Raw genomic sequence first — 56,913 nt, 5'->3', positions numbered from 1 at the left:
AGCCCTTCTGGCCATGGGTTTCCACGTTGTAGCCAAGCGCCTCGATCTCGGCGCGCGGGAACTGCTCGTCGACCGACTTGATCTCCTGCAGGCAGACGATGTCGGGCTGGCTTTCGCTCAGCCAGTGGGTGAGGTTGCCGATGCGGGCGCGAATGCCGTTAATGTTCCAGGTGACGATTTTCATGGGCGGCCTCAGGGATGTTCGGGCGAAAGACGTTCGACAAGCCCGATCGTATTGCCTGCCGGGTCCTTTAGAAAGGCCATCCACTCGCTTTCCCCCGCCGTTCCGAACGTGCCTTCGGTGTCGTTGTGGACGAGCGCCGGCGGTGCGGTGAAGGGAACGCCGGACGCTTTCGCCTCGGCGTGGAAGGCTTCGAGCCCGGCTATATCGAGATAGACGGTGCCGGCCGGAACGCCATCGGTGAACAGCAACCTGATATCACCGGCCATGATGAAGGCAATGCCCGGCGGATCGTAGCGGGCGTGAACGTTGAGGCCGAGCACATCGCGCCAGAAGGCCAGCGTCACGTCGAGATCGCGCCCGGCCGACAGTGCGACCTGACGGACCTGGCCGACGCCGGACATCTGCCTAGATGGAGAAACTGGTGCCGCAGCCGCAGGAGGCGACTGCATTGGGGTTGCGGATCTGGAACGACTGGCCCATCAGATCGTCGACGAAGTCGATCACCGAGCCGCCCATATAGACCAGCGACAAATCGTCGATCAGCACGGTGGCGCCGTCCTTTTCGATGGCGACGTCGTCGTCATTGCGCGTATCGACCAGGTCGAACCTGTAGGAAAAGCCGGAGCAACCGCCGCCCTCTACGGAGACGCGCAGCGCCGTCTTGCCGGTCTCGCCAGAGACGATTTTCGCGATCCGCCTGGCGGCGGACTCGGTCATCTCGACTTTCATGGCAGTCTTGGCATCAGCGCCCATGGGCGTCACCTTGCTTTCGGTTTCACATGATAGGTATGAAGCGCGAAGGGGCAAGTCAACTGCGGCGGCATCAGCCATGACAAATGAGCTTGGCGACATTGGGTTCGGCTATCGGCCGCGCGCGGCCTATGCCAGCGACCCAGCCAGGTCGCGCGGGCGGCTCTATGACGAGGTCGAGAGCCCGACTCGCACGCCATTCCAGCGCGACCGCGACCGCATCATCCATTCCACCGCCTTCCGCCGCCTGAAGCACAAGACGCAGGTGTTCGTCGCCCATGAAGGCGACCACTATCGCACCCGGCTGACGCATTCGATCGAGGTCGCGCAGATTGCGCGGGCTCTGGCGCGAGCGCTGCGCGGCGACGAGGATCTGGCCGAGGCGGTCGCCTTGGTGCACGATTTCGGTCACACGCCGTTCGGCCATACCGGCGAGGACGCGCTGAACGAGCGGATGGCCCAATGGGGCGGCTTCGACCACAATGCGCAGTCGCTGCGCGTGGTGACGCGGCTGGAGCGGCGCTATGCCGAGTTCGACGGGCTAAACCTGACCTGGGAAACGCTGGAAGGGCTGGTCAAGCACAATGGGCCGCTGACAGATGCCAAGGGAAAAGGGCTCAAAGGCCCGGTGCCGCAGGCGATCCGCGACTATTCCGAGCTGCACGACCTCGAACTCGACCATTTCGCCGGCATCGAGGCGCAATGTGCTGCGATCGCCGACGATATCGCCTACAACACCCATGACATCGACGACGGCCTGCGCTCCGGCTTCCTGACCTTGGACATGCTGGAAACGGTGGCGCTGCCGGGATCGATCCTGGCAAGCGTGCGCGCGCGCTATCCGGGCCTGGACGATGTGCGCACCGGCCATGAGCTGATGCGCCGGCAGATCACGATGATGGTCGAGGATGTCATTGTTTCCACCACCGCCAATCTTGAGCGCATCAAGCCTGACAGCGCCGAAGCGGTGCGGGCGGCGGGCGAAACGATGGTGACCTTTTCCGCTGACGTGGCCGCGACCGAGAAGGAATTGAAGACCTTTCTCTACAAGCATCTCTACCGGCATGACGAGGTGATGCGCGTTCGCACTGAGGCCGAGCAGATCGTGCGCGACCTGTTCGATGTCTATTTCGCCGATCCGCGCGCCATGCCGGACGGCTGGCGGGAGGGGCTCGACCGGGCGGAGGACCGCATCAAGGCGCGCAGCGTCGCCGATTTCCTGGCGGGGATGACGGATACCTACGCCTTGAAGGAACACCGCCGTCTGTTTGACCATACGCCCGATTTAAGCTAGGGCGGGCGCGATTTGCCGGCCAATGAGCCGGTTCCCCTGCACAGTCCGCCAGAGCAAGACCCATGAACATCTTCGCCGATTTCAGCGCGCGAATCACAAAAGCCGTCGAAGCGCTTGATTTGAAAGACAGTAATGGCGTTTCGCCCGACCTGTCGCGCATCGCCGTCGAGCCGCCGCGCGACGCCAGCCATGGCGATCTCGCCACCAATGCGGCGATGGTACTGGCCAAGCCCACCGGGCAGAACCCGCGCGCGCTGGCCGAGCGGCTGGTGGAAGTGCTGCGCAGCGACGCCGATGTTGCCGAAGCCGACGTCGCCGGTCCCGGCTTCGTCAATCTCCGGCTCAAGGACGCTTTCTGGCAGGCACATCTGACTGCGCTGCTGGGCGAGGGGCAAAACTACGGCCGCTCGACCATTGGTGGCGGCAAGAAGACCAATGTCGAATATGTCTCGGCCAATCCGACCGGGCCGATGCATGTCGGCCATTGCCGGGGCGCGGTTGTCGGCGACACGCTTGCAAATCTGATGGCCTTCGCCGGCTATGACGTCACCAAGGAATACATCATCAACGACGCCGGCGCGCAGATCGACGTGCTCGGGCGTTCGGCCTTCCTGCGCTACCGCGAAGCGCTGGGCGACGACATTGGCGAGATACCGGCCGGTCTCTATCCCGGCGATTACCTTGTGCCGGTCGGTCAGGCGCTGGCTGCCGAATTTGGCCGCAAGCTCTTGCAGATGCCCGACGATGAGTCGCTGGTAATCGTCAAGGACCGCACGATCGACGCCATGATGGTGATGATCCGCGAGGATCTGGCGTTGCTCAATGTCCATCACGACGTTTTCTTCTCCGAGCGCACGCTGCATGCCGACAATGCCAGGAGGATCCGCTCGGCGATCAACGATCTGACGCTGAAGGGCCATATCTACAAGGGCAAGCTGCCGCCGCCCAAGGGCGAGAAGCCGGACGACTGGGAAGACCGCGAGCAGACGCTGTTCCGCTCGACGGCGGTCGGCGACGACATGGACCGGGCGCTGGTCAAGTCCGACGGCTCGTTCACCTATTTCGCCGCCGACGTCGCCTATCTCAAGGACAAGGTCGACCGCGGTTTCGTCGGCCTGATCTATGTGCTGGGCGCCGACCATGGCGGCTACGTCAAGCGGCTGGAAGCGCTGGCGCGGGCGATTGCAGGCGATGATCTGAAGCTGCAACTCACGGTGCTGCTGTGCAATCTGGTGAAGCTGTTTCGCGATGGCGAACCGGTTCGGATGTCGAAGCGGTCGGGCGACTTCGTGACCTTGCGCGAAGCGGTGGAGGAGGTGGGCCGCGATGCTATCCGCTTCATGATGCTCTACCGCAAGAGCGACGCGCCGCTCGACTTCGATTTCGCCAAGGTCACCGAACAGTCCAAGGACAATCCCGTGTTCTACGTGCAGTACGCTTCGGCGCGCTGTCATTCGGTGTTCCGGCAGGCGAGCGAGCAACTGGGCGAGGCCAATTTCGACCGCAACAGCCTGGCCGCGGCCTCGGCGTCGCTCACCGACGAGGGCGAGATCGGCCTGATCCGGAAGCTGGCTGAATATCCAAGGCTGATCGAATCCGCGGCCCTTGCGCTGGAGCCGCACCGGCTGGCATTCTACCTCTACGATCTGGCTTCCACCTTCCATGGACACTGGAATCGGGGCACCGAGAATCCCGACTTACGTTTTGTTAAGGTTAACGACCGACAATTGACTCATGCCAGACTAGGGCTGGTGCAGGCTGTTTCGGATGTTTTGACTTCCGGCCTGACGCTGATTGGGGCTGATGCGCCCACTGAGATGCGTTAGGTTTAACTAAAACACCTGTCACCATTTGCCCACATTGCGCTGGTAAGGGCCAACCCTACGCGACGTCCATGGCGTCCGAATGAGTGCGAGTTCGGGAACAATAATGGCAGACAGAACCCAGCTGAGAGTAGCCGACAACAACGACATCGCCGAAGATGATCCGTTCGCTGAACTGACCAGGATCATGGGTTTCGATCCGCGCCAGCCGGTCAAGCCGCAGGCGCCAGCCGTCGAGACGGCTGCGGACGAGGGCGATTTCGACATCGACCTCGAGAAGGAGTTGATGGGCGAATTCGGCGATGAAGTCGGTTCCATGGAGGCCAGCCAGCCAGCTCCCGAGGTTCACCAGCCTGCCGCTGAACCCTACGACTCTGCTGCCGAGATTCGCGAGCCGGCTTTCGAAACCACCGATGCCGCGATGGACAATGCGCTGGCTGCTTCGCTGGAATATGATTTCGTCTTCGACGATGCCGCCGATCTGGATTTCGGCGCTGCCCCGCAGGCTGCGGCTGCTCCCGTTGAACCCTCGTTTGCCGAACCTTCGTTTGCCGAGCCCGCATTCGACGAAGCTGCATTCGACGATGATTTCGACAATGCCGTCGCCAGCTCGCTGGAAAACGTATCGCCGCTCGAAGACGACCTGCCGATGGATGACGAGCTTGCCGCTTCGCTCGAGCAGGGGTTGCTGCTCGATGACGATGCGACCGTCGCCCATGCCGCAGATGTCGCCCAGGTTGCTGCTGCGACTGCCGACGATCTCGCGTTCGACGATGATTTCGACAATGCCGTCTCGATGTCGCTGGAAGACGAGCTGACGCTGGACGGTCCTGCGCCGGCGCAGGACCAGTATGCCGCGCCAGTAGCCGAGGCGCCGATCCATACCTTCGACGCCGTCGGAGTCGCCGACCACACTGTTGCCGACGAGGATTTTGCGGGTCATTTCGATGACGCGATGGCCGATGTCGACATGGACTTTGCGGCCCAGGATTTTGCAGCTCAGGATTTTGCAGCCCAGGATTTTGCAGCCGAGCATTTCGAGCCGCAGGCTTTCGAGGCTCAGCCTGTTGAGGCCGAGGATCCGGAAGAGAGCGATCTGCAGGTCAGCGCGCCGGTTGAGATGGATGCGCCGGAAGTGGACGAGACGCCGGCCTGGACCGTGGAGGCCAGCCCCTCTCATGAGACTGCGCACGAAGCATTCGACGATTGCGATCTGAGCATCGATGATGCGCTTGCCGATCACGAGCCGGTAGCCGAGACCGCACCCGCTCCGGTTCAGCTAGCTCCGGTCGCACCAGCCTATGTGGCGCCTACCAATATGGCGACCCCGGCCGCTCCGGTCGCTGACGAACGGACGTTGGAAGATGAACTCAACGCGCTGCTTGGCGCCATGACCACACCACGCCCGGCGCCAGTCGCGCCGATTCCGGTCGTCACCGAGCCCACCAGGGCTGCCGCCATCGAGCCCACCAGGACTTATGAGCCGGTTGCCCCGGTACAGCGGTCCGTCGCGACGCCAGTCGCTCCGGTCGATAATCTCGAGTGGGACCTGGACGAACACGCGCCGGCTCCTCAGGAGGCCCAGGCAAACGATTCCGATTTCGACGATCTGCTTGCCGGCGAACTTGAGAGCCATGAGCCCGAGATCGAGTTCAATGATCACGCCTTCGATGCGGCGCTCGCCAAGGGCATCGATCTCGGTAAGGACACGGCAGCACCGGTCGCTGGCGATTGGCGCTCGACGCCGCCGGAGCCGGCGCGTTCGTGGAGCCGCGTGACTCCCACCCCGGCCCCGCCTTCCTTTGCAGCGCAGCCGCAACCTTCTTTTGCAGCGCAGCCGCAAGCTTCTTTTGCAGAAAAGCCGTCCACGCCGCCAACAGCAGCGCCAACCTATCGCGACCAGTCGGTTGCAGCTGCTGCCTATGTGGCGCCGACGCCATCGCGCCAGGCGCCGCCTCACGCCGAGATGCCGGATGTCGAGACGATCGATGTGCCCGAGCGTGTGGTGGCGATTGCCGACGACCTCGACATTCCAGAACTCAGCTTCGAGCAAGACGAGCCGGCCGCCTATGACGACATCGACGCCGAATTCGCCGGCATGCTCAACGAGATGAACGCGGTGGAAGTGGCATCGCCCACTGCCGCACGCAGTGCCGGCTATGATGACGATTCCTACAGTTCCGGCTTCAGCTCGGGCCACGAGCTCGACCAGCGCGCCTATGCAGCGCGGCCAGCCGAAGTGCTTGCAGCCACGCAAGCTCACCACGCCGATGCCGCTGGCGGCTTTGACATGGACGATCTGCCCGGCAGTCAGCCGGTTTCGCAGGCCGACGATTTCGCGGTCGATGAACTCGACTACGATCCGGATCTGGACGAGGCGATGGCGGTGCCGGGCCTCGCCGAGCAGGAAGCCGCACGGCCGCGCAGGAGCGGCCTGCTGGTCGCGGGGGTCGTTGCTGCGGTGGCGATTGCCGGCGGTCTTGGCGCCTTCGCCTTGTCGTACGGCGGCAAGGGCGGCAGCGATGCGCCGGTCATTGTCAAAGCCGACAACAGGCCGATCAAGGTCAAGCCCGAAAATCCGGGCGGCGCCGTGGTGCCGAACCAGGACAACAAGGTTTATGATGCGGTCGCCAAGGGCACCAAGCCGGCCGAGCCGGTTCAGGAGAAGCTGGTCACCAACACCGAAGAGCCGGTCGATGTGAAGGCGCAGGAGCCTGAAAGCCGCGTCGTCGATCTGTCGCCCGACGATACCGGCGCTGCCCCAGGCCCCGACGCTGCCGGCAACCCCGAAGCTGCCGGCAACCCCGACGCGGCTGTCGCGCCGGCGCCAAAGTCCGAGGACCGCATCGCGCAGGTGCTGCAGGAAGCCGACAAGAACCCCGATACCGTCGCCGTTGCCCCGCGCAAGGTTCGGACCATGGTGGTCAAGCCCGACGGCTCGTTGGTGGCCCGCGAGGACTCGACGCCGGCCGCGCCGCAGGTTGCGGCGACTGAGCCGCTTGACCCGGCGCCGCAGCACGTCGCCCGTTCGGCCGATGCCGAGCAGACCGGCACCGTGGCGCCTGTCGATCAGGCAGATAGCGACCAGGCAAGTGCCGAGACCGCCAAGCCGGTGAAGCCGGCGGCTGCGCCGAAGGCTGAGACCCAGTCCGCCAACACGCCGCAGACGGTTGCCGTGGCGCCGCAGCGCCCGTCCGACCAGCCGGTCGACGTGGTCGGGGAGGTCAAGCCCGACCAGGTTGCCTCCATTCCGGCGACGGCTTCGACATCGGGCGGTTCGTGGTCGATGCAGATCGCTTCGCAGCCGACGGTCGAAAGCGCCCAGGCCAACTACGCCGACCTGCAGCGCCGCTATGGAAATGTGCTCGCCGGTCGCACCGCCAACATCGTCAAGGCGGAGATCGCCGGCAAGGGCACCTTCTACCGTGTCCGGGTGCCTGCGCAGTCGCGCAACGATGCGATCAATCTGTGCACCAGCTACAAGGCTGCCGGCGGCAACTGCTTCGTGTCGCGGTAAGGCCGGATCCAACTATCAGAGCCGGCGCGTTCCCAAGGGTCGCGCCGGCTTTTTCATGTGGATGGGCGAGAGGTTGAGGCGCTTGCCGTCCGGGGAGATTCCCTTTGGCGGCGCGAAGCCCTAAACTGGCGGAATGACCGAATCAAAATCCATGATCCTCGGCTGTGCCGGGAAATCGCTGACCCGCGAAGAAATCCGTTTCTATCGCAATGAATGCCCGTGGGGCTTCATCCTGTTTGCCCGCAACATCGGCGAAACGGAGCAGATCCGCGATCTGGTTGCCGAAATGCGCGACTGTATCGGGCGCCCCGATGCGCTGGTGTTCATCGACCAGGAAGGTGGCCGGGTGCAGCGCCTGCGGCCGCCGCTGGCGCCGAACTATCCCGCCGGCGGCGCGCTCGGCGCATTGTGGCGCAAGGACCATGATGCCGGCACCCGGGCTGCCTGGCTGATGGCGCGGCTGCACGCCTTCGACCTGTTGCGCTACGGTATCTCGGCCGATTGCCTGCCGGTGCTGGACGTGCCGATCGAGGGCGCCAGCGACGTCATCGGCGCGCGCGCCTATGGCAAGGAGCCGCGCCCGGTCATCGAACTCGGCCGCGCGGCAGCGGAAGGGCTGATGTCGGGCGGCGTGCTGCCGGTCATGAAGCACATTCCGGGCCATGGGCGCGCCTTTGCCGACACGCATTTCGAACTGCCTGTGGTCGATGCCTCGCTGAGCGACCTGCAGCGGCATGATTTCGCCCCGTTCCGCGAGCTTAGCCATCTGCCGATGGCGATGACGGCGCATGTCGTCTACAGCGCCATCGATCCGAACAACCCGGCGACCACGTCGGGCAAGGTCATCGACGAGATCATCCGCCGCGAGATCGGCTTCGACGGGCTGTTGATGAGCGACGACACCTCGATGAAGGCACTTTCTGGGGATTTCCCGACAAAGGCGGCCTCGATCCTTGCGGCGGGCTGCGATCTGGTCCTTCACTGCAATGGCGTTTTCGAGGAGATGGCGGGCATCGCATCGCGAACCACGGGACTTGAAGGGACGTCGCTGGAGCGCGCCAAGCGGGCGCTGACCTATATAAGGGATCGCGACCGGGCCGACGAAACCGAGATACGCGCCGAGTTTGCCACCTATTTCGACGCGGTGGCCTAGAGACGGATGATTTCAGGTCTGTTCGACCTGAAATCTGAATCCGTCTCTAAATTAGATAGAGAGAGCATGATGTCGTCCGAAAACCGCTTCACACGTTTCGGCATCATGCTCTAACCAGAGGTAAGGAACAAGTGGCGGAGACATTGGACAGCAAGGCTGCGAAGGCCGCACCGATGGACCGTCTGTGGGCCGAGAACGACGATTCACGGGTCACCGGCGACCCGTCGCTTGTCGTCGACGTCGCCGGGTTCGAAGGTCCGCTCGACCTCTTGCTGCATCTCGCCCGCAACCAAAAGGTCGATCTGTCGCGGATTTCCATCTTGGCGCTGGTCGAGCAATATCTGACCTTCGTCGAGACGGCGAGGGCGCTGAGGCTTGAGCTTGCCGCCGACTACCTGGTGATGGCGGCGTGGCTGGCCTTCCTCAAGTCGAAGCTCCTCATCCCCAAGCAGCCCGGCGAGGAAGGCGAAAGCGGCGAGGAACTGGCCGCGGTGCTGCAGTTCCGGCTGAAGCGTCTGGAGGCCATGCGCGACGCCTCGGCAAGGCTGGTCAACCGCAACCGGCTCGGCCGCGACGTGTTTGCACGCGGGATGCCTGAAATGGTCATCGTCGAGAAGCGTAACGCCTATTCGGCCTCGCTCTACGATTTGCTCACCGCCTATGCGCAGCAGCGCCAGAAACAGGCGATCACCAATGTGACAATTGCCCGGCGTGGCGTGTGGTCGCTCAAGGATGCGCGCGATATCCTGACCCGGCTGATCGGCTCGCTGCGCGACTGGACGGCGCTGGACAGCTATCTGATCAATTACCTGACCAGCCCGGACGAACGGCGTACCGCGATTGCCAGCTCGTTTGCGGCGTCGCTGGAACTGGTGCGCGAAGGCAGCATCGAGATGCGGCAGGACCAGGTGTTCGCGCCGCTCTATCTGCGCGGCCGCGCGCAGCCAATCAAGGCAGTCGAGGTGGCATCATGAGCGAACGCGCCAACGCTTCGGTCATTCCGTTCAAGGTCGAAGAAGAGACCGAGGAGGGCATTGTCGCCCAGGATCCGACTGATACCCTGCTTCTGAATCCTGGCGAACGGCTGCATATGGCCGAAGCCATACGCATGGCCGAGGCGATCGTGTTCGCCAGCGCCGAGCCGGTCAGCGAAAAGCAGCTCGCAGCCAGATTGCCCGACGGCATCAGCATAGCCGCTGCCATGGCTGAGCTGCAGCAGATCTATGCGCGGCGCGGCGTCAATCTGGTCCGGGTCGGCGATGCCTGGGCGTTCCGTACCGCCGGCGATCTCGCCTTCCTGATGAGCCGCGACACGGTGCAGCAGCGCAAGCTGTCGCGCGCGGCGCTCGAAGTGCTGGCGATCATCGCCTACCACCAGCCGGTGACGCGCGCCGAGATCGAGGACATCAGAGGCGTCGAGACCTCGAAGGGCACGCTGGATACGCTGCTCGAAACGGAATGGGTGCGCATGCGCGGCCGCCGCCGCACGCCCGGCCGTCCCGTCACCTACGGCACGACAGACACTTTCCTCGACCATTTCGCACTGGAGGAGATCCGCGATCTTCCCGGGATGGACGAACTGAAGGGGGCAGGGCTGCTCTCCGGCCGCATGCCGTCGAATTTCGCCATCCCGTTGCCGCCGGCCGATCCGGACGCGCTGACCGAGGACGAGGATGCGTTGACCGACATCGATCTCGAGGAACTCGGCCTGCTGACGCCGCGCGTCACGGAAGATTGACCGCAAGCCGCTGTCAAAAAGCTGCATTGCTGCGGTAGATGCGCCGATTGGTAGCGGGCAGCTTTGCCGAAAATGCGTGACATAAGCCGCGCCTTCATAAACTTTGTCGCTGTTGTGTTTGAATCCCAACGCGAAAACGCATAGATCATCGCCAGGGAAAACATTCGAGAGAGAGTTACAATGGGTTCATTTTCGATTTGGCACTGGATGATCGTGCTGGTGATCGTGCTGCTGGTGTTCGGCCGCGGCAAGATACCCGAGTTGATGGGCGACATGGCCAAGGGCATCAAGAGCTTCAAGAAGGGCATGGCCGACGACGATACCGCCGAAGACAAGCGCACCGTCGAGCACCGCCCGGACGAGACCGTTTCGGCAGTGAAGGAAAAGGCCAGCAAGAGCTGAGCCGAAGGTTGTTGCTTTTGTGCAAGTCGTTGTCCCAAAACCGCTTCGCACTTTTGGGCGACAAGCACTAGTCGGAACTGATTGCCATGTTTGAAGTCGGCTGGACCGAAATGCTGGTGATCGCGATCGTCATGATCGTGGTCGTCGGACCCAAGGATTTGCCCAATATGCTGCGCACCTTCGGCCGCACGACGGCGAAGCTGCGTGCCATGGCCTCCGACTTCCAGAAGCAGTTCAACGAGGCGTTGAAGGAAGCCGAGCTCGACGACGTCAAGAAGTCTGTCGATACGCTGCGCGGCCTCAATCCGGCGGCCGAGATTCGCAAGCAGCTCAATCCGTTCGAACAGGCGGCAGCCGAGGTTCGCTCCGGCGTCGATGCGGTGATGAAGCCGAAGCCCGCCGTCGACCCCTCAACGCCCGCGGCAGAAACACCACAGCCGGCCGAGCCGCTCAAGAACGGCGCGACGGTGATGCCGGGTGTCAACGGACCGGAAACAGCGCCGGCGGCGCCGATTCTTCCGGCGATGACCGATCAGGCGGTGGTGACACCGGGTGCAGCAACAGCAGCGCCACGAAACGCGCGCGCCAAGGGGGCTGCGATATCAAAGGCCCCGGCAACCAAAACAGCGGCAGCCAAGGCAGCACCGGCAAAGCCGGCGCCTGCGGCGAAGGTTGCGGCCAAGCCGTCAGCGGCGCCCGCCAAGGCTGCACCTGGAAAAGCCGCCACCAAGCCCGCTGCTGCACCGAAGGCAGTCGCAAAGGCTGAGCCGAAGCTTGCGCCGGCCACGAAGCCCGCGTCCAAGAAGACGGCGGGGGCCGCCAAGTGAGCATTACGGATAGCGAAAAGGACGAGATCGAGAAGTCGTCGGCTCCGCTGATGGAGCATCTGATCGAACTGCGCCGGCGGCTGATCTGGTCGATCGGCGGTTTCTTCGTCGCCTTCCTCGTCTGCTTCTTCTTTGCCAAGAAGCTGTTCAATCTTTTGGTCGTTCCGTTCAAGTGGGCCACGCAGTGGGCCGGGCTCGATCCGCACAAGGTCGAGCTGATCTATACGGCGCCGCAGGAATTCTTCTTCACCCAGGTCAAGCTCGCCATGTTCGGCGGCATGGTCATCGCCTTTCCGCTGATCGCCACGCAGATCTACAAATTCATCGCGCCAGGCCTCTACAAGAACGAACGCAACGCCTTCCTGCCGTTCCTTATCGCATCGCCGATCCTGTTCCTGATGGGAGCGTCGCTGGTCTATTTCTTCTTCACGCCGATGGTGATGTGGTTCTTCCTCGCCATGCAGCAGGCCGGCACCGACGACCAGGTGCAGATTTCGCTGCTGCCGAAAGTGTCGGAATATCTCAGCCTGATCATGACGCTGATCTTCTCCTTCGGCCTGGTGTTCCAGCTGCCGGTGGTGACCAGCCTGATGACGCGCGTCGGCATGCTGTCGTCGAAGGCGCTGGCCGAGAAGCGCAAATGGGCGATCGTCATCGCCTTCGTCGTCGCGGCGGTGCTGACGCCGCCTGATCCGATGAGCCAGATCGGTTTGGCCATCCCGACCATCCTGCTCTACGAGGTGTCGATCTGGGCGGCCCGGCTGATCGAGCGCGATCAGGTCAAGCAGAAGCTGGCGCGCGAGAAGCAGGAAGCCGCCGAAGCCGTGGCCGAAAAGGCGGCGGACGCGTCCTCAAAGCAGGCTCGTTCATAGGCTGTCGCGTTCGGGTATCCGCGTTAGCGGAAAAACGCGACAGCCGCCATCTTGCATCGATGAAGGATGCGGTTTACGCCCTCAGGCCTTAGCTCGAGGACGACCAACCATGCTTGATATCAAATGGATTCGCGACAACCCGAAGGCCCTTGTCGAGGCGCTGGCCAAGCGCTCGTGGTCGGCTGACGAGGCGCAGTCCACGGTCGATGAGCTGATCAAGAAGGACGAAGCGCGGCGCGAGCACGTCACCGAGCTGCAGACCAAGCAGGAACGCCGCAACGCCGCCTCGAAGGAGATCGGCAACGCCATGCGTTCGGGCGACACGGCACTTGCCGAAAAGCTCAAGGCCGAAGTCGGCGATATCAAGACCTTCATCCAGAATGGCGAGGCGCGCGAGCGCGAGCTCGACAAGACGCTGAACGATGCGCTGGCGGTGCTGCCGAATGTGCCGCTCGACGACGTGCCGGTCGGCAAGGACGAGCACGACAATGTCGTCAAGCATATCGTCGGCGAGGTGCCGACCCGGCCGAACTGGGTGAAGGAGCATTTCGAGATCGGCGAAGCGCTCGGCATGATGGATTTCGAGCGGGCGGCAAAGCTGTCGGGATCACGCTTCACCGTGCTGAAGAGCGGGCTGGCGCGGATGGAGCGCGCCATCGGCCAGTTCATGCTCGATCTGCACACGACCGAGCATGGCTATGAAGAAGTCATCCCGCCACTGATGGTGCGCGACGAAGTGCTTTTCGGGACCAACCAGCTGCCGAAATTCGAGGACGACCTGTTCTTCGTGCAGCATGGCGATGGCCGGCTCGGGTTGATTCCAACCGCCGAGGTCCCGCTCACCAACCTGGTGCGCGAAGAAATCACGGCCCATGAAAAGCTGCCGCTGCGCTATACGGCGCTGACGCCGTGCTTCCGCTCGGAAGCGGGCTCCGCCGGCCGCGATACGCGCGGCATGTTGCGCCAGCACCAGTTCTACAAGGTCGAGCTGGTCTCGGTCACCGACCAGGAGTCTTCGCTCGCCGAGCACGAGCGGATGACGCAGTGCGCGGAAGAGGTGCTGAAGCGACTGGAGCTGCCGTTCCGCACCATGGTCCTGTGCACGGGCGACATGGGGTTTGGCGCGCGCAAGACCTACGACATCGAGGTCTGGCTGCCCGGCCAGAACGCCTATCGCGAAATCTCGTCCTGCTCGGTCTGCGGCGACTTCCAGGCCAGGCGCATGGATGCCCGCTACAAGGACCGGGATGGCAAGGGCAACCGCTTTGTGCACACGCTGAACGGTTCGGGCACCGCTGTCGGCCGTGCGCTGATTGCCGTCATCGAAAACTACCAGAATGAGGATGGCAGCGTAACCATTCCTGAAGTGCTGCGGCCTTATATGGGCGGTCTGGCGAAGATCGAATCGAAGTAATGCGCATCCTTCTGACCAATGATGACGGCATCCATGCCGAGGGCCTGGCGTCGCTCGAACGCATCGCCCGCACGCTGTCGGACGATGTCTGGGTCGTGGCGCCGGAGCAGGACCAGTCCGGCTACGCGCACTCGCTGTCGATCTCGGAGCCGCTCCGGCTGCGCAAGATCGGCGAGAAACACTACGCCGTGCGCGGCACGCCGACCGACTGCGTCATCATGGGCGTCAAGAAGATCCTGCCTGGCGCGCCGGACCTGATCCTGTCCGGTGTCAATTCCGGCGCCAACATCGCTGACGACGTCACCTATTCCGGCACCGTCGCCGGCGCCATGGAAGGCGCGCTGCTCGGCATCCGCTCGATCGCACTCAGCCAGGGTTATTCCTATGTCGGCGAGGACCGCGTCGTTCCCTACGAGACCACCGAAGCGCTGGCGCCGGCGCTGCTGAAAAGGCTCGTCGCCATGCCGCTGCCGGACGGCGTGCTGCTCAACGTCAACTTTCCCAACTGCCTGCCTGACGAGGTTGCCGGCACCGTCGTGACGTCGCAGGGCAAGCTGGTGCACAGCCTTTGGGTCGACGAGCGCCGCGACGGGCGCGGCCTGCCTTATTACTGGCTGCGCTTCGGCCGCGAGCCGGTCGAGGGCAAGCAGGGCACCGATCTCCATGCTCTGCGCAACCGGCTCGTGTCTGTGACGCCGCTGCAGCTTGACCTCACCGCGCATAAAATCCGTGACCAACTGACCAAGGCGCTGTCTGAATAAGGTGTTCGCATGAAGAAGGTTCTGGCATGAACTTGCCGCTCGACGATCGCGAGGGTTTTGCCGCTTTCCTGCTGCGCCTGCGCGGCCAAGGCGCGGTGCCGAAGGCGCTGATCGCAGCCTTCGAGGCGACGCCGCGGCGCGGCTTCCTCAACGGCCAGTTCCATTCCATCGCCTGGTCGGACGGCATGCTGCCGATCGAATGCGGCGAGGCGATCGAGGGCGCCGATCTGCAGGCGGCGGTGATTGCGGCCCTGGCAATAGAGCCCGGCAACCGGGTGCTGGAGATCGGCACCGGCTCGGGCTACACGGCAGCGGTGATGTCGCGGCTCGCGGCGCGCATCGTCAGCGTCGACCGCTACAAAACGCTGGCCGAGCAGGCCAGGCAACGCTTCGAGGCGCTCGGCATCGGCAATGTCATCGTGCGCCAGGCCGACGGTTCCAACGGGCTTGCCAATGAAGCGCCGTTCGACCGCATCGTAGCCTGGGCGGCTTTCGACAGCCTGCCGCGCTTCCTGCTCGACCAATTGTCGAGCGGCGGCATCGTCATTGCCCCGATCGGGCCGGAGGAGGGCGAGCAGGTGCTGGCCAAGCTGACCAAGGTCGGCAGCCGCTTCGAGCGCGAGGATATCGGCACCGTGCGCCTGCAGCCGATCCTGCGCAGCGTCGCGGCGGTTATTTAGGTGCGCTGATATTCATGTGAGGCCGGCCTGCAAATGGCAGGTTCCTGCGCTTCCGGTGCTCACATGTTTGAGTACGCTCCGCTCCGGCCTTCGCCGGTCGAAGCCGTCATAAATGCCTCCGCTCTATGAAGGCTACGGCCGGCGTAGGCCGGTTCTCAGAACCTGTCATTTTCGACTCGGCCTGACCTGAATCTCAACGCACCTTCGGCGCGTTCGAAAATGTTTTAAGAAAATTTGCGTCTGATTCTATGGGGTTAACCCGCCAGTAACATTAACGCGCTTTAATCATGACCAGTGTGTACCGGGTCTGTGCGGGTTAGTGCGATGCAATTCAGTGTTTTGAAGGCAAACGGGCGTACTCTGTCGCGGGGCTGCGCTGTCCTCATGCTAGCCGGAGTGGCGGCGGGGTGTAGCTCCCAAGTCTCGCGGTTCAATGGTGTCGACGACGTCTTCACCTCCTCGACCAACAATCAGCGCGCCATCATCGACAAGCAGAGCACCGCTCAGCCCTATCCGGGCGATGTGGCGGCCGAGCCGATCGCTGCGGCACCTGTCGATGGCAGCCATAACCAGTCGGTCAGCCGCTCCAGCCTGGAGCCGGTCACCGTCCAGCAGCTGCCGCCGCCGAGCGCGCCCAAAGCTGCTCCGATGCGTACCGCTTCCGCGCCGGCGCTTGCACCGGCACCGCATGTCGACAGAACGACTACCGGCACCGTCCAGCCGGCGAGGCCGTTCAAGAATGCCGGTGACTCCGATCCGAAACCAGTTGCGGCTGGTACGCCGCATGCGACCGAGATCGTGGTCAGCGACGGCGAGACCATTTCCGGCATCGCTCATCGCTATCATGTGCCCGCCGACGTGATCATGAAGGTCAACGGCTTGAGCGCCACCAAGGGGCTGAAGACCGGTCAGAAACTGGTCATCCCGGCCTATGCCTATTCAAGCAAGGGGACAGAGCCGAAACTTGCCGACGGCAAGCCGGCAAACAGCCCCAAGGCGCCGGCGCCGGAAAAGGTCGCCGTGCTGCCGCAGCAGCCGAAACTCAAGGACGGCAAGTCCGCCGCGCAGGTTGACGCTTCGGCAGCGAACAAGCCGAAGACCGACAAGCCGGCGCAGACGGCCTCGGCCGCGCCAAAGGCCGGCGCGGGCACCTACACGGTCCAGTCAGGCGACACCATGTCCTCCATCGCCAGGAAGACCGGCGTCGGCGTCGTGGTGCTGAAGCAGGCGAACGGCATGCAGGACGGCCTGCTCAAGATCGGCCAGACGCTGAAGGTTCCGGCAGGTGGCACCGCAACGGTCGCCAGCGCCAAGCCGGCCAAAGTTGATCCGGTGACGACCGCGACCACCCAACCGGCGGCAAAGCCGACGGAGACACTCGCCACCTACACGCCGCCGAAGAAGGACGCCAAGGTTATCCAGCAGGCCGAGGACGACGATGCTGTTGCGCCCGATGCCACCGGCATCGGCAAGATGCGTTGGCCGGTGCGTGGCCGCGTCATCTCCAATTTTGGTGGCGGCAAGGATGGTGTCGACATCGCCGTGCCTGAGGGGACGCCGGTCAAGGCGGCCGAAAACGGCGTGGTCATCTATGCCGGCGACGGCCTCAAGGAATTCGGCAATACGGTTCTGGTGCGCCACGAAAACGGGCTGGTCACCGTCTATGGTCACGCCAGGTCGATCGAGGTGCAGCGCGGCCAGAAGGTCAAGCGCGGCCAGGAAATCGCGCTGTCGGGCATGAGCGGGACCACCGACTCGCCGAAACTGCACTTCGAAGTGCGCAAGAACTCGGCCCCGGTCGACCCCTCTGGCTATCTCGAATAGAACAATAAACGTTTTGCAGGCCGTCTGACCTCCAGTCCGGCCCGCCGGCTCAGCCCGCTCCGCAAGGGGCGGGCTTTTTCAGTGACCTGACGGAAATCAATCAGTCGTTCAGCGGCTTGCCGAGCCGGCCGGCCAGATCCTGGGTGAACTGCCAGGCGACGCGGCCCGAGCGGCTGCCGCGCGTCGTTGCCCATTCCAGCGCCTCGGCGCGCAGCTGCTCCGGGTCGATAGTGAGCCCGTGATGGCTGGCATAGCTGTTGACCATGTCGAGATATTCGTCCTGCGAACATTTGTGGAAGCCGAGCCACAGGCCGAAACGGTCGGACAGCGAAACCTTTTCCTCGACCGCCTCGGACGGGTTGATGGCGGTCGAGCGCTCATTGTCGATCATGTCGCGCGGCAACAGGTGCCGGCGGTTCGACGTGGCGTAGAAGATGACATTGGCCGGGCGGCCCTCGACGCCGCCTTCAAGGGCTGCCTTCAGCGACTTGTAGGAGGTGTCGTCATGGTCGAAGGAGAGGTCGTCGCAAAACAGGATGAAGCGAAACGGCGCCGCCTTCAGCAGGCCCATCAACCTGGGCAGCGTGTCGATATCCTCGCGATGGATCTCGATCAGCTTGAGCGGCAGGTCGGATTTGGCCTGGGCGTTGATCTGCGCATGCACGGCCTTGACCAGCGAGGATTTGCCCATGCCGCGCGCACCCCACAACAACACATTGTTGGCGGCATGGCCGGCGGCGAAGCGTTCCGTGTTTTCGACCAGAATGTCGCGCACGCGGTCGACGCCGCGGATCAGGCCGATGTCGACGCGGTTGACCTTGCGCACCGGCTCGAGATAGCCGGGGTCGGCCTGCCAGACGAAGCAATCGGCAACCGCAAGATCGGTTTGCGGCACCGGCGGCGGGGCGAGGCGGGTGACCGCCTCGATCAGGCGGTCGAGCTTTTGGTTCAGGGCCTCGATGGTGCTGTCGGTCATGTCTCGTCTTTTATGTTTCCGCACGAACGTGCGTAGGGGCCGAAATCGTCTTGATCCGGGCGAGATAGAAACTGGTTCCAAGCTTTTGTTTGGGCATGATCTTTTGCGAAAACCACGCCCGTATTCCGGGAGCATGCTCTAACACGGGTCAACCGGCCGGAAAAGCAGCTGAAAGCCCGGCCGCGCAGTTGCATTGGTAACTTTACCCACTATATTCCGGCCAAATTTGGCGAGGCCGCCCTACGGCCTTCTTCGTAACCAGGAGTTCTTGATGTTCGTCACACCGGCATACGCCCAAGCTACCGGAACTCCGCTTGGTCCGTTCGGGGATATCGGCATGATACTCCCGTTCGTTCTGATCTTCGTGATCATGTATTTCCTCATCATCCGGCCGCAGCGCGCCCAGTTGAAGAAGCGCCAGGAGATGATCTCGGCCGTGCGCCGTGGCGACACGGTCATCACCGGCGGCGGCTTCGTCGGCAAGGTGACCAAGGTGATCGACGACAATGAGCTTGAGATCGACCTTGGCGGCGGCACCAAGGTGACGGCGCTGCGCTCGACGATCGCCGATGTTCGGGTCAAGGGCGAGCCGGTGGCCAACCAGAACGCCAAGAAGTAAGCCAGTTTCCCAAGCGGAGCGATCCGCGGGCAGAGCTCTGACAAAAGACGGCGTATGGTCCATTTTTCGCGCCTGAAAATGATCCTGATCTGGCTTGCTATGGCCACAATGCTCGTCGACGCGCCCAGTCTTCACGCTGCCGGCGCGGACGTGCTGCTTCGATTGGACGCGACCGATGTGATCGATCGCCGGTTGGAGGCGACGCGTGACGAAATCAGGACGCTGCTGCGCGATGCAAGGATCGGCTATACTGGTCTTGCTAAGTCGGGTCGGGCCGTTCAGGTGCATATCACCGACGCCGCTCAGGTCGGCGCGGCCAAGATGGCATTGGAGGCGGTGACTGATCCTGTCCTTGGCAGCGCTGGTCCGGTCCAGGAAGTGATCCTGGATGATACCGGAGCAGCGTTGCTCAAGTTCACGGTAACAGACACAGGTATCAAGTATCGGATGTCGATCGCGCTTGCGCAGTCGATCGTGGTCATTAAGAATCGCCTGCGTGATCTTGGTGTAGCGGACCCAGTAGTGCGGGCAGAGGGCGAAGACGGTATGCTGGTCCGGACCTCGGGCGTTGCGGATTTGCAAAGGCTGAGGAGAATTCTCACCCGAACCGGAATGCTGACTTTTCAGTGGGTTGATGAGTCGATGCCGGTCGCTGATGCGATCAATGGCCGGACGCCCGCTGGCTCGGTGGTGGTTTATTCGAAGGACGATCCACCGGTTCCCTATCTGGTTGAGAGCCGAACGATCGTTTCCAGTGACGACATTGTCAATGCTCAGGCGACTCCCAACTCCGTCACAAATGAGCCGGCGGTTTCGTTCACCTTCGATTCCAGGGCAACGGCACGCGTTGCGCAGGCGACCTCGCAGAATGTCGGCAAGCTATTTGCGATGATCCTCGACAACCAAGTGCTTTCGGTGCCAGTCGTCCGCGAGCCAATTCTTAACGGCCGCGGCCAGATATCGGGCAACCTTACAAAGGAGAACGCCGATGATCTGGCCTTGCTTTTGCGTTCCGGACCGATGCCTGCACAATTGAAAATAGTCGAGTAGCGCACGATAGCGCCCGGCGGTGATCAGAATTAGAATGGAACCGACAGAGGCGATTGACGCCGAAACCGCTGCCGGCGGCAGCGCCAAATTGACCTCAGCGCGCTCGACAATCGGCGAAGTGCGGGTTAAGGGCGAGCCGGTGGCAAATAAGAACGCCAAGAAATAACCGAATTGTCGGCGGAACGATCCGCCAGTACGCCCTGACGGACAACGCCATATGCTGTATTTTTCGCGCCTGAAGATGATCCTGATCTGGATCGCCGTGGCCGTCACATTCATCCTTGCCGCGCCAAATCTCTTCCCGGCCAGCACATTGGCGCAATTGCCCAACTGGGTGCCGAAGCGGCAGATGACGCTTGGTCTCGATCTGCAGGGCGGTTCGCACATCCTCTTGCAGATGGACCAGAACGACCTGGTCAAGGCGCAGCTGGAAACGACGCGCGACGAGATCCGCACGCTGCTGCGCGATGCCAAGGTGGGCTATACCGGCCTTGGCGGCACCGGCAGGACCGTACAAGTGCGCATCACCGATCCAACCCAGATCGATGCCGCCAAGGCGGCGCTTAAGCCGCTGACCGATCCGGTCGCCGCCGGCCTGTTCACCGGTGGCTCCATCCAGGAGATGTCCCTGGATGATTCCGAAGCCGGGCTGCTCAAATTCACCGTCACCGACGCCGGCATCAAATACCGCACCTCGGCCGCATTGGCGCAGTCGATCGAAGTCGTCGAGCGTCGCGTCAACGAACTCGGCACCACCGAGCCGATCGTGCAGCGGCAGGGCGACGACCGTGTACTCGTCCAGGTGCCGGGCCTGCAGGATCCGCAAAGGCTGAAGGAGATCATCGGCCAGACCGCCAAGATGACCTTCCAGATGGTCGATACCTCGATGTCGGTGCAGGATGCGCTGAACGGCCGCCCGCCGGCAGGCTCCTCGGTGCTTTATTCGCAGGACGATCCGCCGGTTCCGTATCTGGTGGAAAATCGCGTCATCGTGTCCGGTGAAGATCTTGCCAAGGCGACGGCAACCTATGATTCCCGAAACAACGAGCCGGTGGTTTCGTTCGTCTTCAACTCGCGCGGTGCGACACGATTCGGCCAGGCGACGCAGCAGAATGTCGGCAAGCCGTTCGCCATCATCCTCGACAATCAGGTGATTTCGGCGCCGGTGATCCGCGAACCGATCCTCGGCGGCAGCGGCCAGATCTCAGGCAATTTCACCGCCGAAAGCGCCAACGACCTCGCCGTGCTGCTGCGCGCCGGCGCGCTGCCGGCAAAGCTGACCGTGATCGAAGAACGCACCGTCGGCCCGGGCCTCGGCCAGGATTCGATCCATGCCGGCAAGGTCGCCGGCATCATCGGCTCCATTCTCGTCGTCGCCTTCATGTTCGTCGCCTACGGACTTCTCGGCTTCCTCGCCAACATTGCGCTCGCCGTGCACGTGGCGATGATCGTCGGGGTCTTGTCGCTGCTTGGCGCGACACTGACCTTGCCCGGCATTGCCGGTATCGTGCTGACCATCGGCATGGCGGTCGATTCCAACGTGCTGATCTATGAGCGTATCCGAGAGGAGCGACGGGCCGGCCGTTCGGTCATCCAGTCGATCGACACAGGCTTCACCAAGGCGTTGGCGACCATCGTGGATTCCAACGTGACGTCGCTGATTGCCACGGTCGTGCTGTTCTATCTCGGCACCGGACCGGTCAAGGGCTTCGCCATCACCTATGCCATCGGCATTTTGACCACGGTGTTCACCGCCTTCACCTTCACCCGTCTGCTGGTGTCGATCTGGCTGCGCCGTGCGCGTCCGAAGGAATTGCCGCGTGCGCCGGTGACCTTCGTTCCGGCCGGCACGAAAATCCCGTTCATGGGCATCCGCCGCTGGACGTTCGCACTGTCCAGCCTGCTGTCGATCGCGTCGGTTATCGGATTCCTGACCATCGACATCAACTACGGCATCGACTTCAAGGGCGGCTCGATCATCGAGGTGCAGTCCAAGCAAGGCGACGCCGATATTGGCGATATCAGAAGCCGGCTGTCGGAGCTCAATATCGGTGAAGTGCAGGTCCAGCAATTCGGCGCGCCGAATGACGTGCTGATCCGCGTTGGCACCCAGGATGGCGGTGAGAACGCCGAGCAGACCGTCATCGACAAGGTGCGCGGCGAGCTGCAGGACAATTACGATTTCCGCCGCGTCGAGGTGGTGGGTCCCACCGTTTCGGGCGAACTGGCCAAGCAAGGCACGATTGCGATGATCATCGCGCTGATCGGCATCCTGGTCTATGTCTGGTTCCGCTTCGAATGGCAGTTCGCGGTCGGCGCAATCGTGGCGACGGTGCACGATGTGGTGATGACGCTGGGCTTCTTCGTCATCACCGGGCTCGAGTTCAACCAGTCTTCGCTGGCGGCGATCCTGACCATTATCGGCTATTCGCTCAACGACACGATCGTCGTCTATGACCGTGTTCGAGAAGATTTGGGAAAATACAAACGAATGCCGCTCCCACAATTGTTGAACAACGCCATCAACGAGACGCTGTCGAGAACGACGCTGACTTCGGTGACGACCATCCTGGCGCTGCTGGCGCTCGTGTTGTTCGGCGGCGAGGTGATCCGCTCGTTCACCATGGCGATGCTGTTCGGCGTCGTCTTCGGCACCTATTCGTCGATCTTCATCGCAGCGCCCTTGCTGATCCTGTTCAGGCTCAGGCCGCAGGGAGCGAGCGCCGATGAGGAGAAGCCGGTTGGTGGCGGCAAGGCCATGGCGACCTGACGGCTGCGCTGGTGGCAAAAGGCATCGTCATCCGCGAGGCGCATTTCCCCGGACGGGCGCCGATCGAAGCCTACGGCAATGGCGGCTTCCGCTTCGCCGACATGTCGCATCGCGGCTCGCTTCTTTGCCTGCCCTCCGGCATCCATGGCTGGGAGCCGGCCGATCCGCTGGCCCTGACGGCGGCGGATTTCGACCTGCTGCTGGCTGAGGCCGGCAAGGTCGAGATCCTGCTGGTCGGCACAGGCAAGGATTTGCGGCCCTTGCCGACAGCACTTCGGGCGGCGCTGAAAGCGGCTGGCATTGGCTCCGACCCGATGTCGACGGGGGCAGCGGTGCGGACCTACAATGTTCTGCTTGCCGAAGACCGCGCCGTGGCCGCGGCGCTGATCGCCGTCGACTGACGTGACCGATACAGCTGACATCGTCATGGAGACGGTGCGCGCCGGCGACCATGACCGCTATGTCAGCGCACTCTATGCACCGGCCAACAAGCGCGCGGCGCTGTTTTCGCTTTACGCCTTCAATGCCGAGATTGCGTCTGTCCGAGACCGCATCCACGAGGCATTGCCGGGCGAAGTGAGGCTGCAATGGTGGCGCGATGTCATCGCTGCTGAAGCCGCAGCCACAGGCAACCCGCTCGCCGATGCGCTGAAGGCGACGATTTCTGCCCATGGCCTGCCCAAAACTGCCTTCGACAACATGCTCGAGGCCCGCATCTTCGACCTCTATGACGATCCGATGCCGTCGCGCACCGATCTCGAGGGATATTGCGGCGAGACGGCGGCCGCGCTGATCCAGCTGGCGGCGATGGTGCTCGATCCCAATCAGGCGCCGCCCTTTGCCGAACTGGCGGGCAGGGCCGGCTGCGCCCAGGCGATGACCGGCCTGTTGCTGCTGTTGCCGCTGCATCGCCGGCGCGGGCAATGCTTCGTGCCGGCGGATATCCTTGCCGCGGTAGGCTCATCGCCGGAAGAGTTCGTCGGCGGCGACGACGGCCCCGGCGCTCAGCGCGCGGTGGCTGCGATGATTGCATTGGCGCAGGAGCATCTCCGCGCTTTCGAGCAAGGGGCGTCCGCACTTCCGGAAACGCTGCGTCCGGCGTTCCTGCCGCTGGCGCTGACCAGCGCCTATCTCGGCAAGATGGCCAATGGCCGCTCGCCGCTTGGTGGCGCAGCCCGGCTTTCGGCTCTGCGCCGGCATTGGCTGTTGCTCAGGCGCGCAACGCGGGGTTGGCCAGCGAGTTGACGTAAACGTCAATCGCGTTAGGACTCTGAGACTTGGCTATTCAGCAGCTTCCGATGTTTGCGCCGGCAGCCCTAGCCACTCCCGACAATCTGCCCGCGCGCGTGAGGTGATCGCGTGGCGCTTGGCCACCGTCTTGTCCTTGCCGCGCAGGCGTTTGCCTTCGGTCTTCGGTGCTTCCACCGGCGGGAACAGGCCGAAATTGACGTTCATCGGCTGGAACGAGCGTTTGCCCGGCTCGTCGTCGGAAACGATGTGGCCGCCGGTGATGTGGTTGAGCAAGGCGCCGAAGGCGGTGGTGAGCGGTGGCAGCGATGGCGCGTGGCCGAGCCGCTCGGCGGCGGCGAAGCGGCCGGCGAGCAGGCCGATCGCCGCGCTCTCGACATAGCCCTCGCAGCCGGTGATCTGGCCGGCAAAGCGCAGGCCCGGCCGCGACTTCAGCTGCAGCGAGGCGTCGAGCAAGGTCGGCGAATTGATGTAGGTGTTGCGGTGCAGGCCGCCGAGACGGGCGAACTCGGCGTTTTCCAGGCCCGGAATGGTGCGGAAGACGCGCACCTGCTCGGCATGCTTCAGCTTGGTCTGGAAACCGACCATGTTGTAGAGCGTGCCCAGCGCATTGTCCTGGCGCAGCTGCACCACGGCATAGGCTTTTACCGTCGGATTGTGGGCATTGGTCAGCCCCATCGGCTTCATCGGCCCGTAGCGCAGCGTCTCAACGCCGCGCTCGGCCATGATTTCGATCGGCAGGCAGCCGTCGAAATAGGGCGTGCCTTCCCACTGCTTGAATTCGGTCTTCTGGCCGTCGACCAGCGCCTGTACGAAGGCGAGATACTGGTCCTTGTCCATCGGGCAATTGATGTAGTCCTTGCCGGTGCCGCCGGGCCCAACCTTGTCGTAGCGCGACTGGAACCAGCAAATGTCCATGTCGATCGTGTCGAAATGGATGATCGGGGCGATGGCGTCGAAGAAGGCCAGCGCGTCGGCGCCGGTTGCCTCGGCGATCGACTGGGCGAGCGACGGCGCGGTCAACGGGCCGGTGGCGATGATCGCCTGGTCCCATTCCGCCGGCGGCAAGCCCGGCACTTCCTCCCGCTCGATGGTGATCAGCGGGTGCGCTTCGAGCCTTTTCGTCACCGCGTCGGAGAAGCCGTCGCGATCGACGGCCAGCGCGCCGCCGGCCGGCACCTGGTTGGCGTCGCCGGCACTCATGATCAGCGAGCCGGCCAACCGCATTTCGGCATGCAGCAGGCCGACGGCATTGTTCTCGGCATCGTCGGAGCGGAAGGAATTGGAACAGACGAGTTCGGCAAGCCCATCGGTCTTGTGCGCATCGGTGCCGCGCACCGGGCGCATCTCATGCAGGACGACGGGAACGCCGGCTTGCGCTGCCTGCCATGCGGCTTCGGAGCCGGCGAGGCCGCCGCCGACGACGTGGATAGGATTTTTGCTCATGAGCGCCGGAATAATCGCTTGGCGCGCCGTTTGCAATTGGCCGGTGCGAGCGTGGGTCATTGTCGTGCAGCGACGGAGCTCGACTTTCTTATGTCCGCGGCGACGGTCTGATGGCGGCGTAAAGCGCCTCGATCGACTGCATGCGCAATTGAAAAGCCTGCCCAAAAACAACAACACCCGCCGCGGGAGGAGGTGCGGCGGGTGTCGTTTTTGGGGCCGATCCTCGGGAGGAGGTGGGGATCGGCCGTATTCGCCATCGCCGGGGAGGAGGTCGGCTTTGACGAAATTCTTTTCGCCGGATCGAGGGAGGCGAAATCCCTGGAAGACGAACTGCGTTCACTTTGAAGACGAACTAGCGTTCGCTTCGGAAAGACGAACTGCGTTCGCTTTGGAAACAGCGCCCGCCGCGGGAGGAGGTGCGGCGGGCGCCGTTTTGGTGGTCAACCCTCGGGAGGAGGTGAAGGCTGACCGTATCCGTCAGGGTCGGGGAGGAGGTCGACCCTGGCGAAATTCTGGCTAGATCGTCGCCCTGCGGGCGATGATCTTGATCTCGTCACGGACGATGCCGAGATCATGGAGCTGACGGTTCGAAAGGCGACCCAGCTCGGTAACGGTGTCGCGGTAAACGCGCCAGTTACGATAGTTGCGGATCAGGTTCATTGTCGTTCTCTTTTTCAAAACTGGTTCGGACCATTTGCGATCCGAAGAGGATTAGACCGCCTTGCGGGCGACGTAGTGGATGTCGCTGCGGCTGATGCCGAGGTCGGTCAGTTCACGGTTCGACAGGCGGCTCAGCTCGGAGACGGTGTCCCGGTAGCGGCGCCAGTTGCGGTAGTTGCGGATCAGGTTCATGGTAGTGCTCGTTTCGTCTTTCTTCGGATCATTCCGTTTGTGTACGAACAGTAAATAGGCTGGGTAATATCGATTTAAAAGTGCTGTTGGCGCATGGCAGCAATGCAAATTGTGCAATGCAACATTAACGCGCGTTCACGGCTTCGTCATGAAGAGACCCGAATCGGAAAATGACGTTGCGTCAACGATTTGAGCGGATCGGCTGTCAGAAAGACCAAGCTGGGGGAGAAGCGACATGGCGAGTTATTCGTCACGGGCGAGGGCCGATATCGGGCGGTGGCTGCAGGCCGGCCTGATCGACGCGAAGACGGCCGATGCGCTTAAGTGCGACATCGACGCAAACGAGCGCAAATCGCTGAGCTTCGGCACTATATTGGCCATGATGGCGGCGCTGCTGTTCGGCGCCGCGATCCTGCTCTTCGTCGCCGCCAACTGGGACGCCATCCCGCGGCTGGTGCGGGTCGCGGCACTGTTTGCCGTCATTCTCGCCGGCTATGTCGGCGGCGCGGTGTTGAAGATGCGCGACCATGCGGCGATCGGCGAGGCGCTGTGGATCGTGGCCGCCGCGGCCTTCGGCGGATCGATCGCGCTGATCGGCCAGATGTACCATCTCACGGGCGACGAGGCCTCGGCCATCGTCACCTGGGGCATCGGCACGGCACTTGCCGCGGTGGCGTTGCGCTCGAACCCGCTGACGGTCGCTGCCGTCGGCATATCCATTGCCTGGCTGTTCGTGCGCGCGTTCGACTTTTATGACCGCCCCGTATTTCCGGATTTCTTCGTCGTGATGGCGCCGGTGCTTTTTGTCGTCTCATTCTGGACGCGTAGCCAGCCGGCACGCCACTTGATCATTCTCTCGGTCATTTTCTATATCGCGGTGCGCGGCCTGGACCAGAACACGCTCGCCCTGGCTATTCCTCTGGTCGCGGTGTCGGCGCTGCTGTTTGCGGTTTCGATCTTCGCCGCTGGGCCGGCCGACCGGATCTTGCAACTCGGCGGGCGGTTGCCTTTGCACGCCTTGATCGGCTTTCTCACCGGGCTGGCGATGATGCAGATCGAACTGGGCGATGACAACGCCTTCAGCAACGGCTTTGCCATTGCGTCGGTCATCGCACTGGCCGGCATTGCCGCGGCGATCATGCTGGGCGGGCGCGAGAGCAGGGGGCTGCGCTGGGTTGCCTATGCCGGCTTTGCCTTCGAGCTCGCCATTATCTATGTCGTGACCTTGCAGACGATGCTCGGCACGGCCGGCTTCTTCCTGGCTGCCGCAGTGCTGTTCGGCATCCTGGCTCTCGTCATCATCCGTGTGGAAAAACGCATGAAGGCCCCGGAAGGAGCGGCAGCATGATGTCGGGAAAGAAACTTGTCATCTCGGCGCTGGTCCTGGCGCTCGTCCAGATCGGCTTCCTGAGCTGGATCATCGCCGGCCGCGCGGCGATCCTGCGCAACGGCAAGGAGGTCTTGCTGAAAGTCGAGCCGGTCGATCCGCGCGATCTGCTGCGCGGCGACTATATTATCCTCGGCTATGAAATATCGCGCTTGCCGGTGAAGCTGATCGCCAACATCCCGGCCGGCCAGCTCGTGAGCGAGAACACGCCGATCGTGGTCCGGCTGAAGCCGGGTGCCGACGGCTATTGGCATGCGACCACGGCCTGGTTCGGCAAGGCTCCGACGCCGGCGACCGCCGACGAAGCCGATATTGTCGGCCAGGTCGCGCCGGGCTGGACGCTTGATCCTGAATCCACGATCGCACCGCAATACGGCATCGACCGCTTCTACCTACCTGAGGGCCAGGGCATGGCGATCCAGAACGACATGCGGGTGCGGCCATTCGGCGTGCGCATCGCGCTCGCCGCCAGTGGCCAGGCACAGATCAAGGCGCTGATGGACGGCGACAAGACATTGTTTGAGGAACCGCTCTACTAGAAGACATTACCCAGGGCATGGATTTCGGCAACGATCGATCGCTTCGCCCTCATGCAAACCAGACGGGCGAAGACAATGCCGATTACGGTGACGACGCGCGAAGATATCAATCTCGATGCCGTTTTGCGCGTCGCCTGGAGAAACGACACGGTCGAAATCGGCGACAAGGCCTTGCAACGCATTGCCGAATGCCGCGCCTCGTTCCTGAAACTCATTGAGTCCGATCCGCCGCCGGTCATCTACGGCGTCACCACCGCGATGGGCGAGCTGGCAAGCCGCAAGCTCGAACTTGACGAGCGCGACCGCCATGCGCGCATCAAGGCTTTTGCTGCCGCCACATCGTTCGGTGAGCCATTGCCTGAGCGCGTCGTAAGGGCGATCGTGTTGGCGCGGCTGACCAACTTTATCGAAGGCAATGCCGCGACCACGCCGCGCATCGCACGGGCGGTCGCGGCGATGCTCGACGGCGGCCCGATGCCGGTGGTGCCGTCGCAAGGGCAGGGTGGCGCCGGCGAGATCCTGGCGCTCTATCCGCTGTTTGCTGCGCTTACCGCCAGCCTTGAGCTTGAGGTGAAGGAGCGCGGTTCGCTGATCAACGGCTCGCCCTGCGCGGCGGCACTGGTGGCGGACGCAGCACTTGCCGCGCGTCGTCGCCTCGCCATGGCGCACAAGGTGTTCGCGCTGTCGATCGAAGCGTTTCGTGCGCCGCTCGAGCATTATGATGCAGCGCTCGACGGGCTCTGGGGCGACGAACACGAAGCGGCCGCCTTGCAAGGGTTGCGGCAGTTTCTGGTCGGCGCAGGGGATGGACGGCGCAATTATCAGGCGCCGGTCAGCTACCGCATCGTGCCGCGTGTGCTCGGCCATGCGCATCGGGCGCTGGCCGGCGCCGAGCAGGCGGCGACCGTATCGCTGGCCTCGATCTCGGACAATCCAGTCTATATCCCGCCCGACGCGGCGCACCCGCTGGGGCGCTGCATCTCGACCGGCGGCTATCACAATGCCATGGCGACGCCGGCGCTCGACGATCTGGCGGCGATCTGGGCCGATCTCTGCCTGCTCTGCGACCGCCACGCCTCAAAGCTGCTGAACGGCAAGGTGTCGCTGCTGCCCGACCTGTTGATGACCGGGCGGCATTGGGCCGACAGCGACGGGCACGGCAATGTCGGCTATGTGCCGATGGCGATCACCGGCTATCTCGAACAGGCCAAACTCGCGGCGCAGCGCACCTTCATTCCGGGCACCGAATCGGCCGGCGCCGGCCAGGACGACGTCGCCACCACCGCATTCTTCGCCTGGACCAAGGAAGCGACGGCCGGCCGCTGCCTCGATGCGGCAATGGCGATGCTGGCGATGATCGCCTCGCAGGCCCTGTACGTGACTGAACGCGCCGCGCCGCCGGCATTGCAGGATTTTGTCGCGGATATCAGGAAGATCGTGCCGCCGGTCGACGCCGACCGGGTGCTGGGGCCGGAGCTGGCGAAATTGGCGGAGTGGTTTACCGGTCAAGTGTTTGAAGTGTAGGCCGTCGCCGCCAGTCCTCCTACGCCACGGCTTCGGAGGACACCCTTCGCTTTATCAAGCTCCTGGGTGGCCTGCCACCCGAAGCTCGATAGAGCGAAGGGTGGTGCGGATGAAGGGACTCGAACCCCCACGCCTTTCGGCACTGGAACCTAAATCCAGGGCGTCTACCAGTTCCGCCACATCCGCATTTGTCGGCAATCCCATGTAGCCATCATTCTGTCAATGTCGGGGCGAAAATGTCTGCCGTTGGGGCGGTCATTCGCTGCAACGCGAAGATGGTTGAAAATTGGCCTCGCCTGTGACAAAAGGCGTGTCAAATGTGACGGGACGCGCCGATCCGCTTCTGCAGAATGTGATAAGAAGTAGGAAAAACAAGAACTTATTCACATCTTGGAACGCAGTTTGGAAGAATTTGAGCCGTAATTTCGGTCAAATCGCCAGGTTCCGTACCAAAAGCCATTCCCGGCAAGATTGTACCGGCAGGCTGTGAACGGCAAGACGCCGTGGCAGCCTCTTTGGTGAAGATAAAGGTTTTACGATGCAGGTCACCGAAACGCTCAACTCCGGTCTCAAGCGCGAGATCAAGATCACCGTGCCGGCCGGTGATATGGAAGCCAAGCTGATGGCGCGGCTGTCCGACGCCAGGAACAAGGTCCGCATCAACGGCTTCCGTCCCGGCAAGGTGCCTGTGCAGCATTTGCGCAAGGTCTACGGCAAGTCGTTCATGGCCGAAGTGGTCAATGAGATCCTCAACGATTCGACCCGTTCGATCATCACGGGGCGCGGCGAAAAGGCCGCCATGCAGCCTGAAGTGATCATGACGGAAGACGAGAAAGAGGCCGAGAAGATCCTGGCCGGCGGCGCCGACTTCGAATTCCGCCTCAACTACGAGGTCATCCCGGCGATCGAGATCAAGGATTTCTCCGACATCAAGGTGACGCGCCAGGTATTCGAAGTGCCGGACAGCGAAATCGACGAGCAGGTCCAGCGCGTTGCCGAATCGGCGCGCAGCTTCGAGCCGAAGACCGGCAAGGCGGCCGAAGGCGACCGCGTTTCGATCGACTATGTCGGCAAGATCGACGGCGAGGCCTTTTCCGGCGGCGCCGGCACCGACCAGCCGCTGGTTCTGGGGTCCAAGGAATTCATTCCGGGCTTCGAGGACCAACTGATCGGCGCCAAGGCCGGCGACGAGAAGCAGGTCACGGTCACTTTCCCGGAAAACTACCAGGCCGCGCATCTGGCCGGCAAGGAAGCCACCTTCGACGTCACCGTCAAGGAAGTGTCCAAGCCCGGCGCGCTGGAAATCAACGACGAGATGGCCAAGAACCTCGGCCTGGAATCGCTGGAGCGCCTGCGCGACGTGGTGCGCGGCCAGATCGAGAACCAGTTCGGTTCGATGACCCGCCAGAAGGTCAAGCGCCAGCTGCTCGACCAGCTTGACGCGGCCTATTCGTTCGAGGCGCCGTCGAAGCTCGTCGATGCCGAGTTCAACAACATCTGGACCCAGGTCAACCGCGATCTCGAAGCCGCCGGCCGTACCTTCGCCGACGAGGAGACGACGGAAGAAGAGGCACGCGCCGAATATCTGCGGCTTGCCGAGCGCCGCGTGCGTCTCGGCCTGGTTTTGGCCGAGATCGGCGAGAAGGCCGGCGTCACCGTTTCCGACGAGGAACTGCAGCGCGGCCTGTTCGAGCAGGTGCGCCGCTACCCGGCCAACCAGCAGCAGGAAGCCTTCGAGTTCTATCGCAGCAATCCGGAAGCCCTGAACACGCTGCGCGCGCCGATGTTCGAGGAGAAGGTCGTCGACCATCTGCTCAGCCAGATCTCGGTCACCGACGTCAAGGTCAGCAAGGAAGAGCTGATGGCTGACGACGAAGAGGGCGATACCGCCAAGGCCAAGCCGGCGAAGAAGGCCGCTGCCAAGAAGGCCGACAAGGCTGAAAAGGCCGACGACGCGGAAGAGCCGAAGAAGAAGGCAGCCCCGAAGAAGAAGGCCGCCAAGGACGCCGAATAAGCGCCTGACGACAAGATCAGACAAAAGGCCGCCCTCGAGGCGGCCTTTTTCGTTGTGGCGGTCTCTTGAGCCACCGCAGCCCACCTGAACCTTTGTACGGTCGACCTGTTCTACCTACCGGCCACATTCTGTGGTACACAGGTGGCGCAATTCCATCTGGGGAGGAGCGGAGAATCTATTCTGCCGTGCAGGGCGCATGCTGGTGCTACCAGCATGTGCAGACCGTCTGAGGCAAATTTGACGATCAGGGAGGAATGCCATGCGCTTGGTTGCGTTTTTCGCCGTCGTTTCCGTTGCAACTTTCATCGCCAATCCATCGCGGGCACAGGACGCCGCGGCGGGCGAGAAGGTCTTTACCAAATGCAAGGTCTGCCACGTCGCAGACCAAGACACCAACAAGATAGGCCCTTCGTTGCATGGCGTTATCGGCCGGACGGCCGGCACGCATCCGGATTTTAAATATTCCGAAGCCATGATCGCGGCCGGCACATCCGGCGTCAAATGGGATGAGCCGACACTGACGACGTATCTTCACGACCCCAAGGCAATGGTCAAAGGGACGAAGATGGCGTTTCCCGGCCTCAAGAAGGACGAGGACGTCGCCAACGTCATCGCCTATCTGAAGCAATTTTCCCCGTAACCTGGCTCTTCGGCCGGCCAGAGCGTTTCACCGTTCACGGAAACGGCGATCCACTCGATCTCTTTGTTCTTACGCAATTCCGGACGGAAAACCCCATACACTTTTCCTGGAATTGCTCTAGGCTGCCCGGTTTCCATCGATGGTCGTCTCAAATGTCGGTCAAGGAAAGCCTCAAGGATACCGGCGTCCGCCTCTCGGAAGCGACGGTCAGTGATTTCTTTGCGCTCTTGAAGCCTCGGGTCATGGCCCTTGCCGTCTTTACCGCCTTCGTCGGTCTGATGGTGGCGCCCGGCGCGATGAACCCGGTCATCGCCGTGATCGCCATAGGTGCGATTGCGGTTGGAGCGGGAGCGGCCGGCGCGCTCAACATGTGGTACGACGCCGACATCGACGCGCTGATGTCGCGCACGTCAAAGCGGCCGGTTCCGTCGGGCCGCGTCACGGCCGGCGAAGCGCTCGGCTTCGGCCTGGTGCTTTCCGCACTTTCGGTCATGACGCTCGGCGTGCTGGTGGGCTGGCTTGCCGCGTCACTGCTGGCCTTCACAATCTTTTTCTACGTCGTCATCTATACGATGTGGCTGAAGCGCTCGACGCCGCAGAACATCGTCATCGGCGGCGCAGCGGGTGCCCTTCCTCCGATGATCGGCTGGGCGGCGGCCACCGGCGCCATCGGCATTGAAAGCCTGATCCTGTTCCTGATCATTTTCCTGTGGACGCCGCCGCATTTCTGGGCGCTCGCACTGTTCAAGGCCGGCGACTATGCCGCTGCCGGCATCCCGATGATGCCGAACGTGGCCGGCCAGGCCTCGACCAGAAGGCAGATCTTCGCCTATTCACTGCTCCTGGCACCGATCGGCATGCTGCCCTGGGCGTTCGGATTTACGAGCGGGGTCTATGGGATCGTTTCGGCTGCATTGGGCGCGGGTTTCATCTGGCATGCCTGGAAGGCTCTGGTCATACCCGACAAGGAGATGAAGCCGGCCAAGGCGCTGTTTGCCTATTCGATTTTTTATCTTTTCGCGATCTTTGCCGTGCTGCTTGCCGACACCATCGCGATGCGCGCGTTCATGTCAGCCGGAGGGTGACGGCATGACGCTGTGTTCGGAAACCTCGCCTTCCGGGAGCCTTTTGTAAGAACGGGCGACAAGCTCCAGTCAATGGAGTATATTGATTGCGGTGCAGGTCGCGGTTCGCGTGGCCAGTCATGCAGAACGGCAGCACCGTGAAACCGCGACCTTGCCGGACCTGGTCTGGAGGAACGGGCATGACAAGTTTTCACGTGATTGCAGGCGCCAGCGAAACGCTGGAACACACCAAAATCCGAAAAATCAGTGTTTCCGATCTTTTCGATGCGCTCAAGCGCGGTGTTGACGATTTTATGGTCAAACCGTCGCACATCGTCTTTCTCTGCCTGATCTATCCGCTTGTCGGCGTGGTGCTCGCTGCCTGGACTTCGGGCGCCAATGCGTTGCCGATGTTGTTTCCGCTGGTGTCCGGCTTTGCGCTGATCGGTCCATTCGCGGCGATCGGCCTCTATGAGATCAGCCGCAGACGAGAAGCCGGGCTCGACACCTCCTGGACGCACGCTTTCGAGGTCAGGAATTCTCCGGCCCTGCCAGCCATCGCCGCAGTCGGGATCATGCTGGTTGCAATCTTCATCGCCTGGCTTTTGGCGGCGCAGGTGTTCTACGAATATCTCTTCGGCCCGGCTCCGCCTGTATCGATTTCGGGCTTCATCAATGAAATATTTGCCACCGGACGCGGGTGGTCTCTGATTGTCCTGGGGCACGCCATCGGCTTCGTCTTCGCCGTGGTGGTGTTGTGCACGACGGTCGTCGCCTTCCCATTGCTGCTCGACCGCGACGTCGGCGCCTACGAAGCCATCCACACGTCGGTGCGAGCGGTGCTGGCGAACCCGATCCCCATGGCTGTCTGGGGACTGATTGTCGCCGTCGCCCTGATCATAGGCTCGCTGCCGGTGTTTGCCGGGCTGGCGGTCGTGCTGCCGATCCTGGGTCACGCCACCTGGCATGTCTACCGCAAGGTTGTGGAGCCGCCATCGTCCCCGACGCGGGTAGGCCTCTGACCCTGCAGATCAGCTGATGGGAAGCTTCATCTCCGGTCTTTGACCGGAGATGAAGACTGTGCGTCAGGGCCCCGGTCCGAAGAAGGACAACCGGGTGAGAAGCGTGTAGTCCGCTTCGAAGAGCATCATCGCCACGAACACCAATATCAGAAGTGGCGGCAGGATGATCGCATAGGTCAGCGCCAGCCGCTCCCAGGCCATGTGCATGAACACGGCGACGATCAGCCCGGCCTTGAGGATCATGAAGATCAGGATCAGAGACCATCTGAGATAGCCGTGGATGCCGAGATAATCGACCATGTAGGAGCAGGCGCTGAGGATGAACAGCCATGCCCAGACCACCAGATAGAGCTTGATCGGATGTTCCTGATGAACCTCCGCGACGCCGGTCGATGGCCCTTCATGCGCATGATCAGAGTGCAGCGCGTGTTGCCCGAGGCCGTTTGCGGTTGCTTCAGCCATGTCAGCCTCTCACCAAAGATAGAAGAATGCGAAAATGAACACCCAGACCAGGTCAACGAAATGCCAGTAGAGCCCCATGATTTCGACGTTCTCGTAGCGACCCCTGCGGCTGGTGAAGAAGCCGGGACGACCGACGTCGTAGTCTCCACGCCAGACCTTTCGCGCCACGATGATGAGGAAGATCACCCCGATCGTCACATGCGTGCCGTGGAAGCCGGTGATCATGAAGAAAGTCGAGCCGAATTGTGCCGCGCCCCAGGGATTGCCCCACGGCCGTACCCCTTCGGTGATCAACTTGGTCCATTCGAAGGCTTGCATGCCGACGAAGGTGGCTCCTAGCGCTGCCGTCAGAAGCATGAGGATTGCGGTTTTGCGGCGGTCGCGGCGATAGCCAAAATTGACCGCCATGGCCATCGTTCCGCTGCTCGATATCAGCACGAAGGTCATGATGGCAATCAGGATCAGTGGAATGTCCGAACCGCCGATGCGAAGCGCAAAGACCTCGCTCGGATTGGGCCACGGCACACGTGTGGAGACGCGCGCGGTCATGTAGGAGAGCAGGAAGCAGCCGAAGATGAAGGTGTCGCTGAGCAGGAAGATCCACATCATGGCCTTGCCCCAGGACACGTTCTTGAACGCGCGCTGATCCGAGGACCAGTCGGCGGCGATGCCTTGCCAGCCTGCGGGCCGCGTCTCCGTTTGGCCGGTATGCGTCAGTGTCGTTTCTGCCATGCTCCTCGACCTCCTAGGTCAGCAACTGCCGGCAAATATCGATGAACGTCGCGGCCCAGCCGGCTAAAAGAGCGAAGATGGCGAGCCAGACGAAAAGCAGGAAATGCCAGTACATGGCGCATAATTCGACGCTGAGGCGAAGCCGTTCCGGCCGTGCCCCGTTCCAGGCGCCGGCGGTTGTCCTGCCCAGGCCCACCAGCCCTCCCACGATATGCAGGCCGTGCATCCCGGTTATCAGGTAGAAAAAACTGTTGGCCGGATTGGAGGCCAGAAAATAGCCATCGGCGGTCAGGTCCCGCCATGCCATGAGCTGCCCGATGAGGAAGGCGATCGCGGTGAGCCCAGCCGCAGCAAGGCCGAGCCTGACCGTGTCCATCTGGCGCTTGCGCGCCGCGATCGAGGCGCATTGCAGCGCGATGCTGCTCAGCACCAGCATGCCGGTGTTGAGCCAGAGCAGGCGTGGGATGGGTAGCGGCTGCCAGTCCGACAGCGCCATACGCATGAAGTAGGCGCTGGTGAACAGCGCAAACAGGCAGCCGACCACGGCGAGGAAGACACCGAGGCCAATCTTGGCCGTCGGCAGGCTCGATCGGTCGAAGGCGACAAAATCTCCTGCCACACCTTGCTCGAGCCATGGTTTCGCCATCAGCCGCTGATGCGAGAGCCACCAGCCGGCAAAGCCGGCGATCACGAGAAGGAAGACCAGGATGACGCTCATGCCGGCTCCCTGGAGGGGCCGAACGTGCCCGGCATGTTTTGCGGAATGAAGTCCTCCTTGGCGCCCGGCACGCTGTAGTCATAGGCCCAGCGATAGACGATCGGCAGATCCTTGCCGAAATTGCCATGCGCCGGTGGCGTCTGCGGCGTTTGCCATTCGAGTGTCGTGGCCCGCCATGGATTGCCACCGGCCTCGCGCCCATGGCGGATGCTCCAGATAAGATTGAACAGGAAAACGATCTGGGCGAAGCCGACGATAAACGCCATGATGCTGATGAACGAGTTCAGGTGATGCGCCGACTCCGTCATGACCGTCACGTCGGTCAGTTCGGCATAGCGCCGCGGCACGCCCATCAGGCCGATGTAATGCATGGGAAAGAAGATCAGGTAGGCGCCGAGGAATGTGACCCAGAAATGGAACCGGCCGAGCGTCTCGTTCAGCATCCGGCCGGTGACCTTCGGGTACCAGTGGTAGATCGCGCCGAAGATGACGACGATCGGAGCAACACCCATGACCATATGGAAGTGAGCGACGACGAACATCGTGTCCGACAGCGGGACGTCGACGACGACGTTGCCGAGAAACAGCCCGGTCAACCCGCCATTGACGAAGGTGACGATGAAAGCCATGGCAAACAGCATCGGTATGGTGAGATGGATGTCGCCCCGCCACAGCGTCAGCACCCAATTGTAGACCTTGATCGCCGTCGGGATGGCGATGATCAGTGTCGTGGTGGCGAAGAAGAAGCCGAAATAGGGGTGCATGCCGCTGACATACATGTGGTGCGCCCAGACCACGAAGCTCAGCGCGCCGATGCCAACGATGGCCCAGACCATCATCCGGTAGCCAAAAATGTTCTTGCGCGCATGCGTGCTGATCAGATCGGAGACGATGCCGAAGGCCGGCAGCGCCACGATGTAGACTTCCGGGTGGCCGAAGAACCAGAACAGATGCTGGAACAGGATCGGGCTGCCGCCATTGTGCTGTAGCTGTTCCCCCATCTCGACAACCGCGGGCATGAAGAAGGAGGTTCCAAGCGCGCGGTCAAGCAGCATCATCACGCAGGCGACGAACAGCGCCGGAAAGGCGAGCAGCGCCATGATGGTGGCGGTGAAGATGCCCCAGACGGTCAGCGGCAGGCGCATCATCGTCATGCCGCGCGTGCGGGCCTGCAGCACCGTCACGACATAGTTCAGTCCGCCCATGGTGAAGCCGATGATGAACAGGATCAGCGAGACGAGCATCAGGATGATGCCCCATTCCTGGCCGCCAGGTGTGCCGGTCATGATGGCTTGCGGCGGATAGAGCGTCCAGCCGGCGCCGGTCGGTCCGCCGGGCGCAAAGAAGCTCGACACCAGAACCAGCACGGCAAGGAGGTAGATCCAGTAGCTCAGCATGTTGACATAGGGAAAGACCATGTCGCGGGCGCCGACCATCAGCGGGATCAGGTAGTTGCCGAAGCCGCCGAGGAAGAGTGCCGTGAGCAGGTAGATCACCATGATCATGCCGTGCATGGTGATGAACTGGTAGTAGGCCTCGGGGGTGATGAAATCGAACGTGCCGGGGAAGCCGAGCTGCAGCCGCATCAGCCAGGACAGCACCAGCGCGACCAGGCCGATGGCCGTTGCGGTCGCCGAATACTGGATGGCGATGACCTTGGCGTCCTGCGAGAAGACATACTTCGTCCACCAGCTGTGCGGATGGTAAAGCTCCATTTCCGCGACTTCGGCGGGCGGAACGGCATCTGCAGGCGTGATATCGACCATAGGCGGAGCACCTCCGTGCCCTTCAGCGGGACCCGACAGTTTCGAGTTTTGCCGCAACTTCTAGAGCTGACGCCGTCGCGTTGCCCGGCGCCTGTTCCACCGAGCCCGTCTGCTGCGGCGCCGACAACTGCGCGAACGTCTGCTGCTGGTCGAGCCAGGCCACATAGTCCTGCTCGGTATCGACCATGACGATGCCATGCATCATCGGGTGCCCCTGGCCGCACAGTTCGGCGCACAGAACCTGGAAGGTCCCGGTCTTGGTGGGGGTGAACCAGAAATAGGTGACCGAGCCCGGTATCATGTCCATCTTGGCGCGGAATTCCGGAACGTAGAAATCGTGCAACACATCGATCGAGCGCAGCAGCATCTTGACCGGCTTGCCGACCGGCAGATGCAGGTCGGCCGCTTCGACCACGACGTCGTCCTGGCCGCTGGGATCCTTGGCGATCACGCCCAGCGGATTTTCAGCGGTGACGTCGCGGGTGTCGGATGTGCCGAGTTTGCCGTCCTTGCCGGGCAAGCGGAAGCTCCACTGCCATTGCTGGCCGACGACTTCGACCACGGTTGCGTCGCTTGGAACGTTGACGAACCGGCTCCAGACAAACAGGCCGGGAACCAGCATGGCGGTAACACCCACTCCGGTGACGATCGTCAGCCACCATTCGAGCCGCTTGTTCTCCGGTTCGTAGGCCGCCTGGTTGCCTTCGCGGTGACGGAAGCGGAAAACGCAATAGGCCATGAATAGGACGACTGCGGCGAAGACGACGCCGGTAATCCAAAAGGTGATGATGATGGTGTTGTCGATATAGTCCCAATTCGAGGCAATCGGAGTCCACCACCATGGGCTCAGGAAGTGGAACAACACCGAGCCCACGACGATCAAAACGAGTACAACCACTATGGGCATGTCCCGTTCCTCCCGGTATTTCAGGGGGCGCGAAGCCGTCCCGGGAAAATACCAAGTGCATCATGCGTGATTTGCGATCGAAATTCTAGAGCCGGTTGTGGAAGGAGCGAAAAATTGCTTCTGCGGCGCCCGGACCTTGCTTCGTTGGTGACGCCGGAGCGACACCTGACCCCAAATCAGGGAGGGCAGGGGCTGGTTTGATTCGGCTTGCCTTGTTCCAGCGGGATCAAAGCGCCTTGATGATGATGCAGCCGGCCAAAAGCAGCACGACGCCGGCGAGCCGCATGCCGGAGACAAGCCGCTGCGGCAGGCGGAACCAGCCGAAGGTGTCGACGAAGATGCCGGCGACCTGCTGGCCGGCCACCGTCAGGCTGACGGCAGCTGCCGCTCCGATGACGGGGATGGCGGTGAACACGGTCGTGACATAGGTGGCGCCGGCAAAACCTCCGAGCCAGCCCCACCAGGGCATCGACGACAGGCCGGCGAGGCGAGGGCGGGGCGTCTTCGTCAGGGCAAGCGCGATCAGAAGCACCGCGGCCATGGCCAGCATCGCCACCAGGAACGAGATGGTGCCGACCGCAAACGGCGCGCCGCCAAGGTCGTGCCGAAGCAAGGCGTTTACAGCGCCTTGCACTGGAAGCACGGCGCCTGCCAGCAGCGCCAGTCCGATCCACCCTGGTCTTGAGGATGCGGTATTGTCGGCCGCGCCCTTCTGTCCCAGAACGATGAGGGCAGCCCCGGCAAGCAAGACGAGCATGCCGAAGGCAGGCCCGGCTCGCAGTCCGGCTTCGGGGATCCCGAGCCAGCCGAACGTGTCGAGGGCGAAGGATGCAAGCATCTGCCCAGCGATGAAGAGCCCGACGGACACGACGGCGCCAAGGCGAGGGAACAGAAGAATGGTCGAAACGACGTAGAAGGCCGAAGCCATGCCGCCGATCGCATGCCACCATTCGGCTTGCCGAACGGCAAGCAGAGCCGGTGTCGTTCCGGTGAGGGCCGTGATCGACAACAGCACGATGGCGCCGACCGCGAGCTGAAGCGTGGTCGCGGCAAAGGGTGAGCCGACCGCCTTTGAAAGTTGGGCGTTGGCGCCAGCCTGCACTGCGAGCAGGCCACCGGCGACAAGCGCCAGAGGGATGAAGAGGATTTCCACGATCGTATTCCTTGAATGCGGGGTGCGGCGGCTAGGGCATGATCCCAAAAAGTGGGTGCCGGTTTTTGGAAAAGATCATGCTCCAACAAAGGGTTAGGTCATGATGAGATTTCAACCAAATCTCATCATGATCTAAGCGGCCGCTGACGCTTCCGGCAGGGCGGGAACAGCGATCCCTCTGACAACTGCGGAGCGGCGGCCGATGGCCGCATACCAGCGCGCCAGGTTTGGTGTGTCATCGAGGCTGAGGCCGAGCTTGCTGACGGCCGCGTTGATCCATGGCCATGTCATCACATCGGCGATGCCGTAGCTTTTGCCGACAATGTGCTCATGGTGCTTTAGCCGGCTATCGAGAACGCGGAAGACACGTCCGGTTTCGCGCTCAAAACACTCGATCACGTAAGGGATTTTTGCCGGCGCGAAGATTTTGTAATTCCACAATTGGCCAAGCGTCGGGCCGACATGGGCCGCCTGGAACAAGGTCCAGGTCAGCGTATCGTCCGCCTCCTGCGCGCCCACCGGCTGAAGCTTGCCCGACCGTCGCGCCAGGTAGTGTAGGATGGCGCCGGATTCGAAGACCGTGCGGCCGGCGTCCCGGTCGACGATCACCGGGATCTTGTTGTTGGGATTGAGCGCCAGGAAATCAGGCTTGGTCTGGTCGCCCCTTTCGATGTCGACCAAGCGGACCGAGTAGGGCAGGCAGACCTCTTCCAGCATGATCGAGGCCTTGTGCCCGTTGGGTGTCTGGCAGGTGTAGAGTTCTATCGGCGTCATGGCTCTTCTCCGCGACTGTTTCTTTTGTCGTCGGACTCCATATGGCGTGCGTGCATGCGCAGATCGACATGCCGATTCGCCCGCTTGCTCTGCGTTTTTGCACAGCGAAGCGTCATTTTGGCTCGCAGAGCGCAGCGCTTTCTTTTATCTTTCTGCAAGAATGCACAGCTCACGCGATATCGACTGGGAAGATCTGCGCATGGTGCTGGCCGTCGCCGATGGCGCTTCGCTGGCGGCGGCGGCTCGGATCCTGGGCGTGAACCACACGACTGTGCTGCGGCGCGTCAACGCCTTCGAGGCGCGGCTGGGTATCCGCCTTTTCGATCGGCTGCCGACTGGCTATGCCCTCACCGCGGGCGGCGAGGAACTGCTGGGCGCGGCACGCACAATGGCCGAGACGGTCAATGAACTGGCGCGCAAACTGTCGGGGCAGGATCTCAGGTTCGAAGGCAGGTTGCGGGTCACCACCACCGACACGCTGATGGCGTCGGTGCTGCCGCCGATCCTGGCGGCGTTTCATAAGCTCCATCCCGGCATACGGGTCGAGGCGATGACGCAGAATTCCATCGCCAACCTGACGCAAAGGGATGCAGACGTGGCGATCAGGCCGGTGTCGCAACCGCAGGAAATCCTGGTCGGCCGGCGCATTTCGGGCGTCGCCTTCGCCGCCTACGCGACACGTTCCTACGCCGAAACGCTACCCCCGGAGCCGAGATTGGGTGCGCTGCGCTGGATCGCGCCCGACGACAGCCTAGCCAACACCGGCGTCGCCCGCTGGATGCGGTCGTCGCTGCCCGATGTCGAGATCGCCATGCGCGCCGATTCCCTGGTGACGATGTCGCATGCGGCGGGCGCCGGTATCGGGGTTGCGGCGCTGCCCTGTTATCTCGGCGACAGCCTGCCCGGGCTTGTAAGGGTCGGAGGGCTGATCGAGGAGATTGGCTCGGCGCTGTGGGTGCTGGTGCACGACGATTTGCGCCGCACGGCGCGCGTCCACGCCTTCACCAAATTCGTCTCCGGCGAATTGCAGCAGCGGCGCGACCTTCTTGAGGGCAGGCTCGGCGCCGGAGCTTGAGACGCACGCCAGCTGACGCGCGGGCTCAGCTCCGCAACAAGCTCCCAAGCTCTGCGACGGTCATCACGCGCCCGAACACCTTGCCTATGATGTCGAGGGTTGCATTGTGCGATGGCTCGTCCAGTCCGCCATTGGCGTCGCTGATGAAAGCCACCTTGTAGTCGCGCATGAAGGCGCTCCGCGCGGTGGATTCGCAGCAGATGCTGGTCACGGTGCCGATGATGATCACCGTGTCGACCCGGCCTGCGCCACGGATGTTGCGCAACACCGTCTCGATCTGCGTGTTGTGGAAGGCGTCGTAGCGGTGCTTCTTGATGACGACATCGCCGGGCAGGGGCGCAAGCGCGGCGACGATTTCGGCGCCGGCGCTGCCTTCCCGCATTCCTTTGGTTTTCAGCTTCGGCTGGTAGCTGGTTTCCAGCGGCGAGATATCGAAATGGTCGCTGAGCACATGCTGGGTGTAGATCACCGGGACGCCTTGCGCGCGGCAAAGCTCGACCACCTGCCGCATCGCCGGAATGCGATGGCGGGCCATGGCCACTTCCATGACGGCGCCCTCATCGACGAAGTCGCTTTGCATGTCGATGACCAGGAGGGCTGCGCGTTGCTTGTCGAACGGCCATGGTTCGTCGCCGGGCTGGGGCATTGCGTGTTTCCTGTTTCCGACGTTGATCAGGTGAGCAGCAGGCTCTTAATCGAGACATCGCAATTCCTGCCGATGACGATGTGATCGTGGATGGATGGAGAGATCAAGGTCGTGGCGATCTCGCAGCGAGTTCCGGGATTGGTTTCGCGACTTGACGCGTCCTCGCTTGGCCTACGGGTCGATGACCGCGATCGCATCGATCTCTATCAGGTAGCCGGGAGACATCACTGCTATCCCGACCACCACGTTTGCTGGTTTGTGATCGCCGAACAGCTCGATCTGGGCCGCTTCGATGATGGGCACGTGTTCGTCGCGTTTGTAATCGACGATGTAGATCGTGATCTTGCAGACTTGCTCGGGCCGAGCGCCGGCGGCAGCAAGCGCTCGGCCAAGATTTCCGAACGTCAGGCGCGCCTGGACTGCGAAATCACCGTGGCCAACGAGCTTGCCGTGTATGTCTTCTGGCTGCTGGCCCGAGACGAACACCAGCTTGCTTCCTGTCGCAACGACGACCTGGGAGTACATTTCCGGAATCGGCAGATCATTTGGATTTATGCATTCGAGCGTCATTGAATAGATCTCCTGCAATGGCTGTGGCTGCTTCGCATTCGCGGGTCTACCACATTGTCGCCGAAGCGGGCGCTTCCGTCGCAATATCACTTCGACACCGCAAGCGTGGGCGTTTGAGCCAAGCCGGAATGTTGCTGATTGGCTCGCGAGCGGTGGCGTTTGGGATGACGGCACCGGCGCCCATCAGGCTCAGATCAGCAGCAGGCCCTTCATCGAGGCGTTGCCTTTCTTGCCGATGATGATGTGGTCGTGGACGGCGATGCCGAGCGGCTTGGCGCTGTCGATGATCTGCTTGGTCATTTCGATGTCCGCACGCGATGGTGTCGGATCGCCGGAAGGGTGGTTATGCACCAGGATGACGGCGCTGGCCGACAGTTCCAGCGCGCGCTTGATCACTTCGCGCGGATAGACCGGCGTGTGGTCCACGGTGCCGACCTGCTGTACCTCGTCGGCGATCAGCACGTTCTTCTTGTCGAGGAACAGGATGCGGAAATGTTCGCGGTTCTCGAACGCCATCGCCGAGCGGCAGTACGCAAGAAGCTGCGTCCAGTTGGACAGCACCTCGCGGTCGCGAACCTCGGTCCGCGCCATGCGCTGCGCGGCAGCGGCAATCACCTTCAGGTCGACCGCCACGGCGGGGCCGATGCCCTTCACCTCCTGCAGCAGCGCCACCGGTGCGCCAAGCACTTCGCCAAAAGTGTCGAAGCGCGCCAAAAGCGCCTTGGCGATCGGCTTGGTGTCGACGCGCGGGATCAGGCGAAACAGCAGCAGTTCGAGAAGTTCGTAGTCGGGCAGGGCGTCCGCGCCGCCGGCAACGAAGCGCTCGCGCAATCGGTCGCGATGGCCGTGATAGTGTGGCTTCTCCGTCGATTTGTCTCTTGGTGCCTTGTCCTTCGCCGGTGGTTCGAGCCACCGCTCGGAGAAGAACCCCCGTTCGTCGTCACCGCTGTTCCCCATCCATCCCCCACACTCCCCGAAGGCTTCGACGGCAGATTAGAGCGGTAAGCAGCGCGCGGTCGAGTTTTTTCGGCGACGGCGCCTCAAAGCTGCGGCTTGAGGCGATCTTGTTTTCAGCTGACCGGCGGCAGGCCGGGGCGGTCGAGCTTGTTTGGCGACAGGGTGAAAATCTCGCAGCCAGTTTCGGTGACGCCGATCGTGTGTTCGTACTGCGCCGACAGCGAGCGGTCGCGCGTCACCGCCGTCCAGCCGTCCGACAGCACTTTCACATGCGGCCGGCCAAGATTGATCATGGGCTCGATGGTGAAGATCATGCCCGGCCGCATCTCGACGCCTTCCGAGGCGGTGCCATAGTGCAGGATGTTGGGTGCGTCGTGGAACAGCTGGCCAACGCCGTGGCCGCAGAAATCGCGCACCACCGAGCAGCGCTCGGCCTCGGCATAGGTCTGGATGGCGGCGCCGATGGCGCCGGTGCGGGCGCCAGGCCGGACCGCCGCGATGCCGCGCATCAGGCACTCGTGGGTGACTTCGAGCAGGCGTTCGGCGGCGCGCTTGATGGTGCCGACGGGATACATGCGCGAGGAATCGCCGTGCCAGCCGTCGAGGATGTAGGTGACGTCGATGTTGACGATGTCGCCATCCTTCAACGGCTTGTTGTCTGGAATGCCGTGGCAGACGACGTGATTGATCGAGGTGCAGGACGATTTGGTGTAGCCGCGGTAGTTGAGCGTCGCCGGTAGCGCGCCTTGGTCCATGCCGAATTCGAAGACGAAACGGTCGATGGTCTCGGTGGTGACACCCGGCTGGACCATCGGCACCAGTTCATCAAGGCAGCGCGCGGTGAGATCGCAGGCCTTGCGCATGCCGGCAAATCCTTCTTCGCCGTAGAGGCGGATCTGGCCGGTGTTCCTGAGGGGTGCCGTGGCGGCGTCGAGATAGGTGACCATAGTGTCCGTTTGCCTGTAAGCGGGCGGCGCATATCAGCCCGTTAGAAAATTTCCCCAGATTTGGCACTGCAAGCCGCAAGGTTCAAGGAAGAACTGCCGGCAATGGACTGATACTGGCGATATTCCTGGCTTGCGCGGCCGCTCAGATGACATCCAGGTGCGCGATCTCCTCCGAATGCCGAGATCGCACTGACGACACATTTTCGCGCAAAAGCAGCCAAAGCAACTTTTGACGACGAACGGCGTTGCTGTGGTCGACGCCAGTTCGGGAGATATAGAATGGACAGATTGCAATTCGAGGTGCCGGTGCGCATCGCGCCCGCGCCCGGGCTGCCGGTAGAGGAAATATACAGCGTCGAACAGGCGCTGGATATCCTGCATGACTGGCCAAAGAAGCGACAGGGCAAGGTCTATGAAGCGGCGTTCAATGCCTGTTTCGGCGCCACGGTGGATGTGGTCAGGACTGAGGACGCATGGCGCGCCTTCATGGCGTTTTGCCGGGTCAGTGGCCTGCTGGCCAGGGACATGATGGTTACGGCCAAGCGCGCCGGCGAGGCGAGGGGCCTGAGGGTCTAGAGTTCTGCTTGGCCTGGAGGCCGGCCAACCGACTCGTTCCAATCGGCGCGGACTCCGCGGCGTTAAGGTTCCGTTTCCGACTTCACAGCTAGGCATGAGCGATAGAGCAGCGTCTGATTCGTTGCGTCGGTTTCATGGTGCAGAACATGTCCTCAGCCAATGTGCGTACCTTCCCGCTAGATCGGCAGACCGTGCTGGTGCGCGAGGTCGCCGCAAGGCTGGGCAGACTGCACGGCGACACGGCCACGTCGTTCTGGAAGGCCACGGCGCGCGAACTCCTCGACAAGGCGGTCGCGGCCGGCTGCGATGCGGCTTCGGCGGCCAACGATGTCCGTCGGTTTTTTGCCGCGGTCCAGGACGAGATGCATTTCAAGGCGGACGATGCCGCACCGGGGCAGCGCCGGACGCGCACCCGCCCCTAGCCTCAAAACACACGCGCTCATCATTGTGTGGCCAACCGTGGACCGGTCTTGGCGTCGACGGATCTCGGGTCCTACGCTGTCGATTGTGCCGTCCCAGCCACGGCGAGCGCCTTGTTGAACGCGAGACAGGCGATGAAATACTGGTCGCGCTCGGCCCTGGCGACGTCGGTCATCGCCAAGGAAATCGTCGAGCGCTATGGCGGGACTATCATGCCGGAGACCTGCCTGACGGATGGCTTTTGCAGATGGTGGGATCGACGCGGTTTAGCGCAAGGCGTCGGCCTCTCGGCCATCCCTGTGCCGACCCGATCCGAATCGGCTATGCCTGCGCGATGCAGGAAACGTCTCTCTACATCCCGGTGAAGCGGTTTCTCGAGAGCCTGGAGTTCACGGTCAAGGGCGAAGTCGGCCACTGCGATATCGTGGCGGTGCGCGACGGCGAGCCGCCTGTGCTGGTCATCTGCGAACTGAAATTGCAGTTCAACCTCGAACTGGTGCTGCAAGGTGTCGATCGCGCCGCGGCATGCGACGAAGTGTGGCTGGCGGCGCGCATGTCGGCGCGTGGCAAGGGCCGCGAGCACGACCGCCGTTTTCGCGCGCTGTGCCGGCGGCTCGGCTTCGGGCTTCTGGCTGTCAGCGGCAAGGGGGAGGTCGAATTGCTGCTCAGCCCGGCGGCTCTGCCGCCGCGCCGCGATCCGAAGCGCCGCTCCCGGCTGATGGAGGAACACCGGCGCCGGCGCGGCGATCCGGTGGTCGGCGGCGGTTCGCGCGCGCCGATCATGACCGCCTACCGGCAGGATGCGCTGGCCTGCGCCGCAGCCATGACCGACGGGCCGAAACGCCCGCGCGATCTGAAAGCGATTTCGCCACGCGCGCCCAGCATCCTCTTGGACAATGTCTATGGCTGGTTCGCCAGGGCCGAGCGCGGCGTCTACGCGCTGACCGAGGGTGGCCACGCGGCGTTACAGCGCTGGCCGCAGGTAGCGCACGACCAAGGGTGAGTGCCGGAGATTGCCGCGAGCAGGCGCCGAGGGAAACCTCGGCACGGCAGCCGCTGTTCGCCGTTTCAACCGATTCGCCGCGCCACCGTTCCAGCCGCTGCTAGTTCGGCGGCTGCCGCGAGGCTTCTTGTTTTCCTGAAAGATCTGGTACGCCCAAGGGGAATCGAACCCCTGTTACCGCCGTGAAAGGGCGGTGTCCTAACCGCTAGACGATGGGCGCGCTCAGACGAAGCGGCTTATAATTGCGTTGTTGCCAACCGGCAACCCATCAGCCGCCAGATGCGGAAACTTTTTTCAAGAGGGGCGAAAACGGCCAGTTTGGTGAGCCAGCGCAGGTTTTCTGGCCTCGCGTCGTTGCACATCTTTGGACGAACGCGCCGCGCAGTCGTCATCCTCGCGTCTGCGCTGCGTCGCTGCGCTCCTTGCTTCGCCATAGGATGACGAAGTCGCGGGTGCCTCGGCTAATCTCGAACGTCGCTGATAGGTAATCGGAAAAAACGGCGGGCTGCTAACAGCCCCTCGGCCCGTTTGCCGAATGGGGATGCTACCCCCGCCGGCGGCAGCGCCAATTCCAGTCGCGCTCGGGGCCGACGTCGACGTGAACGGATTCGGTATGGCAGTAGGTGCCGACGCCGCCGCGGCCGGGCATGGTTCGGATGTAGCTCGCCAGTTCCCATTTGGAGACGCCGGGAACCTGGATGTCGGCGGCGGCGCAATACATGTGCAGCGAATTCTTGGCGCCGTTGGCGCGCCGGTTGCGGGCCGGGTCGCGGTAGCCTGATGTGACCATCATCTTGCGGCCGTAATGGCCTTCGATGGTCTTCAGCACACGCACCAGCGACGGCTTCAGGCAGGCGACGTCGACGCTCTCGTTTTGCTTCAACAGGCCATTGGGCGCCAGCCGGGCGAGGCCGGCGGCGGAGGCCACCTGATAGGCGCCGCCCGAACCCTCGTCCTCGTTCAGGTCGACGTCGCTTTCGTCGTCGAGGCCGGATTTGCGCTTGATCTCGAACAGCGCCGTCTGGCGCACGCCGGGCAAGGCATCGCTGCCGGTGATGTGGTTGCTCTCGTTGCCAAGCGAGGCAAGCTGCAAGGGCTTGTCGGCGGAATTGGCTGACGCTAGCGTGATGATCGGCTTTGCCGGGACGGCCTTCTGGGAAGCAACCGCAGGCTGTTCGCCCGAGCGCGAGTTGACCAGCGGAGCAGGTGCCGCGGAGGCTGGCGTGGTGCTGAACAGTGAGGCCAGGAAGCCCTTCTTCGGCGTGTCGATCTGCTGGGGCGCGGCGGTCACGTAGACCTCGTTGGTCGCGGGTGCCGCTGCCGTCGCTTTCGGTGCGGTCACGCCGGCATCGGCGGCGGCGATCTTCTGCGCCACGGCGTCCGTTGCGGCCGCGGTCTGTGCTGACTGCTGCAGCGACTGCGGCGTCTGGCCGACAATGGTTTCGGAGCCGGCGGGAACATTGACCGGGAAGCCGGTGCCGGGCTTGGCCACCGGCACATAGGCGACCTGCTCGGGCAGTGTCGCATCGCCCGCTGCCGTCATCATCATCTGCGGCCCGGTGGATGTGACCTGCACGGTCGAATCGCCCGGCGCCGCAGGGCTGGCGCCGGAAGCCGCGGAGATGTCAGAAGCGGTCGCGTTGTAGCCAGGCATGCCGACGGACATTGTGGGGTCGCCAGCGGAGGTGCAGGACGCCAGAAGCACGGAGAAAAGCGCTGCCGCTATAGTGCGACCTTCTCTCCCCGCGAGACGCGATCCTACTGATTTCAAAACTAAATTCCCCCTCGGTGTCCGGTCGGCCTGCTATTGGTGCGGCGTCGAAACGTTCACATCCAATAACCTTGTGTTCCCAAACCGGAAACGAGACTTGTGTCAATTCTGCAAGCCTCTGAATTATTTGCTCGTTGGAGGCCAATTGAGGCTTCTTGAAGGTTGACGACACCATTTCGCCCCGTTTTGCCGGCCCGTCAACTCACCAGACATTACATTCCGTTACACACAGGCACCTGCAAAAGGTGCCGGCCCTTACACGCGCACCTTCACATAGGTGCCGGGGGCATCACCCAGGGTTTTCATATGCTTGCCCGGTTTGCGGGCCGGAACGAGGGTGTCGTCCTGGGTTTCGATCCAGTGCTGCCAGTGCGTCCACCAGGAGCCGGGATGCTCCACCGCCGAGGCGAGCCACTGGTCAAAATCGCCCGTCGGTTTGCCGCCGGTCCAGTACTGGTATTTCTTGGCTGCCGGCGGGTTGACGACACCGGCAATGTGGCCGGAACCAGCCATCACAAACTCGACGTCGCCGCCGAAATATTGCGAGCCGAGAAACACCGAAAGGGCCGGCGCGATGTGATCTTCCTTCGACGCCAGGTTGTAAACCGGGATGGTGACGTCGGCCAGCGACACAGTGCGGCCGGCGAGTTCCATCACGCCACGCGTCAGATTGTTCTCGAGATAACAGTTGCGCAGGTAGAAGGAGTGGTTTGCAGCCGCCATGCGGGTGGAATCGGCGTTCCAGTAGAGCAGGTCGAAGGGCAGGGGATCCTTCCCGCGCATGTAATTGTTGATGACATACGGCCAGATCAGGTCGCCCGAGCGCAGCATGTTGAAGGCGGTCGCCATCTTGGTGCCGTCGAGGTAGCCCTTTTCGTTCATCGATTTCTCGACCGCTGCCACCTGGTCCTCGTCGACGAAGACTTTCAGGTCGCCGGCATGGGTGAAGTCGACCTGCGTGGTGAAGAAGGTCGCCGATTTGATGCGGTTGTCGCCTTCCTGTGCCAGCAGTGCGAGTGCGGCCGCCAGCAGCGTGCCGCCGACGCAATAGCCGATGGCGTTGACCTCTTTCTCGCCGGTCGCCTTCTCGATCATGTCGAGGCCGTATTGCAGGCCTTCCCGTATGTAAGCTTCCCAGCCCTTGGCGCCGTGCCGCTCGTCGGGATTGATCCAGGAGATGACGAACACGGTATGGCCTTGCTCGATCGCCCAGCGGATGAAGGACTTTTGCGGGTTGAGATCGAGGATGTAGAACTTGTTGATCCAGGGCGGGCAGATCAGCAGCGGGCGCTTGAGCACCGTCTCCGTCGTCGGATCGTACTGGATGATTTCGGCGACATCGCTGCGGCCGACCACCTTGCCGGGAGATGTCGCGACGTTCTTGCCGATCTCGAAGGGCGAATAGTCAGCTTGTCTCAGCTTCAGGTCGCCCTTGCCGGCGGCGATGTCTTCGGCCAGCATCTTCATGCCGCGCACCAGGTTTTCGCCATTCGAGGCGACGGTTTCTCGAAACAGCTCCGGATTGGTCAGGATGAAGTTCGACGGCGAGATGGCATTGGACACCTGCTTGACGTAGAAGCTCGCCTTGTGGCGGGTGTGGTCGTCGAGGCCTTCGGCGTGCTCGACCAGGTCGGCCGCCCAGCGCGAGGTGACGAGATAGGCCTGTTTGAGGAAATCGAAGAAAGCGTTGCGACCCCATTCGGGGTCTTGAAAACGCTTGTCGCCGCGCTCGGGCTTGACCGCATCTTCGGGCGCCTCGGCATTCGGGCTAACCTTCTGGATGGCGTTGCCCCAGACCGTCATGTAGCCGGCGAACAGCCGCGTCTGCGCTTCCAGCGCGCGTTGCGGGTCGGCCAGCCAATATTCGCTGAGCTTGGAAAAGGTTTTGACCATGTCGACCACGGGTTCGGCGACATGATCGCGCACCTCGCCCTTTTCGCGCGGCTCGGCCCAGGCGGAGGCGGCTTTGCCGGCCTGCTCGACCATGCGCGCCATGTTCAACGCAAAGCGTTCCGGGTCTTTCACCAGATATTGCTCGACGGTCGAAGATTGATCATCTTCCGCTTTGCTCGAATCAGGTGTTTTGGACATGGCTCGCGGGGTTCCTCCCGAGGCGTTTTCTTGACATATTATCATGGGACATCTGACCGGGTCCAATGCGCTGTACCCCGGCTGCCAGGAAAACAATATGACGATTAACACCGGCAAGACCATTTTTTCGGGGGCAGGCCGCTTTTGCCGCGTCGCGGTTGCAATCGCCTGTCTGGCGCCAGGGCTGCTGGCGGCAAGTGGCTGCACGAGCGCCAACACCGGCAACGGGATGAATGTCGGCCTGACCCAGGGCGCGCAGGACACCGGCTCTTATCCCAATCTCAACATCCCACCGCAGGTGGCGGCAAAGCAACTCACCCCTGAGGAGACGCAGGCCAAGCTTGCCCAGTTGAAGGGCGAACAGCAGGGGCAAGCGGCCAAGGGCGGCGGCGGTGCCCCGTCCACCAGCCCGGCGGCGCTGAATTCGCTGGCGAAGAACCATGGCAAGGACACGCTGAAGCAGATCGAAGCCAAATGCGATCCCGCCCTCGACCCTACCTGCAAATAAGGCTATATCGCGCGCCGAAAGCGGTCTTTGCCAAGGGCGCCTAGCCAAGCCAACTGTGCTAAAGCCAATCTTAAATCGTCTGGAACTGACATGGAAGAATTTCACAAGGTCCGCCGGCTTCCGCCCTACGTGTTCGAGCAGGTCAACCGGCTGAAGGCCAGCGCCCGTTCGCGCGGCGCTGACATTATCGACCTTGGCATGGGCAATCCCGACCTGCCGACTCCGAAGGCGATCGTCGACAAATTGTGCGAAGTGGTGCGCGATCCGCGCACGCATCGCTATTCCTCCTCGCGCGGCATCCCAGGTCTGCGCCGCGCCCAGGCCGCCTATTATCAGCGCCGTTTCGGCGTGAAGCTCAATCCCGACACGCAGGTGGTGGCGACGCTCGGTTCGAAGGAAGGCTTCGCCAATATGGCGCAGGCGATCACCGCGCCGGGCGACGTGATCCTGTGCCCCAACCCGACCTATCCGATCCATGCTTTCGGCTTCATCATGTCGGGCGGCGTCATCCGTTCGCTGCAGGTCGAGCCGGATGACGGCTTCATCCCGGCGCTCGAGCGCGGTGTCCGTCATTCGATCCCGAAGCCACTGGCATTGATCCTCAACTATCCGTCGAACCCGACGGCGCTGGTCGCCTCGCTCGCTTTCTACAAGGACGTGGTCGCCTTCGCCAAGAAGAACGACATCATCATCCTGTCGGACCTTGCCTATTCGGAGATCTATTTCGACGGCAATCCGCCGCCTTCGGTGCTGCAAGTGCCGGGCGCCATCGATGTCTGCGTCGAGTTCACCTCGATGTCGAAGACCTTCTCCATGCCCGGCTGGCGCATGGGCTTTGCCGTCGGCAATGAGCGGCTGATCTCGGCGTTGACGCGGGTGAAGTCCTATCTCGACTACGGCGCCTTCACGCCGATCCAGGTGGCGGCGGCGCATGCGCTGAATGGCGACGGCGCCGACATCGCCGAAGTGCGCGAGGTCTATTTGAAGCGCCGCGACGTCATGGTCGACGCCTTCAGCCGCGCCGGCTGGACCATTCCGGCACCGGCTGCCTCGATGTTCGCCTGGGCGCCGATCCCGGAGCCGTTCAAGCATCTCGGCTCGCTTGAGTTTTCCAAGCTCCTGATCGAGCACGCCGACGTGGCGGTGGCGCCGGGCATCGGCTTTGGCGAGCATGGCGACGATCACGTCCGCATCGCGCTGGTCGAGAACGAGCACCGGATCCGGCAGGCGGCGCGCAACATCAAGCGCTTCCTGGCGTCCAGCGCCAAGCAGCCGAACAATGTGGTGCCGCTCGCCGCGCATCGCTAAAGTCGCCGCACATCTTATTCGAGTAGATTTTTTGAGGGGCGTCGCCGGGCATGGCTGAAGCGTTGCGTGTTGGAATTGCGGGTCTGGGTACGGTCGGCGCCTCGGTGGCGCGCGTGCTGCGCGACAAGGCAGCGGAGCTGACGCGCCAGTGCGGACGCGATGTCATCGTCACGACCGTTTCCGCGCGCGATCCCAAGCGCGACCGTGGCGTCGACCTCAGCGCCGCCAAATGGTTCGACGATCCGATCAAGATGGCGCAGGCCGCCGATATCGACGTCTTCGTCGAACTGATCGGCGGCGACGAAGGGGCAGCGCGCGCGTCGGTCAAGGCAGCACTTGAAGCCGGACGTCATGTCGTCACCGCCAACAAGGCGCTGTTGGCCAAGCACGGCGTGGCGCTTGCCGAAATCGCCGAGAAGAGGGGCGTGCTGCTCAACTACGAGGCGGCAGTTGCCGGCGGCATCCCGGTCATCAAGACGATGCGCGAGGCGATGGCCGGCAATTCGGTCACCCGCGTTTTCGGCATCCTCAACGGCACCTGCAACTACATCCTGACCCGCATGGAGGCCGAGGGCATCTCCTTCGACGAGTGCCTGAAGGACGCGCAACGGCTGGGCTACGCCGAAGCCGATCCGACTTTCGATATCGAGGGCCATGACACGGCGCATAAATTGTCGATCCTGACCAGCCTGGCCTTCGGCACCAGGATCGCCGCCAACGACATCTACATGGAAGGCATTTCCAATATCAGCCAGGCCGATATCCGCGCCGCGGGCGACCTTGGCTACCGGATAAAATTGCTCGGCGTCGCGCAGCGCACCGACAGCGGCATCGAACAGCGTGTGCACCCGACCATGGTGCCGACCGCGTCGGTGATCGCACAGGTGCATGGCGTGACCAATGCGGTGGCCATCGAAACCGACATTCTGGGCGAGCTGCTGCTCTCCGGCCCCGGCGCCGGCGGCAACGCCACCGCGTCCGCCGTGGTCGGCGATATCGCCGACATTGCCAAGAGCCGGCCGGGCTTCCAGCACGGTCCGGTGTTCGGCCTGCCGGCCAAGGAACTGCGGCCCTACAAGAAGGCGCAGATGCGCAGCCATGCCGGCGGCTATTTCATCCGACTGACCGTGCATGATCGCATCGGCGTCTTTGCCGCGATCGCCAAGCGCATGGCCGACAACGACATTTCGCTGGAATCGATCGTCCAGCATGCCGTCAGCGGTGAGACCGACGCGCAAAAGACGGTGATCCTGGTCACCCACGAGACGACGGAAGCAGCGGTGCGCAAGGCTGTCGACGGCATCACCAAGGACGGCCACCTCACAGACAAGCCGCAGGTTATCCGCATCGAGCGTGCGGGCTAGGCCAAGTCATTTTTCTCCTTTAACCGATTGATGCTGCTGCTGAAAAGTGGTTTCAGACGCCATAATGCTCTATCTCTTTGATTTGGAGCCGGATTGAGATTTCAGGTCGAACCCACCAATCATCATCGGGCTCTGGCGGAGGCGTGAGTCGCGAGATCAAGGCGTCACCAGGATGTGGAAAAGTTTTGAGACTTTCCTGTTTAGCCGTCGCATATTGCCGGAAATGACAATCTATAGATTACGCCTCCTATGACGGGCGACAAACGCTTCTTCCTCGATGTCAGGCAGTCGGCGACCGGTGTTTCCTGGGAACACCGGTTGAGCGAGCGGCAGGACATGACTGCGCTCGCCATAGCGCAGGGCCACGGCGTGCCCGACATTGTGGCGCGCGTGCTCGCCGGGCGCGGCGTGACCGCGGACCAGGCCGAGCGCTTCCTCGATCCGACGATCCGCAATCTGTTGCCGGATCCGGCTTCGCTGACCGACATGGGCAAGGCTGCGACCCGCATCGCCGAAGCGGTCATGGCCAAGGAGAAGGTGGCAATCTTCGGCGACTACGATGTCGACGGCGCCGCCTCTTCGGCGTTGCTCAAACGCTTCCTGACGCATTTCTCGGTGCCTTCGGAGATCTACATTCCCGACCGCATCTTCGAGGGCTACGGCCCCAATCCGGAGGCTATGCGCGAACTGGTCTCGCGCGGCGCGACGCTGATCGTCACCGTCGATTGCGGCACCAACAGCGCTGTCTCCATCGATGCCGCCAAGGCCGCAGGCGCCGATGTGGTGGTGCTCGACCACCATCAGGTCGGCGGCCCGCTGCCGGAGGCGACCGCGGTCGTCAATCCCAATCGCGAGGACGACCTTTCCGGGCAAGGCCATCTGTGCGCCGCCGGTGTCGTCTTCCTCACTCTGGTGCAGACGGCGAGGGTCCTGCGCAGCCGATTGCCCGACGCAGCGCCACCGGACCTGTTGTCGTTGCTCGACTTGGCGGCGCTGGCCACGGTTTGCGATGTGGTGCCGCTCATCGGCGTGAACCGCGCTTTCGTCGTCAAGGGACTACAGATGGCGCGGCAGCAGAAGAATGAGGGGCTCGCCACACTGGCGCGGGTGTCCCGCATTGGTGAGCCGATAAGCACCTTTCATCTCGCCTATCTGATTGGGCCGCGCATCAATGCCGGCGGCCGCATCGGCGATGCAGCACTTGGCAGCCGGCTGCTCGCCACCGACGATCCGGTTGAGGCCAGGACCATTGCCGAGACACTCGACCGGCTCAACCAGGAACGCCAGCAGATGGAGCTGGAGATGCTGGCAGCGGCGCGCGCCGAGGCTGACGCCGAACTTGCCGGCGGCAACGGGCCGGCCATCATCGTCACCGCCAGCACCAATTGGCATCCCGGCATTGTCGGCTTGATCGCCTCGCGGCTGAAGGACCATGCGCGGCGGCCGGCCTTCGCCATCGCCTTCAACGCCAATGGCATCGGCACCGGATCCGGCCGTTCGGTGTCGGGCTTCGATCTCGGACGGCTGGTGCGCGCAGCCGCCGATGCCGGGCTGATCGTCAAGGGCGGCGGCCACGGCATGGCCGCCGGCATCACGGTGGAACGCGCCAAGCTCGGCGAACTCCGTGCTTTCTTCGAGGAGCGCGCGGCGGCCGAAGTGTTCCGGCTGCAGGACGAAGAAAGTCTGGCCGTCGACGGCGCGCTCGCCGCCGAGGGCGCGACGATTGCTTTGCTCGATGCACTGGAAAAGGCCGGGCCTTTCGGCGCCGGCCATGTCGCGCCGGTGTTCGCGCTGCCGCGCCATCGGCTGGCCGACGCGCGGGCCGTCGGCACCAACCACATCCGGGCCGATCTGCAGTCGGAAAGCGGCGGCCGCATCCAGGGCATCGCCTTTCGATCCGTCGATACCGCGCTGGGCGAATTCCTGTTCAAGAACAGGGGCAACACGATCCATGTAGCCGGCTCGCTGTCGGGGAATTATTGGAACGGCAACCGCACGGTGCAGTTCCGCATCACCGATGCAGCCAAAGCCTGACATTGCCGAATTGGTTTAAGCGAGAACCGTCTGCAGCCGCTTCAACTCGCTGATCTGCGCCATCGTCGCCTGGTAACCGACGCTGATCGCCTCATCCGCGCGGTGGAATTCGGTCAAGCCGATATGGCTGAGTTTCGGTTGCAGCGACATGTCGGGCGGATCGCCCGCCAGCCTTGCGCGTGAAATCCGGTCCTGGATGATGTTGAAAGCTTCGACCATGACGCCGGTGATGCCGAGACGGCTCTGGTGCGGCTGGTGGTCGGGGCTGGCCTGGCCTGGCCGGGGCGCGTCCTTCTCGATGAGCAGTTCGCCGGCGCTGTGCTTGATGACGGCGGCGCGGCCGAACAGATCGTAGTGAAGGTTGACCGCGACGACCAGCGGCTGCTCGTAGGCGCGGCAGACCGAAACCGGAACCGGGTTGACCAGCGCGCCGTCGACCAGAATGCGGCCGTTGCAATTCACCGGTTCGAACACGCCGGGCAGCGCATAGGAAGCCCGCATCGCGGTGATCAGCGAACCGCTGGACAGCCAGATCTCATGGCCGGTGCGAATTTCGGCGCCAACGGCGACGAAGGGTTTCGTCAGATCCTCGAAGCGGATGCCTGCCATGTGCTCGCGCAGCCTGACGTCCAGTTTCATGCCGCCGAACAGGCCGCTGCCGCGCAGATTGAGATCGAGCAGGCCGAAGATGCGCCGCTTGGTCAGGCTGCGGGCGAACTCCTCGAGTTCGTCCAGCTTGCC

At 62.8% G+C, this 56,913-nt stretch carries 54 protein-coding genes and 2 tRNA genes (2 of these 56 running past the window's edge); 33 read left to right on the top strand and 23 right to left on the bottom strand.

Annotated features, from left to right (window positions below):
• The 3 genes in view from xth to erpA are tightly spaced (at most 8 nt apart) and all read right to left on the bottom strand, a layout consistent with a single transcriptional unit that may run on beyond the window.
• Positions 1–184, bottom strand: partial view of an exodeoxyribonuclease III gene (gene xth / locus X750_RS159350; protein ID WP_023746761.1) — the start only. Its footprint begins 611 nt before the window's first position; 184 of the gene's 795 nt are visible here — the first part of the coding sequence; it begins with the start codon at positions 182–184; its stop codon lies beyond the left edge, outside the window.
• An 8-nt stretch (positions 185–192) separates the two neighbouring features.
• Positions 193–585, bottom strand: a complete 393-nt coding sequence (locus tag X750_RS159355; RefSeq protein WP_023746760.1) for a VOC family protein — start codon at positions 583–585, stop codon at positions 193–195.
• A 4-nt stretch (positions 586–589) separates the two neighbouring features.
• The gene (gene erpA / locus X750_RS159360; RefSeq protein ID WP_031242581.1) at positions 590–937 is read right to left on the bottom strand and encodes an iron-sulfur cluster insertion protein ErpA; all 348 of its coding nucleotides are present in this window, start codon (positions 935–937) and stop codon (positions 590–592) included.
• A 76-nt stretch (positions 938–1,013) separates the two neighbouring features.
• Between erpA and X750_RS159365 the strand changes: the two genes are divergently transcribed.
• The 13 genes from X750_RS159365 to X750_RS159425 all read left to right on the top strand — a co-directional run bounded on the left by X750_RS159365 (position 1,014) and on the right by X750_RS159425 (position 17,239).
• On the top strand, positions 1,014–2,228 hold the full coding sequence (locus X750_RS159365) for a deoxyguanosinetriphosphate triphosphohydrolase (RefSeq protein WP_023716245.1): 1,215 nt from the start codon (positions 1,014–1,016) through the stop codon (positions 2,226–2,228).
• Between the two features lie 62 nt (positions 2,229–2,290).
• Positions 2,291–4,054, top strand: a complete 1,764-nt coding sequence (gene argS / locus X750_RS159370) for an arginine--tRNA ligase (protein ID WP_023739016.1) — start codon at positions 2,291–2,293, stop codon at positions 4,052–4,054.
• Positions 4,055–4,157: 103 nt separating this feature from the next.
• On the top strand, positions 4,158–7,568 hold the full coding sequence (locus tag X750_RS159375; RefSeq protein ID WP_023746758.1) for an SPOR domain-containing protein: 3,411 nt from the start codon (positions 4,158–4,160) through the stop codon (positions 7,566–7,568).
• A 133-nt stretch (positions 7,569–7,701) separates the two neighbouring features.
• Entirely contained in the window at positions 7,702–8,721 is a 1,020-nt protein-coding gene (gene nagZ / locus X750_RS159380) for a beta-N-acetylhexosaminidase (RefSeq protein WP_023681654.1), read from the top strand.
• 173 nt (positions 8,722–8,894) lie between these two features.
• Positions 8,895–9,695 carry a ScpA family protein gene (locus X750_RS159385; protein ID WP_023667690.1) on the top strand — a complete coding sequence of 267 codons (801 nt, stop codon included), beginning with the start codon at positions 8,895–8,897 and terminating at the stop codon, positions 9,693–9,695.
• The gene (gene scpB / locus X750_RS159390; RefSeq protein WP_023707870.1) at positions 9,692–10,459 is read left to right on the top strand and encodes an SMC-Scp complex subunit ScpB; all 768 of its coding nucleotides are present in this window, start codon (positions 9,692–9,694) and stop codon (positions 10,457–10,459) included. Before X750_RS159385 ends, scpB begins: the two co-directional genes overlap by 4 nt.
• A 180-nt stretch (positions 10,460–10,639) precedes the next feature.
• Positions 10,640–10,861 (top strand): twin-arginine translocase TatA/TatE family subunit, encoded by a 222-nt coding sequence (locus X750_RS159395; protein WP_023681650.1) that lies wholly within the window; start codon positions 10,640–10,642, stop codon positions 10,859–10,861.
• A gap of 86 nt (positions 10,862–10,947) precedes the next feature.
• Positions 10,948–11,688 (top strand): Sec-independent protein translocase protein TatB, encoded by a 741-nt coding sequence (tatB, locus tag X750_RS159400; protein ID WP_023739014.1) that lies wholly within the window; start codon positions 10,948–10,950, stop codon positions 11,686–11,688.
• A complete protein-coding gene (gene tatC / locus X750_RS159405; protein ID WP_023667686.1) occupies positions 11,685–12,560 on the top strand; it encodes a twin-arginine translocase subunit TatC in 876 nt (291 codons plus the stop codon). Before tatB ends, tatC begins: the two co-directional genes overlap by 4 nt.
• A gap of 109 nt (positions 12,561–12,669) precedes the next feature.
• On the top strand, positions 12,670–13,974 hold the full coding sequence (gene serS, locus X750_RS159410) for a serine--tRNA ligase (RefSeq protein ID WP_023667685.1): 1,305 nt from the start codon (positions 12,670–12,672) through the stop codon (positions 13,972–13,974).
• Complete coding sequence (gene surE, locus X750_RS159415) at positions 13,974–14,735, top strand: 5'/3'-nucleotidase SurE (RefSeq protein WP_023739013.1); 762 nt, start codon at positions 13,974–13,976, stop codon at positions 14,733–14,735. Before serS ends, surE begins: the two co-directional genes overlap by 1 nt.
• 26 nt (positions 14,736–14,761) lie before the next feature.
• On the top strand, positions 14,762–15,415 hold the full coding sequence (locus X750_RS159420) for a protein-L-isoaspartate(D-aspartate) O-methyltransferase (protein WP_023667683.1): 654 nt from the start codon (positions 14,762–14,764) through the stop codon (positions 15,413–15,415).
• Positions 15,416–15,739: 324 nt separating this feature from the next.
• On the top strand, positions 15,740–17,239 hold the full coding sequence (locus X750_RS159425) for a peptidoglycan DD-metalloendopeptidase family protein (protein ID WP_023688223.1): 1,500 nt from the start codon (positions 15,740–15,742) through the stop codon (positions 17,237–17,239).
• A 100-nt stretch (positions 17,240–17,339) separates the two neighbouring features.
• On the opposite strand, the gene X750_RS159430 is transcribed toward X750_RS159425, so the two are convergent.
• Positions 17,340–18,215 carry an ATP-binding protein gene (locus X750_RS159430; protein WP_023688224.1) on the bottom strand — a complete coding sequence of 292 codons (876 nt, stop codon included), beginning with the start codon at positions 18,213–18,215 and terminating at the stop codon, positions 17,340–17,342.
• A 271-nt stretch (positions 18,216–18,486) separates the two neighbouring features.
• On the opposite strand from X750_RS159430, the gene yajC reads away from it, so the two are divergent.
• From yajC to X750_RS159455, 5 genes are all read left to right on the top strand, one after another.
• Entirely contained in the window at positions 18,487–18,834 is a 348-nt protein-coding gene (yajC, locus tag X750_RS159435; protein WP_023667680.1) for a preprotein translocase subunit YajC, read from the top strand.
• Between the two features lie 54 nt (positions 18,835–18,888).
• A complete protein-coding gene (locus X750_RS159440) occupies positions 18,889–19,884 on the top strand; it encodes a hypothetical protein (protein ID WP_031242578.1) in 996 nt (331 codons plus the stop codon).
• A gap of 217 nt (positions 19,885–20,101) precedes the next feature.
• Positions 20,102–22,654 carry a protein translocase subunit SecDF gene (gene secDF, locus X750_RS159445; RefSeq protein WP_023746755.1) on the top strand — a complete coding sequence of 851 codons (2,553 nt, stop codon included), beginning with the start codon at positions 20,102–20,104 and terminating at the stop codon, positions 22,652–22,654.
• Between the two features lie 11 nt (positions 22,655–22,665).
• Entirely contained in the window at positions 22,666–23,055 is a 390-nt protein-coding gene (locus tag X750_RS159450; protein WP_023688226.1) for an Mth938-like domain-containing protein, read from the top strand.
• 1 nt (position 23,056) lies between these two features.
• On the top strand, positions 23,057–23,899 hold the full coding sequence (locus tag X750_RS159455) for a phytoene/squalene synthase family protein (RefSeq protein WP_031242575.1): 843 nt from the start codon (positions 23,057–23,059) through the stop codon (positions 23,897–23,899).
• Between the two features lie 36 nt (positions 23,900–23,935).
• On the opposite strand, the gene trmFO is transcribed toward X750_RS159455, so the two are convergent.
• The 3 genes from trmFO to X750_RS1000000164115 form a co-directional block, all read right to left on the bottom strand.
• On the bottom strand, positions 23,936–25,348 hold the full coding sequence (gene trmFO / locus X750_RS159460; RefSeq protein WP_023733693.1) for a methylenetetrahydrofolate--tRNA-(uracil(54)-C(5))-methyltransferase (FADH(2)-oxidizing) TrmFO: 1,413 nt from the start codon (positions 25,346–25,348) through the stop codon (positions 23,936–23,938).
• Between the two features lie 516 nt (positions 25,349–25,864).
• Positions 25,865–26,008 (bottom strand): DUF1127 domain-containing protein, encoded by a 144-nt coding sequence (locus X750_RS1000000164120; protein ID WP_023667673.1) that lies wholly within the window; start codon positions 26,006–26,008, stop codon positions 25,865–25,867.
• A gap of 51 nt (positions 26,009–26,059) precedes the next feature.
• A complete protein-coding gene (locus X750_RS1000000164115) occupies positions 26,060–26,200 on the bottom strand; it encodes a DUF1127 domain-containing protein (RefSeq protein ID WP_006335194.1) in 141 nt (46 codons plus the stop codon).
• Between the two features lie 235 nt (positions 26,201–26,435).
• Here X750_RS1000000164115 and X750_RS159465 point away from each other — a divergent pair, with 235 nt between their 5' ends.
• From X750_RS159465 to X750_RS159475, 3 genes are all read left to right on the top strand, one after another.
• A complete protein-coding gene (locus X750_RS159465; RefSeq protein ID WP_023733692.1) occupies positions 26,436–27,548 on the top strand; it encodes a DUF2157 domain-containing protein in 1,113 nt (370 codons plus the stop codon).
• The gene (locus X750_RS159470; protein ID WP_023697610.1) at positions 27,545–28,126 is read left to right on the top strand and encodes a GDYXXLXY domain-containing protein; all 582 of its coding nucleotides are present in this window, start codon (positions 27,545–27,547) and stop codon (positions 28,124–28,126) included. The genes X750_RS159465 and X750_RS159470 overlap by 4 nt, the downstream gene beginning before the upstream one ends.
• 75 nt (positions 28,127–28,201) lie before the next feature.
• On the top strand, positions 28,202–29,650 hold the full coding sequence (locus tag X750_RS159475) for an aromatic amino acid lyase (protein ID WP_023710679.1): 1,449 nt from the start codon (positions 28,202–28,204) through the stop codon (positions 29,648–29,650).
• Between the two features lie 101 nt (positions 29,651–29,751).
• On the opposite strand, the gene X750_RS159480 is transcribed toward X750_RS159475, so the two are convergent.
• A tRNA-Leu gene (locus X750_RS159480) sits at positions 29,752–29,836 on the bottom strand.
• Positions 29,837–30,188: 352 nt separating this feature from the next.
• Between X750_RS159480 and tig the strand changes: the two genes are divergently transcribed.
• The 4 genes from tig to X750_RS159500 all read left to right on the top strand — a co-directional run bounded on the left by tig (position 30,189) and on the right by X750_RS159500 (position 34,390).
• Positions 30,189–31,664, top strand: coding sequence for a trigger factor (tig, locus tag X750_RS159485; protein ID WP_023681635.1), 1,476 nt, complete (start codon positions 30,189–30,191; stop codon positions 31,662–31,664).
• Positions 31,665–31,923: 259 nt separating this feature from the next.
• Positions 31,924–32,304, top strand: a complete 381-nt coding sequence (locus X750_RS159490) for a cytochrome c family protein (RefSeq protein ID WP_023667668.1) — start codon at positions 31,924–31,926, stop codon at positions 32,302–32,304.
• Between the two features lie 152 nt (positions 32,305–32,456).
• The gene (locus tag X750_RS159495) at positions 32,457–33,389 is read left to right on the top strand and encodes a heme o synthase (protein ID WP_023705990.1); all 933 of its coding nucleotides are present in this window, start codon (positions 32,457–32,459) and stop codon (positions 33,387–33,389) included.
• 179 nt (positions 33,390–33,568) lie between these two features.
• Positions 33,569–34,390: a DUF2189 domain-containing protein gene (locus tag X750_RS159500; RefSeq protein WP_023705989.1), complete on the top strand. Its 822-nt coding sequence runs from the start codon at positions 33,569–33,571 to the stop codon at positions 34,388–34,390.
• A 63-nt stretch (positions 34,391–34,453) separates the two neighbouring features.
• On the opposite strand, the gene X750_RS159505 is transcribed toward X750_RS159500, so the two are convergent.
• From X750_RS159505 to X750_RS159535, 7 genes are all read right to left on the bottom strand, one after another.
• Entirely contained in the window at positions 34,454–34,852 is a 399-nt protein-coding gene (locus X750_RS159505) for a cytochrome C oxidase subunit IV family protein (RefSeq protein WP_023667665.1), read from the bottom strand.
• Between the two features lie 9 nt (positions 34,853–34,861).
• Positions 34,862–35,584 carry a heme-copper oxidase subunit III family protein gene (locus X750_RS159510; RefSeq protein WP_023667664.1) on the bottom strand — a complete coding sequence of 241 codons (723 nt, stop codon included), beginning with the start codon at positions 35,582–35,584 and terminating at the stop codon, positions 34,862–34,864.
• A gap of 13 nt (positions 35,585–35,597) precedes the next feature.
• A complete protein-coding gene (locus X750_RS159515; protein WP_023681632.1) occupies positions 35,598–36,302 on the bottom strand; it encodes a cytochrome c oxidase subunit 3 in 705 nt (234 codons plus the stop codon).
• On the bottom strand, positions 36,299–38,068 hold the full coding sequence (gene ctaD, locus X750_RS159520; RefSeq protein WP_023705988.1) for a cytochrome c oxidase subunit I: 1,770 nt from the start codon (positions 38,066–38,068) through the stop codon (positions 36,299–36,301). The genes X750_RS159515 and ctaD overlap by 4 nt, the downstream gene beginning before the upstream one ends.
• Positions 38,069–38,090: 22 nt before the next feature.
• On the bottom strand, positions 38,091–38,975 hold the full coding sequence (locus X750_RS159525) for a cytochrome c oxidase subunit II (RefSeq protein WP_023667661.1): 885 nt from the start codon (positions 38,973–38,975) through the stop codon (positions 38,091–38,093).
• Between the two features lie 226 nt (positions 38,976–39,201).
• Positions 39,202–40,128: a DMT family transporter gene (locus X750_RS159530; RefSeq protein ID WP_023705987.1), complete on the bottom strand. Its 927-nt coding sequence runs from the start codon at positions 40,126–40,128 to the stop codon at positions 39,202–39,204.
• A gap of 132 nt (positions 40,129–40,260) precedes the next feature.
• The gene (locus tag X750_RS159535) at positions 40,261–40,902 is read right to left on the bottom strand and encodes a glutathione S-transferase N-terminal domain-containing protein (protein WP_031196341.1); all 642 of its coding nucleotides are present in this window, start codon (positions 40,900–40,902) and stop codon (positions 40,261–40,263) included.
• A 160-nt stretch (positions 40,903–41,062) separates the two neighbouring features.
• Here X750_RS159535 and X750_RS159540 point away from each other — a divergent pair, with 160 nt between their 5' ends.
• On the top strand, positions 41,063–41,977 hold the full coding sequence (locus X750_RS159540; protein WP_023667658.1) for a LysR family transcriptional regulator: 915 nt from the start codon (positions 41,063–41,065) through the stop codon (positions 41,975–41,977).
• A gap of 25 nt (positions 41,978–42,002) precedes the next feature.
• On the opposite strand, the gene X750_RS25435 is transcribed toward X750_RS159540, so the two are convergent.
• The 4 genes from X750_RS25435 to map form a co-directional block, all read right to left on the bottom strand.
• Positions 42,003–42,623, bottom strand: coding sequence for an isochorismatase family cysteine hydrolase (locus X750_RS25435; RefSeq protein WP_023705985.1), 621 nt, complete (start codon positions 42,621–42,623; stop codon positions 42,003–42,005).
• A 171-nt stretch (positions 42,624–42,794) separates the two neighbouring features.
• Positions 42,795–43,193, bottom strand: a complete 399-nt coding sequence (locus tag X750_RS159545) for a RidA family protein (protein ID WP_023705984.1) — start codon at positions 43,191–43,193, stop codon at positions 42,795–42,797.
• Between the two features lie 189 nt (positions 43,194–43,382).
• Positions 43,383–44,150, bottom strand: a complete 768-nt coding sequence (gene radC / locus X750_RS159550; protein ID WP_023741486.1) for a DNA repair protein RadC — start codon at positions 44,148–44,150, stop codon at positions 43,383–43,385.
• A gap of 113 nt (positions 44,151–44,263) precedes the next feature.
• Positions 44,264–45,097 carry a type I methionyl aminopeptidase gene (gene map / locus X750_RS159555; RefSeq protein WP_023681623.1) on the bottom strand — a complete coding sequence of 278 codons (834 nt, stop codon included), beginning with the start codon at positions 45,095–45,097 and terminating at the stop codon, positions 44,264–44,266.
• 279 nt (positions 45,098–45,376) lie between these two features.
• On the opposite strand from map, the gene X750_RS159560 reads away from it, so the two are divergent.
• From X750_RS159560 to X750_RS159570, 3 genes are all read left to right on the top strand, one after another.
• Positions 45,377–45,673, top strand: a complete 297-nt coding sequence (locus X750_RS159560) for a DUF982 domain-containing protein (protein ID WP_023688240.1) — start codon at positions 45,377–45,379, stop codon at positions 45,671–45,673.
• Between the two features lie 146 nt (positions 45,674–45,819).
• Positions 45,820–46,095: a DUF6074 family protein gene (locus X750_RS159565; protein ID WP_023681621.1), complete on the top strand. Its 276-nt coding sequence runs from the start codon at positions 45,820–45,822 to the stop codon at positions 46,093–46,095.
• Between the two features lie 332 nt (positions 46,096–46,427).
• Positions 46,428–47,096 (top strand): DUF2161 family putative PD-(D/E)XK-type phosphodiesterase, encoded by a 669-nt coding sequence (locus tag X750_RS159570; RefSeq protein ID WP_023705981.1) that lies wholly within the window; start codon positions 46,428–46,430, stop codon positions 47,094–47,096.
• A 145-nt stretch (positions 47,097–47,241) separates the two neighbouring features.
• On the opposite strand, the gene X750_RS159575 is transcribed toward X750_RS159570, so the two are convergent.
• The 3 genes from X750_RS159575 to phaC all read right to left on the bottom strand — a co-directional run bounded on the left by X750_RS159575 (position 47,242) and on the right by phaC (position 50,958).
• Positions 47,242–47,316, bottom strand: a tRNA-Glu gene (locus X750_RS159575).
• Between the two features lie 324 nt (positions 47,317–47,640).
• A complete protein-coding gene (locus X750_RS159580) occupies positions 47,641–48,762 on the bottom strand; it encodes a YcbK family protein (protein ID WP_245261149.1) in 1,122 nt (373 codons plus the stop codon).
• 360 nt (positions 48,763–49,122) lie between these two features.
• Positions 49,123–50,958, bottom strand: a complete 1,836-nt coding sequence (phaC, locus tag X750_RS159585) for a class I poly(R)-hydroxyalkanoic acid synthase (RefSeq protein ID WP_023741485.1) — start codon at positions 50,956–50,958, stop codon at positions 49,123–49,125.
• 97 nt (positions 50,959–51,055) lie between these two features.
• Between phaC and X750_RS159590 the strand changes: the two genes are divergently transcribed.
• From X750_RS159590 to recJ, 4 genes are all read left to right on the top strand, one after another.
• Positions 51,056–51,466 carry a hypothetical protein gene (locus X750_RS159590; protein ID WP_023746754.1) on the top strand — a complete coding sequence of 137 codons (411 nt, stop codon included), beginning with the start codon at positions 51,056–51,058 and terminating at the stop codon, positions 51,464–51,466.
• A gap of 90 nt (positions 51,467–51,556) precedes the next feature.
• Positions 51,557–52,774, top strand: coding sequence for an LL-diaminopimelate aminotransferase (locus X750_RS159595; RefSeq protein WP_023746753.1), 1,218 nt, complete (start codon positions 51,557–51,559; stop codon positions 52,772–52,774).
• A gap of 50 nt (positions 52,775–52,824) precedes the next feature.
• A complete protein-coding gene (locus X750_RS159600; RefSeq protein WP_023695460.1) occupies positions 52,825–54,138 on the top strand; it encodes a homoserine dehydrogenase in 1,314 nt (437 codons plus the stop codon).
• Between the two features lie 249 nt (positions 54,139–54,387).
• Positions 54,388–56,172, top strand: a complete 1,785-nt coding sequence (recJ, locus tag X750_RS159605; RefSeq protein ID WP_023746752.1) for a single-stranded-DNA-specific exonuclease RecJ — start codon at positions 54,388–54,390, stop codon at positions 56,170–56,172.
• Positions 56,173–56,187: 15 nt separating this feature from the next.
• Here the strand turns inward: recJ and X750_RS159610 are convergent, their stop codons facing one another.
• Positions 56,188–56,913 carry the 3' portion of a patatin family protein gene (locus X750_RS159610; RefSeq protein ID WP_023667624.1) on the bottom strand. It continues 246 nt past the right edge of the window, so the window shows 726 of its 972 coding nt (coding positions 247–972); the start codon falls outside the window, past its right edge; the stop codon is at positions 56,188–56,190.

This window comes from Mesorhizobium sp. LNJC391B00 (assembly GCF_000502535.1).
GTDB lineage: Bacteria > Pseudomonadota > Alphaproteobacteria > Rhizobiales > Rhizobiaceae > Mesorhizobium.
This window is presented reverse-complemented; position numbering and strand designations above follow the sequence as displayed.

Coding starts and splice junctions, on each gene's coding strand:
- X750_RS159420 (WP_023667683.1), top strand. CDS start 14,762: ATGAACTTGCCGCTCGACGATCGCGAGGGTTTTGCCGCTTTCCTGCTG.
- X750_RS159395 (WP_023681650.1), top strand. CDS start 10,640: ATGGGTTCATTTTCGATTTGGCACTGGATGATCGTGCTGGTGATCGTG.
- X750_RS159595 (WP_023746753.1), top strand. CDS start 51,557: ATGGAAGAATTTCACAAGGTCCGCCGGCTTCCGCCCTACGTGTTCGAG.
- yajC (WP_023667680.1), top strand. CDS start 18,487: ATGTTCGTCACACCGGCATACGCCCAAGCTACCGGAACTCCGCTTGGT.
- X750_RS159525 (WP_023667661.1), bottom strand. CDS start 38,975: ATGCCCATAGTGGTTGTACTCGTTTTGATCGTCGTGGGCTCGGTGTTG.
- X750_RS159495 (WP_023705990.1), top strand. CDS start 32,457: ATGTCGGTCAAGGAAAGCCTCAAGGATACCGGCGTCCGCCTCTCGGAA.
- X750_RS159425 (WP_023688223.1), top strand. CDS start 15,740: ATGCAATTCAGTGTTTTGAAGGCAAACGGGCGTACTCTGTCGCGGGGC.
- X750_RS159430 (WP_023688224.1), bottom strand. CDS start 18,215: ATGACCGACAGCACCATCGAGGCCCTGAACCAAAAGCTCGACCGCCTG.
- surE (WP_023739013.1), top strand. CDS start 13,974: ATGCGCATCCTTCTGACCAATGATGACGGCATCCATGCCGAGGGCCTG.
- X750_RS159510 (WP_023667664.1), bottom strand. CDS start 35,584: ATGGCAGAAACGACACTGACGCATACCGGCCAAACGGAGACGCGGCCC.
- X750_RS159365 (WP_023716245.1), top strand. CDS start 1,014: ATGACAAATGAGCTTGGCGACATTGGGTTCGGCTATCGGCCGCGCGCG.
- X750_RS159570 (WP_023705981.1), top strand. CDS start 46,428: ATGCAGGAAACGTCTCTCTACATCCCGGTGAAGCGGTTTCTCGAGAGC.
- secDF (WP_023746755.1), top strand. CDS start 20,102: ATGCTGTATTTTTCGCGCCTGAAGATGATCCTGATCTGGATCGCCGTG.
- radC (WP_023741486.1), bottom strand. CDS start 44,150: ATGGGGAACAGCGGTGACGACGAACGGGGGTTCTTCTCCGAGCGGTGG.
- tig (WP_023681635.1), top strand. CDS start 30,189: ATGCAGGTCACCGAAACGCTCAACTCCGGTCTCAAGCGCGAGATCAAG.
- X750_RS159535 (WP_031196341.1), bottom strand. CDS start 40,902: ATGACGCCGATAGAACTCTACACCTGCCAGACACCCAACGGGCACAAG.
- serS (WP_023667685.1), top strand. CDS start 12,670: ATGCTTGATATCAAATGGATTCGCGACAACCCGAAGGCCCTTGTCGAG.
- X750_RS159590 (WP_023746754.1), top strand. CDS start 51,056: ATGACGATTAACACCGGCAAGACCATTTTTTCGGGGGCAGGCCGCTTT.
- trmFO (WP_023733693.1), bottom strand. CDS start 25,348: ATGAGCAAAAATCCTATCCACGTCGTCGGCGGCGGCCTCGCCGGCTCC.
- X750_RS159470 (WP_023697610.1), top strand. CDS start 27,545: ATGATGTCGGGAAAGAAACTTGTCATCTCGGCGCTGGTCCTGGCGCTC.
- X750_RS159500 (WP_023705989.1), top strand. CDS start 33,569: ATGACAAGTTTTCACGTGATTGCAGGCGCCAGCGAAACGCTGGAACAC.
- X750_RS1000000164120 (WP_023667673.1), bottom strand. CDS start 26,008: ATGAACCTGATCCGCAACTATCGTAACTGGCGCGTTTACCGCGACACC.
- X750_RS159465 (WP_023733692.1), top strand. CDS start 26,436: ATGGCGAGTTATTCGTCACGGGCGAGGGCCGATATCGGGCGGTGGCTG.
- X750_RS159580 (WP_245261149.1), bottom strand. CDS start 48,762: ATGTCCGTCGGCATGCCTGGCTACAACGCGACCGCTTCTGACATCTCC.
- X750_RS1000000164115 (WP_006335194.1), bottom strand. CDS start 26,200: ATGAACCTGATCCGCAACTACCGCAACTGGCGCCGCTACCGGGACACC.
- X750_RS159475 (WP_023710679.1), top strand. CDS start 28,202: ATGCCGATTACGGTGACGACGCGCGAAGATATCAATCTCGATGCCGTT.
- phaC (WP_023741485.1), bottom strand. CDS start 50,958: ATGTCCAAAACACCTGATTCGAGCAAAGCGGAAGATGATCAATCTTCG.
- X750_RS159440 (WP_031242578.1), top strand. CDS start 18,889: ATGGTCCATTTTTCGCGCCTGAAAATGATCCTGATCTGGCTTGCTATG.
- argS (WP_023739016.1), top strand. CDS start 2,291: ATGAACATCTTCGCCGATTTCAGCGCGCGAATCACAAAAGCCGTCGAA.
- scpB (WP_023707870.1), top strand. CDS start 9,692: ATGAGCGAACGCGCCAACGCTTCGGTCATTCCGTTCAAGGTCGAAGAA.
- map (WP_023681623.1), bottom strand. CDS start 45,097: ATGGTCACCTATCTCGACGCCGCCACGGCACCCCTCAGGAACACCGGC.
- X750_RS159355 (WP_023746760.1), bottom strand. CDS start 585: ATGTCCGGCGTCGGCCAGGTCCGTCAGGTCGCACTGTCGGCCGGGCGC.
- X750_RS159515 (WP_023681632.1), bottom strand. CDS start 36,302: ATGAGCGTCATCCTGGTCTTCCTTCTCGTGATCGCCGGCTTTGCCGGC.
- X750_RS159505 (WP_023667665.1), bottom strand. CDS start 34,852: ATGGCTGAAGCAACCGCAAACGGCCTCGGGCAACACGCGCTGCACTCT.
- X750_RS159385 (WP_023667690.1), top strand. CDS start 8,895: ATGGACCGTCTGTGGGCCGAGAACGACGATTCACGGGTCACCGGCGAC.
- ctaD (WP_023705988.1), bottom strand. CDS start 38,068: ATGGTCGATATCACGCCTGCAGATGCCGTTCCGCCCGCCGAAGTCGCG.
- tatB (WP_023739014.1), top strand. CDS start 10,948: ATGTTTGAAGTCGGCTGGACCGAAATGCTGGTGATCGCGATCGTCATG.
- X750_RS159560 (WP_023688240.1), top strand. CDS start 45,377: ATGGACAGATTGCAATTCGAGGTGCCGGTGCGCATCGCGCCCGCGCCC.
- X750_RS25435 (WP_023705985.1), bottom strand. CDS start 42,623: ATGCCCCAGCCCGGCGACGAACCATGGCCGTTCGACAAGCAACGCGCA.
- erpA (WP_031242581.1), bottom strand. CDS start 937: ATGGGCGCTGATGCCAAGACTGCCATGAAAGTCGAGATGACCGAGTCC.
- nagZ (WP_023681654.1), top strand. CDS start 7,702: ATGACCGAATCAAAATCCATGATCCTCGGCTGTGCCGGGAAATCGCTG.
- X750_RS159565 (WP_023681621.1), top strand. CDS start 45,820: ATGTCCTCAGCCAATGTGCGTACCTTCCCGCTAGATCGGCAGACCGTG.
- recJ (WP_023746752.1), top strand. CDS start 54,388: ATGACGGGCGACAAACGCTTCTTCCTCGATGTCAGGCAGTCGGCGACC.
- X750_RS159600 (WP_023695460.1), top strand. CDS start 52,825: ATGGCTGAAGCGTTGCGTGTTGGAATTGCGGGTCTGGGTACGGTCGGC.
- X750_RS159490 (WP_023667668.1), top strand. CDS start 31,924: ATGCGCTTGGTTGCGTTTTTCGCCGTCGTTTCCGTTGCAACTTTCATC.
- X750_RS159540 (WP_023667658.1), top strand. CDS start 41,063: ATGCACAGCTCACGCGATATCGACTGGGAAGATCTGCGCATGGTGCTG.
- X750_RS159375 (WP_023746758.1), top strand. CDS start 4,158: ATGGCAGACAGAACCCAGCTGAGAGTAGCCGACAACAACGACATCGCC.
- X750_RS159545 (WP_023705984.1), bottom strand. CDS start 43,193: ATGACGCTCGAATGCATAAATCCAAATGATCTGCCGATTCCGGAAATG.